The organism is Clostridium sp. LIBA-8841 (assembly GCF_057782475.1).
Map to the genome: position 1 here is coordinate 540,685 of NZ_CM173488.1, position 57,671 is coordinate 598,355.

44 protein-coding genes and 1 pseudogene (2 of these 45 only partly in view) are annotated in these 57,671 nt (G+C 29.3%); 38 read left to right on the forward strand and 7 right to left on the reverse strand.

Annotated features, from left to right (window positions below):
• From AC2A4K_RS02305 to AC2A4K_RS02425, 25 genes are all read left to right on the forward strand, one after another.
• Nucleotides 1–1,367, forward strand: the 3' portion of a protein-coding gene (locus AC2A4K_RS02305; RefSeq protein ID WP_322504587.1) for an N-acyl-D-amino-acid deacylase family protein. The gene continues 223 nt to the left of window position 1, outside the view; only the last 1,367 of its 1,590 coding nucleotides appear in the window; its start codon lies off the left edge, out of view; it ends in the stop codon at nt 1,365–1,367.
• 13 nt (nt 1,368–1,380) lie between these two features.
• Nucleotides 1,381–2,709 (forward strand): putative aminohydrolase SsnA, encoded by a 1,329-nt coding sequence (ssnA, locus tag AC2A4K_RS02310; RefSeq protein WP_322504586.1) that lies wholly within the window; start codon nt 1,381–1,383, stop codon nt 2,707–2,709.
• A gap of 20 nt (nt 2,710–2,729) precedes the next feature.
• Nucleotides 2,730–4,142: a nucleobase:cation symporter-2 family protein gene (locus tag AC2A4K_RS02315; protein WP_322504585.1), complete on the forward strand. Its 1,413-nt coding sequence runs from the start codon at nt 2,730–2,732 to the stop codon at nt 4,140–4,142.
• Nucleotides 4,143–4,184: 42 nt separating this feature from the next.
• Entirely contained in the window at nt 4,185–5,273 is a 1,089-nt protein-coding gene (locus tag AC2A4K_RS02320) for a 4Fe-4S binding protein (protein ID WP_322504584.1), read from the forward strand.
• An 18-nt stretch (nt 5,274–5,291) separates the two neighbouring features.
• On the forward strand, nt 5,292–6,689 hold the full coding sequence (gene hydA, locus AC2A4K_RS02325) for a dihydropyrimidinase (RefSeq protein WP_322504583.1): 1,398 nt from the start codon (nt 5,292–5,294) through the stop codon (nt 6,687–6,689).
• A 3-nt stretch (nt 6,690–6,692) separates the two neighbouring features.
• Nucleotides 6,693–9,254 carry a selenium-dependent xanthine dehydrogenase gene (gene xdh / locus AC2A4K_RS02330; protein WP_322504582.1) on the forward strand — a complete coding sequence of 854 codons (2,562 nt, stop codon included), beginning with the start codon at nt 6,693–6,695 and terminating at the stop codon, nt 9,252–9,254.
• A 15-nt stretch (nt 9,255–9,269) separates the two neighbouring features.
• Entirely contained in the window at nt 9,270–9,644 is a 375-nt protein-coding gene (locus tag AC2A4K_RS02335) for a RidA family protein (RefSeq protein ID WP_322504581.1), read from the forward strand.
• 82 nt (nt 9,645–9,726) lie between these two features.
• The gene (locus AC2A4K_RS02340; protein WP_322504580.1) at nt 9,727–10,284 is read left to right on the forward strand and encodes a nucleoside-triphosphatase; all 558 of its coding nucleotides are present in this window, start codon (nt 9,727–9,729) and stop codon (nt 10,282–10,284) included.
• Between the two features lie 3 nt (nt 10,285–10,287).
• Nucleotides 10,288–11,319, forward strand: coding sequence for an ABC transporter substrate-binding protein (locus AC2A4K_RS02345; RefSeq protein ID WP_322504579.1), 1,032 nt, complete (start codon nt 10,288–10,290; stop codon nt 11,317–11,319).
• A complete protein-coding gene (locus AC2A4K_RS02350; RefSeq protein WP_322504578.1) occupies nt 11,316–12,305 on the forward strand; it encodes a FecCD family ABC transporter permease in 990 nt (329 codons plus the stop codon). The genes AC2A4K_RS02345 and AC2A4K_RS02350 overlap by 4 nt, the downstream gene beginning before the upstream one ends.
• Nucleotides 12,302–13,081 carry an ABC transporter ATP-binding protein gene (locus AC2A4K_RS02355; protein ID WP_322504577.1) on the forward strand — a complete coding sequence of 260 codons (780 nt, stop codon included), beginning with the start codon at nt 12,302–12,304 and terminating at the stop codon, nt 13,079–13,081. The genes AC2A4K_RS02350 and AC2A4K_RS02355 overlap by 4 nt, the downstream gene beginning before the upstream one ends.
• A 148-nt stretch (nt 13,082–13,229) precedes the next feature.
• Nucleotides 13,230–13,808 (forward strand): TetR/AcrR family transcriptional regulator, encoded by a 579-nt coding sequence (locus AC2A4K_RS02360; RefSeq protein WP_322504576.1) that lies wholly within the window; start codon nt 13,230–13,232, stop codon nt 13,806–13,808.
• 348 nt (nt 13,809–14,156) lie between these two features.
• Nucleotides 14,157–15,950, forward strand: coding sequence for an oleate hydratase (locus AC2A4K_RS02365; protein ID WP_322504575.1), 1,794 nt, complete (start codon nt 14,157–14,159; stop codon nt 15,948–15,950).
• Nucleotides 15,951–16,512: 562 nt separating this feature from the next.
• Nucleotides 16,513–18,246 carry an ABC transporter ATP-binding protein gene (locus AC2A4K_RS02370; protein WP_322504574.1) on the forward strand — a complete coding sequence of 578 codons (1,734 nt, stop codon included), beginning with the start codon at nt 16,513–16,515 and terminating at the stop codon, nt 18,244–18,246.
• Nucleotides 18,239–20,023, forward strand: coding sequence for an ABC transporter ATP-binding protein (locus AC2A4K_RS02375; RefSeq protein WP_322504573.1), 1,785 nt, complete (start codon nt 18,239–18,241; stop codon nt 20,021–20,023). Before AC2A4K_RS02370 ends, AC2A4K_RS02375 begins: the two co-directional genes overlap by 8 nt.
• Before the next feature lie 310 nt (nt 20,024–20,333).
• Nucleotides 20,334–21,362: a GH25 family lysozyme gene (locus AC2A4K_RS02380; protein WP_322504572.1), complete on the forward strand. Its 1,029-nt coding sequence runs from the start codon at nt 20,334–20,336 to the stop codon at nt 21,360–21,362.
• Between the two features lie 289 nt (nt 21,363–21,651).
• Complete coding sequence (locus AC2A4K_RS02385) at nt 21,652–22,263, forward strand: DUF3267 domain-containing protein (protein WP_322504571.1); 612 nt, start codon at nt 21,652–21,654, stop codon at nt 22,261–22,263.
• A 96-nt stretch (nt 22,264–22,359) separates the two neighbouring features.
• Complete coding sequence (locus AC2A4K_RS02390; protein WP_322504570.1) at nt 22,360–23,007, forward strand: TetR/AcrR family transcriptional regulator; 648 nt, start codon at nt 22,360–22,362, stop codon at nt 23,005–23,007.
• A 189-nt stretch (nt 23,008–23,196) separates the two neighbouring features.
• On the forward strand, nt 23,197–24,468 hold the full coding sequence (locus tag AC2A4K_RS02395; RefSeq protein WP_322504569.1) for an MFS transporter: 1,272 nt from the start codon (nt 23,197–23,199) through the stop codon (nt 24,466–24,468).
• 351 nt (nt 24,469–24,819) lie between these two features.
• Complete coding sequence (locus AC2A4K_RS02400; protein WP_322504568.1) at nt 24,820–25,506, forward strand: response regulator transcription factor; 687 nt, start codon at nt 24,820–24,822, stop codon at nt 25,504–25,506.
• A complete protein-coding gene (locus tag AC2A4K_RS02405; protein WP_322504567.1) occupies nt 25,503–26,570 on the forward strand; it encodes a sensor histidine kinase in 1,068 nt (355 codons plus the stop codon). Before AC2A4K_RS02400 ends, AC2A4K_RS02405 begins: the two co-directional genes overlap by 4 nt.
• A gap of 435 nt (nt 26,571–27,005) precedes the next feature.
• Nucleotides 27,006–27,680, forward strand: coding sequence for an ABC transporter ATP-binding protein (locus tag AC2A4K_RS02410; RefSeq protein ID WP_322504566.1), 675 nt, complete (start codon nt 27,006–27,008; stop codon nt 27,678–27,680).
• 6 nt (nt 27,681–27,686) lie between these two features.
• The gene (locus AC2A4K_RS02415) at nt 27,687–30,275 is read left to right on the forward strand and encodes an ABC transporter permease (RefSeq protein WP_322504565.1); all 2,589 of its coding nucleotides are present in this window, start codon (nt 27,687–27,689) and stop codon (nt 30,273–30,275) included.
• A gap of 223 nt (nt 30,276–30,498) precedes the next feature.
• Nucleotides 30,499–35,415: a cadherin-like beta sandwich domain-containing protein gene (locus AC2A4K_RS02420; protein ID WP_322504564.1), complete on the forward strand. Its 4,917-nt coding sequence runs from the start codon at nt 30,499–30,501 to the stop codon at nt 35,413–35,415.
• A gap of 85 nt (nt 35,416–35,500) precedes the next feature.
• Nucleotides 35,501–35,908 carry a phage holin family protein gene (locus AC2A4K_RS02425; RefSeq protein ID WP_322504563.1) on the forward strand — a complete coding sequence of 136 codons (408 nt, stop codon included), beginning with the start codon at nt 35,501–35,503 and terminating at the stop codon, nt 35,906–35,908.
• A 41-nt stretch (nt 35,909–35,949) separates the two neighbouring features.
• Here AC2A4K_RS02425 and AC2A4K_RS02430 read toward each other — a convergent pair whose 3' ends face one another.
• Both AC2A4K_RS02430 and AC2A4K_RS02435 read right to left on the reverse strand, forming a co-directional pair.
• Nucleotides 35,950–37,020, reverse strand: a complete 1,071-nt coding sequence (locus AC2A4K_RS02430) for an FAD-binding protein (RefSeq protein ID WP_322504562.1) — start codon at nt 37,018–37,020, stop codon at nt 35,950–35,952.
• A 315-nt stretch (nt 37,021–37,335) separates the two neighbouring features.
• Nucleotides 37,336–38,259, reverse strand: a complete 924-nt coding sequence (locus tag AC2A4K_RS02435) for a polysaccharide deacetylase family protein (RefSeq protein WP_322504561.1) — start codon at nt 38,257–38,259, stop codon at nt 37,336–37,338.
• A gap of 648 nt (nt 38,260–38,907) precedes the next feature.
• Between AC2A4K_RS02435 and AC2A4K_RS02440 the strand changes: the two genes are divergently transcribed.
• Complete coding sequence (locus tag AC2A4K_RS02440) at nt 38,908–39,726, forward strand: SDR family NAD(P)-dependent oxidoreductase (RefSeq protein WP_322504560.1); 819 nt, start codon at nt 38,908–38,910, stop codon at nt 39,724–39,726.
• Between the two features lie 145 nt (nt 39,727–39,871).
• Here AC2A4K_RS02440 and AC2A4K_RS02445 read toward each other — a convergent pair whose 3' ends face one another.
• Nucleotides 39,872–40,603 (reverse strand): GntR family transcriptional regulator, encoded by a 732-nt coding sequence (locus AC2A4K_RS02445; RefSeq protein WP_322504559.1) that lies wholly within the window; start codon nt 40,601–40,603, stop codon nt 39,872–39,874.
• A 233-nt stretch (nt 40,604–40,836) separates the two neighbouring features.
• Here AC2A4K_RS02445 and udp point away from each other — a divergent pair, with 233 nt between their 5' ends.
• The 3 genes from udp to AC2A4K_RS02460 all read left to right on the forward strand — a co-directional run bounded on the left by udp (nt 40,837) and on the right by AC2A4K_RS02460 (nt 43,812).
• The gene (udp, locus tag AC2A4K_RS02450) at nt 40,837–41,622 is read left to right on the forward strand and encodes a uridine phosphorylase (RefSeq protein WP_322504558.1); all 786 of its coding nucleotides are present in this window, start codon (nt 40,837–40,839) and stop codon (nt 41,620–41,622) included.
• A 176-nt stretch (nt 41,623–41,798) separates the two neighbouring features.
• Nucleotides 41,799–42,989 carry a phosphopentomutase gene (locus AC2A4K_RS02455; protein ID WP_322504557.1) on the forward strand — a complete coding sequence of 397 codons (1,191 nt, stop codon included), beginning with the start codon at nt 41,799–41,801 and terminating at the stop codon, nt 42,987–42,989.
• Between the two features lie 337 nt (nt 42,990–43,326).
• Nucleotides 43,327–43,812 (forward strand): hypothetical protein, encoded by a 486-nt coding sequence (locus AC2A4K_RS02460; RefSeq protein ID WP_322504556.1) that lies wholly within the window; start codon nt 43,327–43,329, stop codon nt 43,810–43,812.
• Nucleotides 43,813–43,963: 151 nt separating this feature from the next.
• Here the strand turns inward: AC2A4K_RS02460 and AC2A4K_RS02465 are convergent, their stop codons facing one another.
• Nucleotides 43,964–45,427, reverse strand: a complete 1,464-nt coding sequence (locus AC2A4K_RS02465; RefSeq protein WP_322504555.1) for a basic amino acid/polyamine antiporter — start codon at nt 45,425–45,427, stop codon at nt 43,964–43,966.
• Between the two features lie 43 nt (nt 45,428–45,470).
• The gene (hdcA, locus tag AC2A4K_RS02470; protein ID WP_322504554.1) at nt 45,471–46,433 is read right to left on the reverse strand and encodes a histidine decarboxylase, pyruvoyl type; all 963 of its coding nucleotides are present in this window, start codon (nt 46,431–46,433) and stop codon (nt 45,471–45,473) included.
• A 567-nt stretch (nt 46,434–47,000) separates the two neighbouring features.
• Here hdcA and AC2A4K_RS02475 point away from each other — a divergent pair.
• Nucleotides 47,001–47,834, forward strand: a complete 834-nt coding sequence (locus AC2A4K_RS02475) for a metallophosphoesterase (protein ID WP_322504553.1) — start codon at nt 47,001–47,003, stop codon at nt 47,832–47,834.
• Between the two features lie 193 nt (nt 47,835–48,027).
• Here AC2A4K_RS02475 and pdxT read toward each other — a convergent pair whose 3' ends face one another.
• Both pdxT and pdxS read right to left on the reverse strand, forming a co-directional pair.
• On the reverse strand, nt 48,028–48,591 hold the full coding sequence (pdxT, locus tag AC2A4K_RS02480; RefSeq protein WP_322504552.1) for a pyridoxal 5'-phosphate synthase glutaminase subunit PdxT: 564 nt from the start codon (nt 48,589–48,591) through the stop codon (nt 48,028–48,030).
• A 1-nt stretch (nt 48,592) separates the two neighbouring features.
• Complete coding sequence (gene pdxS, locus AC2A4K_RS02485) at nt 48,593–49,468, reverse strand: pyridoxal 5'-phosphate synthase lyase subunit PdxS (protein WP_322504551.1); 876 nt, start codon at nt 49,466–49,468, stop codon at nt 48,593–48,595.
• 255 nt (nt 49,469–49,723) lie between these two features.
• On the opposite strand from pdxS, the pseudogene AC2A4K_RS02490 reads away from it, so the two are divergent.
• The 8 genes and pseudogenes from AC2A4K_RS02490 to AC2A4K_RS02525 form a co-directional block, all read left to right on the forward strand.
• A pseudogene (locus AC2A4K_RS02490) lies at nt 49,724–50,452 on the forward strand (GNAT family N-acetyltransferase).
• Between the two features lie 67 nt (nt 50,453–50,519).
• On the forward strand, nt 50,520–50,672 hold the full coding sequence (locus AC2A4K_RS02495) for a hypothetical protein (RefSeq protein WP_322504550.1): 153 nt from the start codon (nt 50,520–50,522) through the stop codon (nt 50,670–50,672).
• A 119-nt stretch (nt 50,673–50,791) separates the two neighbouring features.
• Nucleotides 50,792–51,655: an NAD(P)-dependent oxidoreductase gene (locus AC2A4K_RS02500; RefSeq protein WP_322504549.1), complete on the forward strand. Its 864-nt coding sequence runs from the start codon at nt 50,792–50,794 to the stop codon at nt 51,653–51,655.
• Between the two features lie 242 nt (nt 51,656–51,897).
• A complete protein-coding gene (gene nadA / locus AC2A4K_RS02505) occupies nt 51,898–52,803 on the forward strand; it encodes a quinolinate synthase NadA (protein WP_322504548.1) in 906 nt (301 codons plus the stop codon).
• Between the two features lie 3 nt (nt 52,804–52,806).
• Entirely contained in the window at nt 52,807–54,126 is a 1,320-nt protein-coding gene (locus AC2A4K_RS02510) for an L-aspartate oxidase (RefSeq protein ID WP_322504547.1), read from the forward strand.
• The gene (gene nadC, locus AC2A4K_RS02515; protein WP_322504546.1) at nt 54,083–54,922 is read left to right on the forward strand and encodes a carboxylating nicotinate-nucleotide diphosphorylase; all 840 of its coding nucleotides are present in this window, start codon (nt 54,083–54,085) and stop codon (nt 54,920–54,922) included. Before AC2A4K_RS02510 ends, nadC begins: the two co-directional genes overlap by 44 nt.
• Before the next feature lie 123 nt (nt 54,923–55,045).
• A complete protein-coding gene (locus AC2A4K_RS02520; protein ID WP_322504545.1) occupies nt 55,046–55,453 on the forward strand; it encodes a hypothetical protein in 408 nt (135 codons plus the stop codon).
• A gap of 55 nt (nt 55,454–55,508) precedes the next feature.
• Nucleotides 55,509–57,671, forward strand: partial view of an NPCBM/NEW2 domain-containing protein gene (locus tag AC2A4K_RS02525; RefSeq protein ID WP_322504544.1) — the 5' portion only. The gene runs 777 nt beyond the window's last position; 2,163 of the gene's 2,940 nt are visible here — the first part of the coding sequence; the start codon lies at nt 55,509–55,511; its stop codon lies beyond the right edge, outside the window.

Sequence of the window (57,671 nt, forward strand, 5' to 3'; positions counted from 1 at the left end):
AAATAAAAATTAAACAAGGGATTACAACCGAAGTATTGGGTCAAGATGGAATATCAATGGCACCATTACCAAAAGAATATATTTCTCCTTGGAGAAAGAATATAGCTGGTTTAGATGGTGAATCAGATGAAATTGATTGGGAATATGAAATAACTGATAATTACTTAAAAATGATGGAAATTAATGGAGTAGGATTAAATGAAGCATATCTAGTACCACATGGAAATGTAAGAATGGAAGTAGTTGGGCTTGGAAATGTGCCTGCAACCAAGGATGATATAAGAAAAATGTGTGAAATAACAAGGAGAGAAATGGAAGCTGGAGCATATGGCTTGTCAACAGGTCTTATATATATGCCTTGTGCTTATTCTCATACTGAAGAGCTTATAGAGATGTGTAAAGTCGTTGCAGAATTTGATGGAGTATTTGTAGTACATCAAAGAAGTGAGGCTGATACTATTATAAATTCAATGAAAGAGATAATTGAGATTGGAGAAAAGTCAGGGGTAAGAGTTCACTTCTCACATTTTAAAGTATGTGGTAAGAAAAACTGGAAATACATTGATGAAGTAATTGAATTATTCAATGAAGCTAAGAAAAAAGGAATAAGAGTTACTTTTGATCAATATCCATATGCAGCAGGTAGTACAATGCTAGGAGTTATATTACCTCCATGGGCTCATGATGGTGGAACAGATAAGCTTATGGAAAGACTTGCTTCACAAGAGATGAGAGAAAAAATGATTTATGATATGGAGCATGGTATAGAAGGTTGGGATAACTTTGTTGATTTTGCTGGCCTTGATGCTATATATGTAACTTCAGTTAGAAATAAAAAGAATGAAGATGCAATAGGAAAGAACTTAGTAGAACTTGGAGTACTCAGAGGAAAAGATCCTTATAATGCAACTTTTGATCTTTTACTTGAAGAAGAAAATGCTGTAGGTATGGTTGATTATTATGGCATGGAAGAGCATATAATCAAGTTCATGAAACTTGCTGAACAAAATGTATGTACTGATGGGTTATTAGCTGGAAGACCTCATCCTAGAGCTTATGGATCATTCCCAAGAATACTTGGAAGATTTGTAAGAGAACTTGGCGTGTTAACTCTTGAAGAGGGAGTTATGAAAATGACAAGCAAAGCAGCTAATGCATTCAGTATAAAAGATAGAGGATTTCTTAAAGAAGGATACTTTGCTGATATAGTTTTATTTAATAAAGAAGAAGTTAAGGATATTGGAACTTTTGAGGATCCAATAAAATTCCCAGAAGGAATAAATTATGTAATTATAAATGGTCAGGTTGTAATAGACAATGGAGAGTATAAAAAGGTAAAAGCAGGTAAAGTATTAAGAAAAAAATAGGGAGAGGATTCGTGTGTTAGTAGTAGGTAATGGAAGGTTAATAACTCAAAACAAGGAAAATCCGTTTATAGAAGATGGTGCTGTGGTTATAGAAGAAGGAAAAATATTAGGCTATGGAAACACTGAAGAAATACTAAAAAAATATAAAGATAGTGAATATATAGACGCAAAGGGCAAAGTTATAATGCCTGGACTTATAAATACACATGGTCATATTTATAGTGCCTTTGCAAGAGGAATGAATTTAGATGGTCCTACATCAAAAGATTTCTTAGATATATTAAATAATTTGTGGTGGAGACTTGATAAAAGCTTATCTCTTGAAGATATAAAATACAGTGCATATAGTACTTTAATGGATAGCTTAAAATATGGAGTTACAACATTTTTTGATCATCATGCAAGTCCAAATGCAATTAAAGGAAGCCTATTTACTATAGGAGAAGTAGCAGAAGAGCTTGGAATAAGAACCTCACTTTGTTATGAAGTATCCGATAGAGATGGAGAAAAGGCTTTAATTGAAGGTATAAAAGAAAATGTAGACTACATAAAGCATTGCAAGGAAAGCAATAGCAATATGAGATCGGGTATGTTTGGAATGCATGCAAGTTTTACACTTTCAGATAGATCATTAGAAAAATGTATGAATGCTTCAAAAGGATTAGATTGTGGATATCATATTCATGTTGCAGAGGGTTTAGCTGATGAAGAAAAATGTATGGAAGAGCATCATATTAGGGTAGTAGAGAGATTAAAAAAATTCAATATATTGGGAGAGAAAACAATAGCTGTTCACTGTATTCATGCAGATGATAATGAACAAGAGATAATTCTAGAAACAGGGACTACAGTTGTTCATAATCCAGAATCTAATATGGGGAATGCAGTAGGGGTATCACCTGCTATTAATTTAATAGCAAAAGGAATAACCGTTGGGATTGGAACAGATGGCTATACATCAGACATGTTTGAATCAATGAAAGTTGCAAATATAATTCATAAGCATCACTTAAAAGATCCATCAGTAGCATGGGGAGAAGTTCCTATGATGTTATTTGAAAATAACAGAAAAATTGCAGAGAGACACTTTAATGGAACATTTGGAATCATTGAAGAGGGTGCAGTTGGAGATGTTATAGTAGTAGATTATAATCCATTAACACCAATGAATGGAAGCAATTATAATTCTCACATTTTATTTGGAATGATGGGAAAATCAGTTGATACTACCATAGTAAATGGTAAGGTTTTAGTTAAAGATGGAAAGCTTTTAAATATTAATGAAGATGAAATCTTAGCTAAATCAAGAGAGGTTTGTAGTAAGTTATGGAATAGAATCTAGTGAAAGGGTTTGGGTTTGTTATGAGAGAGGAGAATGAAAAAGAAAATATAGCACCAGTTGATGAAAGGATACCTTTTTCGAAGGCGTGGATATTTTCACTTCAACATGTTATGGCAATGTGTGCAGGAGCTGTGGCTGTACCACTTATGGTAGGAGAAGCAGCAGGGCTTAATCACGTAGAAATAGTATTTCTTATAAGTGCAGGACTTTTTATGGCTGGAATAGGTACTTTAATTCAGACTATAGGAATTAAAAATTTTGCTGGAGCTAAGATACCAATAATAGAAGGTACAAGCTTTGCGGCTGTTTCAGGAATTTTAGCAATAATAGCGGCTACATCTGGGGGGAAAGAATTAGCTATGACCAATGTCTTTGGAGCGGTTATTGCGGCAGGATTATTCTGTTTAATAATTGCCCCTGTATTTGGGAAGTTAATAAAGTTTTTTCCAAAGGTTGTTACAGGTACCGTTGTATTGGTAATTGGTATATCTATAATGCCTGTAGGTATAAAATGGATTACTGATAGCAAAGTACAAGCGGTAGATCCAAAAGATTTAGCTCTTTCAATGACTGTATTAGTAATCACATTATTATTGTTTAAATACTTAAAAGGTATATGGAATAGCGCTGCTATTTTATTTGCAATAGTTATTGGTACAATACTTGCAATGGTTTTTGGAATGGCTGATTTTAGTGCTGTAAGCGGTGCAGATTGGTTTAGTGTAAATTTCCCATTAGAGTTTGGAATGCCAACTTTTGACCCATCAGCAGTACTTTCAATGATACTAATAATGTTAGTTTTAATGACTGAATCAGTTGGAAATATGATTGCTATTCATGAAATGACTGATAAAGAAGTTACTGAAGAGAATATAAAAAAAGGATTAAAAGCAGACGGTATATCAACATTATTTGCAGGGTTTTTCAATACATTTCCAATTACTCCATTTGCTCAAAATACAGGATTAGTAGGTTTAACAGGTATTAAATCAAGATTCGTTGCTGTATATGCAGGAATAATACTTTTAGCATTAAGTTTTGTACCTAAATTTGCAGCAATCATAGGAGCTATACCAAAGCAAGTACTTGGTGGAGTTGGGTTTGCTATGTTTGGGATGGTTTTAGTTGGTGGAATAAGAACTTTAGGAAAGGTTCAATTTGATGGCAACAAGAACTGTGTAATAGTAGCTGTTAGTGTCGGTCTTGCAATGATTCCACTTGCAAATCCAGGATTTTATCATAACTTCCCATCATGGGTAGGAACAATATTCGATAGTGGTATTACAACAGGAAGTTTATCAGCTGTGATACTAAATATATTCTTTAATGTTTTAGGAAGTAAAGAACCAATGCCAGAAACTTTAGAGGCAGATATAGAAGAAATTGAAGAAGAAGTAGATGAAGAACAATTAGCTATACAAAGCAATAAATAAAATTTAAATAATATGATTGAAATTTAGAGGAGAGTGTTTGTTATGTCAAAATTAAACGTTAACATTTTAGGGATGAAATTTAATAATCCAATATTTACGGCAGCAGGTCCAGGAGCAAAAGATGGAGATCTTTGCATAGAAGCAGTAAAAGGTGGTGCTGGTGGTTTAGTTACAAAAACTATTTCAGTAGATCCAGCTCCAGTACCAAGACCATGTATGGGAAAAACAAACTCAGGATTTTTAAATACAGAGCTTTGGTCAGAACTACCAAAGGAGCAATGGATAAAAGAAGAATATAAAAAAGCTAAATCAGCTGGTGTACCTATGATAGTAAGTATGGGATACACAGCAGATCAAATAAAAATAGTGGCTCCCCTTGTTAAACCTTATGCTGATGCAGTTGAATTATCAACTCACTATGTTGGAACTGATGTGACACCTATAGTTGAGGCTATGAAAGCTGCAAAAGCTGCATTAGATTGTCCAGTATTCATGAAAATGAGTCCACATACAGACATTCAAAAAATAGCAAAAGCTTTAGAAGAAGCTGGGGCAGATGGCCTTGTAATGATCAACTCTCTAGGACCATGTATGGCAATAGATGTTGAATCAGGATATCCAATAATGGGAAGTAAAACAGGATATGGTTGGTTATCAGGTTCACCAGTAAGACCAGTTGCCATAAGAAATATATATGATGCAGCACAAGCTGTTAATATTCCAATAATAGGCGTTGGAGGAGTAACTTGTGGAAGAGACGCTGCTGAAATGTTAATGGCAGGGGCTACAGCTGTTGAAGTTTGTACTGAGGCTATTTTAAAAGGACCTGGAGTATATGGAAAAATTGCTAAGGAATTAGATGAATTCTTAGATAGTCATGGATATAAAGATGTTAATGAAATAATAGGATTAGCTCACAAGAAGATGGAAGATAGAAGATTTAGAACAGAAGCCATTGCGCCAGAGGTTAATCAAGATGCTTGTATAAAATGTGGACAATGTAAAGTAAGTTGTGTATATGATGCAATTGAAGTTGGAGAAGAACTTTTAATAGACAAGGATAAATGCTTTGGATGTGGATTATGTGTAACAAGATGTCCAAAACATGCATTATCAATTCAATATAAATAGTTAAAAGGAGAATGAGTTATGGGAACAGTGCTAAAGGGAGCTTATATAGTAACAAGTAAAGAAATAATGAGAAATGATTTAAGAATTTATGGAGAAAAAATTGAATCTATAGGGTTATCTTTGGAAAAGGATGGAGATGAAATAATAGACTTAAAAGGAAGCTATATACTTCCTGGTGGGATTGATGCCCATACTCATTTTGATTTAGAACTACCTAATATAAAAACATCTGATGATTTTAATAGTGGTACGAAGGCAGCAATAGCAGGTGGTACTACAACTATTATAGATTTTGTAAATTGTCATAGGGGAGAAAAACTAAGTAGTGCCTTAGAGATTTATAAAGAAAAAACAAAGGATAGATGTTATTCAGATTATGGATTCCATATGACATTATGTGAGTGGAATAAAGATGTTGAATCTGAAATGGAGGATATGGTAAAGCAAGGCATAACATCCTTCAAGATGTATATGGCATATAAAGACACTCTTCAAGTAAATGAGGAAGAGATAGAACAAGCATTAAGAAAGGCAAAAGAACTTGGAGCTCTTATTTCATTCCATTGTGAAAATGGTGATGAAATCATAAAAAATGTAAATAACTTGCTAAAAGAAAACAAGTCCGATGTAAAGTATCATGAGACCTCAAGATCCTCAGAGGTTGAATATAAAGCAGTAAATACTTTGATAAAAATAGCTACCAAAATTAATTACCCAATATATATAGTACATCTAAGTTCTAAAATGTCACTAGATGCTGTAAGAAAGGCCAGACAAGAAGGGGTTAAGATATTTGTGGAAACATGTCCTCACTATCTTCTATTAGATAAATCTTATTATGAATTAGAAAAAGATGAGGGGTTGGAGGGAGCTAAATATGTTATGTCACCACCTCTTAGAAGTAAGGAAGATAATAAGGCATTATGGAGAGGTATAAAACTAGGAGAAATAGATACAATTGCAACAGATCATTGCTCATTTAATTATGAAGATAAAAGAAAAAATGCAAAGGTTGATTTTTCTAAAATACCTAATGGAATACCTAGTGTTGAACATAGAATGGAATTGATTTTTAGCTATGGAGTAGGAGATAAGAAAATGTCTTTAAATGAAATGGTTCAATTGACATCAACTAACCCAGCTAAAATATTTGGGCTATATCCTAAAAAAGGTGAAATTAAAGAGGGTAGTGATGCTGACTTATTAATAATAGAAAGTGGTTGTGATGGTGTTATAAGCCGTAAAGATAGCATACAAGAAGTTGATTACACTCCTTATGAAGGATTTAAAAGTAATGGAAAAATAAAAAGGGTGTTTTTAAGAGGTAAGGAATTGGTTAAGGATGGAAAATTCATAGGAAAAGAGCCAACTGGCCAATATATCTCAAGAAAGAAATGGAGTTATGAGGGGAGATAATATATGTTTGAATTTATTCTTAACGGTGAAAAAAAATTAGTAGAAGAAAATAAAAAGCTTCTTAAGTATTTAAGAGAAGATTGTAATATAACATCAGTTAAAAATGGATGCTCAGAAGGAGCATGTGGAACATGTATGGTTATTGTTGATGGAAAAGCAGTAAAAGCATGTATATTAACAACTGAAAAAGTTAATGAAAAAGAAATATTAACTATAGAAGGGTTTACAGAAAGAGAAAGAGATGTCTTTGCATATGCATTTACTGAAGCAGGGGCAGTTCAATGTGGATTTTGTATACCAGGTATGGTTATTAGTGCAAAAGCACTTTTTAATAGAACATTAAATCCAACAGGCGAAGAAGTTAAGAAGGCTTTAATCGGTAACATATGTAGATGTACAGGCTATGTAAAGATAGAAAAAGCTATTATGATGGCAGCTGAAATTTTTAGAGAAGAAAAAGATGTTCCAAAGGTTGTTTGTAAAGGTCTTGTTGGAGAAAGAATGGGTAGAGTAGATGCTAGAGATAAGACTTTAGGAATAGCTGAATACACTGATGATATAAGAATAGATGGAATGTTACATGGAGTTGCACTTAGAAGTAAATATCCTAGAGCTTTAGTAAAAAGTATAGATATTAGTGAAGCTGAGAAAATTGAAGGGGTAATAAAGATTGTTACTGCAGAAGATATTCCTGGAGAAAGATATTTAGGTCATATTCAAAAAGATACTCCTGCTTTAGTAAAAGTTGGTGAAGAAACAAGATATCTTGGAGATGCATTGGCCTTAGTTGCGGCAGAAACTGAGGAGATAGCAAGGGAAGCTTTAAAGCATATAAAGGTTGAATATGAAGAGTTAAAACCAGTAACTTCTCCTCAGGAGGCTTTAGCAGAAGATGCACCTAAAATACATGAGAAGGGAAATATATTAACTCATGAACATCTGGTTAGAGGAAATGCTGATGAAGCCATAAAAAATTCTAAGTATGTTGTTACATACAATTATAGGGTTCCTTTTACAGAACATGCATTTTTAGAGCCAGAATGTGCCGTTGCGGTTCCAGATGGTGATGGGATAGTAGTTTATACGGGAACTCAAAGTGTATATGATGATCTTCGTGAGATAGAATCACTTTTAGGTCTTGATGATAGCAAGGTTAGAATAATTTCTAAATATGTTGGTGGTGGCTTTGGAGGAAAAGAAGATATGAGTTGCCAACATCATACAGCATTACTTGCTTATCTTATTAAAAGACCTGTTAAAATGGTACTTCCAAGACAAGAAAGCATTATAGTTGATACTAAGAGACATGCAATGGATATGGAATTTACAACAGCTTGTGATGAAAATGGAATGTTGACTGCAATGAAAGCTGTGATACTTGCAGATACAGGAGCTTATGCATCACTTGGTGGTCCTGTTCTTCAAAGAGCATGTACTCATGCCGCAGGTCCTTATAATTATCAAAATATGGACATTGATGGTAAGGCACTTTATACAAATAATACACCTGGGGGAGCCTTTAGAGGATTTGGAGTTACTCAGTCAGCCTTTGCAACAGAGTGTAACTTAAATAAACTTGCTGAGTTAGTTGGAATAGATCCTTTTGAAATAAGAAGAAGAAATGCAATAAAACCAGGAGAAGTATTGCCAAATGGACAAATAGCTGATGAAGGAACAGCTTTGATTGAAACCTTGGAGGCAGTAAGAGATGTTTACTATGCTAATAAAGATAGAGCAGGAATAGCATGTGCTTTTAAAAATGCAGGTGTTGGAGTAGGAATACCTGATACAGGAAGATGTAAGGTTAAGGTTATTGATGGAAAAGTTCATATAAGAACTTCTGCGGCATGTATTGGACAAGGTCTTGGAACAGTGGTTGTTCAGATTGTTGGACAAGTTTTGGGAATACCAGCATCAGAAATAGTATATGAATCACCAGATACAAGAATTACTCCGAATTCAGGGACTACAACGGCTTCAAGACAAACTGTATTTACTGGAGAAGCAACAAAAATCGCTGCTATGAAGCTTAGAGATGCTTTAAAAGAAAAGTCATTAGAAGAATTAGAAGGCGAGGAGTTTTATGGAGAATATTTAGGTGTTACTGACAAGATGGGTAGTAAAAAGGAAAATCCAGTAAGTCACGTTGCTTATGGTTTTGCTACACAGGTAGTTATTTTAGATGACCAAGGAAAGGTTACTAAGGTAGTTGCTGCTCATGATGTAGGAAAAGCAATAAATCCTAAAAATGTAGAAGGACAAATTGAAGGTGGTGTAGCCATGGGACTTGGATATGGCTTAACAGAAGATTATCCTATAGAGAATTCAATACCAAAAGTTAAATTTGGTACACTTGGTCTTCTAAGAGCAACTCAGGTCCCAGAAATACAACCTATAATAATAGAAAAAAATACTCAAGAATTATCCTTTGGAGCAAAGGGAGTTGGGGAAATAACTTGTATCCCAACAGCACCAGCTGCTCAAGGAGCATATTACAAATTAGATGGTGAGTTCAGAACAGAACTTCCACTTAAAAATACATTTTATAAAAAAACAAAAAAATAGAAAGAAGGAATTAAAATGAAAAAAATAATCAACACAGAACATGCACCAGCTGCAATAGGACCATATTCACAAGGAATAATAGTAGGAGATTTAATATATACTTCAGGTCAATTACCATTAAATCCAGAGACTAAAGTTTTAGAAACTGAAATAAAGGCTGCAACTAAGCAAAGCTTAGAAAATTGTAAAGCTATATTAGAAAATGCAGGAGCATCAATTGATAAAGTATTTAAAACAACTGTTTTTGTAAAAGATTTAAATGATTTTGCTGCAGTTAACGAAGTATATGGAACATACTTCAATGAAAACCCACCAGCAAGAAGTTGTGTACAAGTAGCTAAACTACCAATGGATGCACCAATAGAAATTGAAGTAATAGCTAAATTATAAGATTAAATAAAAATTTATATTAAGTAGGGAGTTTTATAAAACTTCCTACTTAATATAGGTTAAAGGGTTAGAGAGGACTTATATGCAATATAAAAATATTCTTTTAACTGGTAGAAGGAATTGTGGAAAAAGCACACTTATAAATAAAATATTAGATCATATGGGGATTGAATACACTGGATATAGAACTCTTCCTTATTATATAAATGGGTACATGCAAGGATATTATTTGCATGGTTATATAGATGAAATTGATAAGGAATGTTTATATAGTCCAATATCAATAAAAATTAGCAATAATAGATGTATTAGGGTTACAGAAACCTTTGATACAATTGGATGTTTAATATTAAAGAATAGTAGAAAACAAAAAGATTGTAAGATTATATTATTAGATGAAATTGGATTTTTAGAAGATGATTCAGAAGAATTTAAACTAGAGATAAAGAATTGCCTAGATAGTGAAAAGTTTTGTTTAGGTGTTTTAAAGGACAAAGATAGTGAGTTTCTAAACTCCATAAAACTTAGGACTGATACATTAATTATAAATATAGAAGATATAAGTTATGATCATAGAAAAATAATACAAGATGATATAGAAAATTATATAAAATTACATAGATTAAAGGGGAATGATTAAATTATGAAGGGGATTAAAAAATTAACAGCTATAATTCTTTTAGTCATGATGAGCATGACATTGTTTATAGGATGTTCTAGTGAGGCTAAAGTTAAAGAATCGGATAATAAAACAATTACTGTTGAAGATCAACTTGGTAGGAAGGTTGAAGTTAAAAAAGATGTAAATAGAATAATATCAAGTTATTATATATCTACTTCAATATTAATTAGTTTAAATGTTAAAGATAAAGTAGTTGGAATAGAGGCAAAGGCAAAAAATAGAGAGATGTATAAGAAGGTAGCAAAAGAGTTTTTAGATTTGCCAGCAGTTGGAACAGGAAAAGAAATAAATGTTGAAGAGTGTATGAAGCTAAATCCTGATGTAGTAATTATTCCTACTAGGCTTAAAAGTTTTATACCACAATTTGAAAAATTAAATATACCAGTTATAGCAATAGAACCAGAAACATTAGAAGGATTTAATAACTGTGTAGAACTTTTAGGAAAAGTTTCAGGTTCAGAAGAGAGAGCAAAGGAACTTCTAAAATATTATGATGACACAATAAATAAGGTAAAAGATATGACAAAGGATATAGAGAATAAACCAACAGTATATTTATCAGGAAGTGATAGCATACTTAAAACTTGTACATCTAAGATGTACCAAAACTATATGATTGACACAGCAGGTGGTAAAAATGTTACTGGAAATATTGATGATGGGTATTGGACAAACATATCAGTGGAGCAGTTAATAGACTACAATCCAGATATTATTTATGTGGTAGGTTATGCAAAATATACTATAGATGATGTATTAGAAGATAGCAAATTAAAGGGTATAAATGCAATTGAAAATAAAAAGGTATATTTATTCCCATCAACATTGGAACCTTGGGATTATCCAACACCTTCATCAATATTGGGTATGCTTTGGATAGTAAATAATCTTCATCCTGAAAAATATAGTACTGAGGACTTTAAAAAGGATGCTAAGGAATTCTATAAAAGATTCTATAATTTAGAAGTCACTGATGGAGAAATCGGGTTATGATGAAAAAATACTCTATACTACCATATGCAGTTATTTTACTAATCTTAGCTTTAGTATCATTATGTATAGGAAGATATGGACTTAAAATAAGTGAAATACTTAATATATTAGTTGGAAATGCAATTAATGGACAAGAGGCCAATCTATTAATAAATATAAGATTACCAAGAGTATTATTAGTAATGGTTAGTGGAGCTGCTCTAGCACTATCAGGTATGGTTTTTCAGAGTATATTTCAAAACCCATTAATATCACCTGATGTACTAGGGGTAAGTTCTGGGTGCTCACTTGGTGCTGCTATAGGAATAGTATTCTTATCAGCATCACCATTTATGATACAAGGGTTATCTTTTTTATTCGGTATATGCTCAGTTATATTTTCATTGATTTTATCTAAAAAGATGAGGAGTAATAGGGTTTTAGCACTTGTTATATCAGGAATAGTAACTGGAGCATTAACTTCATCCTTTATTATGATAATAAAGTATTTTGCGGATCCCTATAAGGAATTGCCTGCCATAGATTTTTGGCTTATGGGAGGTTTTTATAATAGTGATTGGAAAAGCGTAATAAATGTTTTTGTTTTAGTTTTCATATCAACAATTGTTTTATTATTGTTTAGATGGAAGTTAAAAGTTTTAACAATGGGAGATGATCAAGCTAAGCTTTTGGGAGTCAATGTTAAACATGTAAGGACGATAGCAATATTTTCAGCAACTCTTTTAGTATCCTCTGTGGTATCAGTTGCTGGACTTATAAGTTGGATAGGGATACTTGCACCTCATATAGTTAAATCATTTGCTAGAGATGATATATCAAAAATTATTCCATTAACAATGGTTGTTGGAGCTATCATACTATTAATTGCAGATACTGCGGCCAGAAGTATTACTACAACAGAAATACCTATAAGTATATTGACTTCATTATTTGGTGCCCCTTTCCTTGTATATCTTCTTAATAAAAAAGGAGCTGTTATGAGATGAATAAATCATTAGAAATACGGAATTTAAATGTCTCATATGGAGAAAAAACAGTACTTAATGGGATAGATATTGAAATTAATCCTGGTGAGTTTACAGTGCTTTTAGGATTAAATGGAGCTGGGAAAACCACATTGCTTAAATCAATAGCTAGCTTAAATCCCATAGATAATGGAGAGATAAAATATGGAGATATTGATTTAATAAGTTTGTCAGATAAGGAAAGAGGAAAATTAATATCATATATTCCACAGCATATTCACACAAATCAAAATTATAGTGTAGAGGATATAATTTTAATGGGAATAACTCCATATCTAGGGATGTTTGAAATGCCTAATAAGGAGCATTATAAACTCGTAGATAGTATTTTAAATGAATTAAATATATCTCATTTGAAAAATAAGCTTATAGGAGAGCTGAGTGGTGGAGAGAGAAGATTAGTTTATTTGGGGAGAATATTAATTCAAAAGTGTAGTATTTTGCTTTTAGATGAACCCAATACATTTTTAGACTATGTAAAGCAACATGATTTTTTTAGTTTTATTAAGCCTTTAATAAAAGAAAAGAATTTAATTACCTTGGTTACATTACATGATATTAACCTAGCATTAAGGTATGGAGATAGAATAATAATTTTAAGTAATAATAAAATAGTGGATTCAATAGACTGTAGTGAAGAAGATTATGAAAAAAGATTTATAAGAATAATGGAAGACATATATGAGCGTAAACTTGAAATAGTTTATACAGAAGTAGGACCATTTATAATATGTTAAAACAGAGACTAAAATAAAAAAGAAGGAATTTATCTTAAGTATGTAGCTTTAGATAGATTCCTTTTTTATTTTAGTAAAAAGTGAAATGTAAAAATTAGTGAAATGAGTGGTATAATTTAGAAATAGAAATTATAAGGGGGAGATTCTTTTGGCTCAGCAATATACTAAAAAAATGATTCGCAGTGTATTTATAAAATTGTTAAATGAAAGACCATTAAATAAGATTACAGTAAAAGATATAGCATCAGCTTGTGGAATTAACCGAAATACTTTCTACTATTATTATTCAGATATTTATGAACTTCTGTCTGAATTATTTCAAACTGAACTTCAAACTGTTATAGATGAATATAATGACACTATGTCTTGGGAAGAAAGTTTTATGTTAGCAACAAGATTTGCATTGGGAAATAAGAAGGTAATTTATCATGTATATAATTCAATGCAAAGGGAGGAATTGGTTAATTATATTTATAATGTTTCAGGAAATATGATGAATAGATATGTAAAAAAGATAAGTTATGGTATTAATGCTTCTGAATATGACATGAAATTAATAGCAACATTTTATCAATGTGCACTTACAGAAATGGTGATTCAATGGATTTCTTCTGGAATGAAAGAAGATCCTGATGCGATTATAAGAAGAATAGGTGAATTATTTGATGGAAATATAAAATTATCACTTAAACGTAGTGAAAAGTTTAATACTATTGGCCAAAAATGATGAGAGAAAACTAAAAAGTTAATTCTTAAATCCCTTAACAAGTGAGCTCAAAAGCATTTTCAATTAGATATAAGATACTAAAAAATTTAGGCAATAAAGAAGAAATGCCTAAAATTCAGACAAATATATATGAGTGTTTGAACTTTGAACACTTGGCTTATTTATCTAATGAAATATTTGGTAAAAGGCTATATTATAGATTTAAAGAACTTAAAGTTAGTTCTAAAACTTAAATAAATTAACAAAACTCTTATATTTAGAAGCTTATGATTAATTAATCAGTATTAGGTTTTAAATATAAAAGTATTTTAGAAAATTATATCTAGTTTTGGGAAAGAAGGGGATTTTATGAAACTTAAGACACATGATGAGAGGCTTACTTTAACAAATGGAAATTATCATTCATTAGTACACGCTAGAAAACCTAAAGGAATTGAAGATAAAAGTGCATATTTGATTGGTACTGGAATAGGGGCGTTAGCAGCAGGTTGCTTTTTAATCAAAGATGCACATATGGATGGCAGTAAAATCACATTTTTTGAACAATTAGATATTCCAGGAGGTTCTTTAGATGGAGAGGTTCTTCAAAATTTAGGTTATGTTGCTCGTGGTGGACGTGAAATGGGACACCACTTTGAAGTTTTGTGGGACTTATTTAGTTCACTTCCATCTACAGAGGATCCAAATATGACTGTGTTAGATCATCTATTCTACACAAATTACGATGATCCAAACTACAGTAATTGTCGTATTACTCATAAAAATGGAGAAAGATATGATGATGCTAAATTTAATCTTGGACAAGATTTAGCTAAAGAATTAGCAGAGTTTGTTCTTATACCAGATGAGGAACTTCAAGATAAGGCAATTGATGAGATATTCTCTGAGGATCTTTTAAACACAGATTTTTGGACATTATGGAGAACAATGTTTGCCTTTGAAAATTGGCATAGTGCACTAGAAATGAAATTATATATGAATAGATTTATACATCATGTTGGAGGTTTGCCAACACTTACAGCATTACAATTTTCAAGACATGATCAATATACATCCTTTGTAAAACCTATGGTGAAATTTTTACAAGAAAATGGAGCTAAGTTTGAATATGGAGTACATGTTGAAAATGTAGAATTTGATATAAGCGATGATAAAAAGGTGGCTAAAAGAATAGTCGCTAAAGATAAAAATGGAAAAGATATTTCTGTTGATTTAACAGAAAATGATTTAGTATTTATAACTAATGGATCTATTACAGAAGGATCAGGCTATGGGGATGATAATACTCCAGCTCCGTTTAATAAAGAACCACAAGGATGTTGGGAATTGTGGAGAAATATAGCTAAACAATCAGAGGAATTTGGAAACCCAGATAAATTCTGTACTGATACTGAAAGATCAAATTGGGAATCTTGTACAGTAACTTGTCATGATGAACGTGTACCAAAGTATATTGAAAAAATAACAAAACGTTCACCATATGGAGGAAAAACTGTAACAGGAGGTATAGTTACAGCTGTAGATTCCTCATGGTTAATGAGCTGGACTATAAATCGTCAAGAACAATATTATGGTCAACCAGAAAAAGATGTAGTTGTTTGGGTATATGGACTATTCTCTGATGTTGATGGTGATTATATTAAGAAACCTATGAGAGATTGTACTGGTAAGGAAATTACAAAGGAATGGTTATTTCATATAGGAGTTCCAGTTGATGAGATTGAAGAACTTGCTGAATCATGTACAGCAATTCCAGTAATGATGCCATTCATAACTTCACAATTTATGCCACGTGAATTTGGTGATAGACCTTATGTTGTTCCTAAGAATGCAGTTAACTTTGCTTTCCTTGGACAATTTGCAGAAACATTAGATGATCCAGGAAGAGATACAGTATTTACTATTGAATATTCAGGACGTACAGCTATGGAGGCAGTATATGTATTAACTGGTGTTGAAAAAGGTGTACCAGAAGTATATGCATCAAGATATGATATTCGTTATTTATTAAATGCTGGAGTATGCTTATTAGATGGGGAAAAACCAAAACTTGATTTACCACCTTTAACAAAGAGAAAGATTATGAAACAAATATCAGGAACTGAGATAGAAAAATTACTAAAGGAATATGGTATTATATAAGACTATAAAACTTAGATATAAAATCAGATTATTATTTATTAAATAATAAATATAATATGATTTATTAGAAAGATTTAATAGGTCACGATAAAATGGTAATCACTTTTAATAGGTGTGAACCTTTGTCGTGATCTATTTTTGTGTACTCTAAATTAAATATAATATATAGTATTAAACCTTGAGGTAATTCCTGGTTTATGTTTTAGCTCTACTAATTAAATATAAAAATTTAATAAATTTTAAAGATAAGGAAAATCAATATCAATAATTTGAAATTTATGATAATATAAAATCTTGGAACCATATTAAATACATAAGGAATATATTTAAAGTTGGAGAGATTTAAATATTAAACAAGAAAAATAGTGATTAAATAGGTATTTGAAGCTTTTAATAGCCTCATTGATTGTGGATTTTTCTCTCCAGTTGTGTTAAAATTTGCATAATTTTTATTTAAAGATCTAAGAATAAGATGAGTTTGTATAAAGATTTATTGATATTTATTTTGATACAAAGTCATCTTCAAATTATAAAAGTTTAGGAAAGGAAGGTAGATATAGCAATGAAACTAATACTAAAATATTTAAAGAACTACAAATTAATTCTTATCTTAAATGTTATATCGGTATTTGGATTTGCCTTAGTAGAACTAGGGATTCCAACTATTATGGCAAAGGTCATAGATACTGGAATAATAAATAGCGATATTAGTTACATTAAAAAAATGGGATTAGTTATGGTAGCTATTTCTATAGTAGGTGTGCTTGGAACAATACTATTAGGATATTGTTCTTCTAAAATTTCAACTGGAATAACTAGAGATATTAGAAATGATATATTCAAAAAAGCACAGGAATTTTCTCATACAGAGTATGATAAGTTTGGAGTTTCTTCTATGATTACAAGAACTACAAACGATCCATTTGTTATTTTACAATTTACAAATACACTTCTAAGAATAGCCTTAATAACTCCAGTAATGTTTACTATAAGTTTAATAATGATTCTTAAGACAAGTCTTTCATTATCAATTGTACTAGCTATAGTAATTCCTATAATAATTTTAGGCGTTATTATAATAGCCAAAACTTCAGAACCATTATCTGAAAAGTTACAAAAAGCTTTAGATAAACTAAATAGAATATCTAGAGAAAATTTAACTGGTATAAGGGTAATAAGAGCATTCTGTAACGAGAAGTATGAAAGTAAAAGATTTGAGGGAACTAATGAGGAATACACTGGTATATCTAAAAAATTAAACAAACTTATGTTAATTTCTCAACCACTTTTCTTCTTCTTACTTAATATAGCGATTATAGCTATATTCTGGATATCTAGTAATATGATAAATGTTGGGACTCTTCAAGTAGGACAACTAGTTGCATTTATTGAATATTTATTCCATGCAATGTTTTCAATAATGCTATTCTCAATGGTTTTTGTTATGTATCCTAAAGCTCAAGTTTCTGCTAATAGAATTAGTGAAGTACTTAGTGAAGAGCCAATAATAAAAAATCCTAAAAATGGAGTAAAAGAAACTAATAGTGAAGGTTCAATAGAATTTGATAATGTATCTTTTACTTATCCAGATGGAGAAGAACCAGTTATTAAGAATGTATCTTTCAAAGGGGAAAAAGGACAGGTTATTGCTTTTATTGGAAGTACAGGAAGTGGTAAAAGTACATTAATAAATTTAATACCAAGATTTTATGATGTTACTGAAGGTACCATAAAAATAGATGGGGTAGATGTAAGAGATTATGATTTAAAATACTTACGTAAAAAAATAGGATTTATTCCTCAAAAAACTCTATTATTTACTGGTAGCATAGCAAGTAATATAAAATTTGGTAAGAAAAATGCCAATACTGAAGACATAGAACATTCAGCTAAAATTGCTCAAGCTTATGAGTTTATTTCAGAAAAACCTAATAAGTTTGATGAGCCAATAACAGAGGGGGGTTCAAATGTATCAGGAGGTCAAAAGCAAAGACTTTCAATAGCTAGAGCTATTGTTAGAAAACCAGATATTTATATTTTTGATGATAGTTTTTCTGCTTTAGACTTTAAAACAGATGCTATTTTGAGAAAACAACTTAGAGCGGAAACAAAAGATGCCGTGGTATTAATAGTTGCTCAAAGAATTGGATCCATAATGGATGCAGATAAAATTGTAGTATTAAATGAAGGTGAAGTAGTTGGAATGGGAACTCATAAAGAATTATTAAAGACTTGTGAGATTTATCATGAAATAGCTACATCACAACTTACAGAGGAGGAGTTATCAAATGAATAAATTTAAATTAGTAGTTAAAAAGATTTCTCCTTTTGTTAGTAAATATAAATGGTCTTTCTTTGGAGCAATTTTATTTATAATTTCAGCAGCTGTTTTCACAGCTATAGCTCCAGTAACTGAGGGATTAATAATATCACAATTAACAAATGATTGCGAAGCATTAATAAGAGGTGTTGTAGGAGCATCTGTAAATTTTAATTATATTATAAAAGTGTTAATTTTATTATTTATAGTTTATGCAGGTAGTGCAGGTTCAACACTTATAGCAGGATTTTTATTAACAAATGCAATTCAAAATACAATGAAAGATATTAGGAATGCCGTTGAAAATAAAATTAATAGACTTCCTATAAGATATTTTGATAGTAATAGTTATGGAGATGTCCTAAGTAGAATTACTAATGATGTTGATACCATAGCAAATGCATTACAACAAAGTTTTGTACAAGTAATAAATGCTTTTTTATCTGTATCATTAGCACTTATAATGATGTATTCTATAAATTTAAAATTAGCTTTAATATCAACTTTAATAATACCAGCAAGTATTATTATAACTAAGATAATTGTAGGAAAATCACAAAAGTTATTTGATAAGCAACAAAAAGCTTTAGGAAACTTAAATGGAAGAGTACAAGAGCTTTATACTGGATTTAATGAATTAAAGCTATATGGAAAAGAAGAGGATGCTCTAGGAAACTTTATGGAAGTAAATGAAGAGTTATGTCAAACTGGATTTAAGGCTCAATTTATATCAAGTATAATGTCACCTTTAATAAGTTTAGTAACTTATTTAGGAATAGCAGTGATTGCTATAATGGGATCTATCACAGCTATAGCTGGAGGAATCACAGTAGGTAATTTACAAGCTTTTATACGTTATATTTGGCAAATAAATCAACCTTTATCTCAAGTAACTCAATTATCTTCAGCTATACAATCAGCTGTGGCTGCAGCTAATAGAGTGTTTGAATTTTTAGATGAGAAGGAAGAGATTAAAGATCCAGAGAATGCATTAAACCTTAAAAATCCAAAGGGAAATGTAACTTTTGAACATGTTAAATTTGGATATAACAAAGATAAAGAGTTAATAAAAGACTTAAATGTAGATGTAAAAAGTGGTCAAATGGTTGCTATAGTTGGAAAGACTGGAGCAGGTAAGACTACTCTTATTAACCTTCTAATGAGATTCTATGATATTCAGGGTGGATCAATAAAAATAGATGGTGTTGATATTAAAGATATGAAACGTGATGATTTAAGAAGCATGTTTGGTATGGTTCTTCAGGATACTTGGTTATTTAAAGGAACAATTTATGATAACATCAAATATGGTAGATTTAATGCAACTAAGGATGAGGTGATAGAAGCAGCTAAAATAGCTAATGTCCATCACTTTATTAAAACTTTGCCTGGTGGATATGATATGGTTTTAAATGAAGAGGCTTCGAATATATCTCAAGGAGAAAAGCAACTTTTAACTATAGCAAGGGCTATACTTAAGGATCCTGAGATATTAATTTTGGATGAGGCAACAAGTTCAGTTGATACTAGATTAGAATTGTTACTTCAAAAGGCAATGAGAAATGTAATGAAGGATAGAACTAGCTTTGTTATTGCTCATAGACTTTCAACTATAAAAAGTGCAGATTTAATATTAGTAATGAATGACGGAAATATAATTGAACAAGGAACCCATGAAGAATTAATGAAGCAAGGTGGCTACTATGAAAGCCTTTATAATAGTCAGTTTGCTAGCAAGGAAGAAGCAAATTAAAACTGTCTAGAATAAATTTAATTTAAAAACTATATAGATAAAATTAATTAGACCTAAAAATACTTCGGTGTTTTTAGGTCTTTTTTAGTGTGAAAATAATATAAAAAATAATAATTTTTTTATATTAGGGTTACAAATTACAGTTTAATTCCTTTTTATAATACGTAAGGACAAATTAATAAAACAAAAATTCAAAATTAAATTATTAAAAAATATAAATTTAGAAAGGATGATATATGTTATGTAAATTTAAGTACAAAAATCATAGAATGTAACATAATAAAAAAATATACGAAAGAAGGAGTTAAGCATGGAAAGTAGAAATAGTAATAATTTAAAAGGAATTGATGTATCAAATTGGAAAGGAAATATAGATTTTCAAAGTGTAAAAAATGATGGAGTTAAAGTAGTTTATATTAAGGCTACAGAAGGAGATTACTATAAGGATCCTTATGCTAAACAAAATTATGAGGGTGCAAAAGCTCAAGGATTAAAAGTAGGTTTTTATCATTTCTTTAGAGCCAATAAAGATGCAAAAGGACAAGCTAATTACTTCGTAAATTATCTTAATGAAATAGGTGCTACTAATTATGATTGTAAGTTAGCATTGGATATTGAGACTACAGAGGGAGTAGGAGTTACTGAGTTAACAACTATGTGCATAGAATTTTTAGAAGAGGTAAGAAAAATAACTAATAAAGAGGTTGTTGTCTACACTTATACAAGTTTTGCTAATTCTAATTTAGATAAAAGGATAGGAGCTTATCCATTATGGATAGCTGAATATGGTGTAGATGCACCAAAGAATAATGATATTTGGGATAGATGGATTGGGTTCCAATATTCAGATAATGGAATTGTAGCTGGAGTAGATGGTGGCTGTGATATGGATGAGTTTAAAGAAGAAATATTAGATGTAACAAATAATTTTAAGCTAGATAATGCTACTACTAAAAATGTATCAACTCATCTTAATATAAGAGCGAAAGGAACATCAGATGCCAATATTGTAGGAGAAATACCAGCAGGAGATAGGTTTATAATAAAATGGGTGGATTCTAATTATTTAGGATGGTATTATATTGAATATAAAAATATTAATGGCTATGTAAATGCTAATTATGTAGAGAAATTACAAATGGCTACTACCAATAATGTAAGTACTTTCTTAAATGTTAGAGAAAAAGGAACTACAGACTCAAAAGTAGTTGCAATTATAAATGTAGGAGAAGTATTTAGAATAGATTGGGTAGATTCAGACTATATTGGATGGTATAGAATAACTACTAAATATGGTGTAACAGGTTTTGTTAAGGCAGAGTTTGTTAAGAAAATTTAGGCGTATTAATTTATACTAAAGTATCTAAGATATAATATTTAAAGGCTGTATAGAAAATTTAATATAGGACTCATATAAGTCTTATATTAAAGTTTTGCTTATACAGCCTAATTTTTTTGTGAATTTTACCCTAGTACACATGGAATATGACCAGTTTTTCTTAAAGTCTTGAAATTAGTCATACATAGAATTAATATTTAAGCAAAATGGTAAAGAAAACATACTGCTATATTAGGTGAAAATTTACTGGGGTGATTTATGATTTAATTAATTTATAAAGGAGATGTATATGAGATATATAAATAAAATTCCTAGAAAAAATAATGAAGTTTATGATGAAATGGTAAGTGAAGGATGGCAATTTCTAAAAGAGCCTAAAAGCTTAAGACAAGCGACCTTAATTTCTATTCCAATATCACTTATAAGTGCAATAGTATCCATATTGTTTTTAATAAGTGTAAATGGAAAATTATCAGATTCAATAAGTCGAATTTTTAGTAGTAATCAGATAAATATAAATATTAAATTATCATATATAATTTTAATCTATTTATACATATTGTTTCATGAAATAATACACTTAGTTTTTATACCACAATTTATTAAGTCAAAATCAACATTTATATCTTTAAAATGGTGGGGTGGTTTTGTTTATACTGAGGAAGAATTATCAAAATTTAGATTTTTAGTTATTACAATAATGCCCTTTATAATGTTATCATTTATATTTCCAATTATATTAATTGGGATTGGAGTGAGTCCAATTTTAGTATTAATATTAGCTATAATTAATTCAGCTGGATCATCTGTAGATATATTAAACTTCTTCTTAATAATAGTACAAGTTCCTAATAAAGGCATTATTAAAAATATTGGAACTAAAACTTTGTTTAAGTTATAAAAATTTAAAAAACTATTTGGTTTTTATTGACAATGTAATTTTATGGTGATACTCTGTATACATACTATTAGTATGTATAAGAAAGGAGGAAGATTTATGGCTCGCAATAAGTATCCAGAAGAAACGGTAGAACGTATATTAGATGTTTCTTTAGATTTATTCATTAGAAATGGATATGAAAATACTTCTATTCAAGATATTATAGATAACTTAGGTGGCTTAACTAAGGGCGCAATATACCATCACTTTAAATCAAAAGAAAAAATATTAGAAGCTGTAGCAAATAAAATATATTCTAGTACAGAAGAAAAAGTAAAAAGTATTATGAAAGATAGCTCATTAAATGGATTAGAGAAGTTAAGAAAATTATTTCAAAGTTCTATTGAAAACCCTAATCAAGAAAAATTCTTTACAGCATCACCAATGCTACTCAATAATCCAAGCTTATTGGCTATGCAACTTAAAGACAGTATAGAGATCATAGCACCAAATTATATTCAGCCAATAATAGAAGAAGGAATAAAGGATGGGTCAATAAAAACTGATTATCCTAAAGAACTTGCAGAAGTTATGCTGATTCTTTCTAATATTTGGCTAAATCCTTTGGTTTATAGTGTTTCAACACAAGATATGATAAATAAAATTAAGTTTTATGATGTTTTTTTAAAGGGAATGGGAATCAATGTTTTTGATGAGAGTATGTATGATAAGCTTGTTGAATTAGATAATTTATCTAAACGATAATAAGAGCTTTCTTATACAAAAGTATATAATAGTCTTATTTCAAAATGGGTTAAATAATAAAATAAGATTATTTTACAACTGCCTTACTATAGGGCAGTTATAAAAAACAAATTTACATACCAACGGTTGGTATTAAAGTGAGTTGCATTTTAAAGTAAAATTTACTAAAAATAAAAAGGAGAGAGTTATATGGAAAATAAAAAATTGTTTAATAAGGACTTTACTATTGTTGTATTGGGGCAAATCATATCTTTGTTTGGGAATGCTATTATTAGGTTTGCATTGCCACTATATTTACTTAGAGAAACCAATTCAGTTGCACTTTTTGGATTAGTATCTGCAACATCGTTTATTCCAATGATACTTTTATCTTTAGTTGGAGGCGTTATAGCTGATAGAGTAAACAAGAGAAATATCATGGTATTTTTAGATTTTTTAACGGCTATTATTATGATAGGTTATACTTTATCTTACAAAACTAATTCATTAGTTGTATTATTAATAGTTGTTTTAATGGCTTTGTATGGAATACAGGGAGCATATCAACCAGCAGTTCAAGCAAGTATTCCTTTATTAGTAGATAGAGAAAATATTATGAGGGGAAATGCCATTATAAATATGGTAAGTTCTTTAGCAAACTTTACAGGGCCAACTATAGGAGGAATATTATTTGGACTTTATGGAATTCAGCCAATCTTAGTAGTTAGTATTATTTGTTTTATATTTTCAGCAATAATGGAAATATTCATTAACATACCTAATCAAAAAAATATAAACACGTCTAAAAATTTATTTTCACTTGCATATGATGACATTAAAATAAGCATGCAGTTTATTTTAAAAGAAAAACCAGTTTTATTTAAAGCAATTCTAATAATCTCAGCTTTAAACTTATTCTTAAGTTCAATGATGGTAGTTGGAATGCCTGCATTAATAACTCAAACTTTACAATTAAGTGATAGTTTATATGGAATATCACAGGGAGTTTTAGCTATTGGATCAGTTTTAGGAGGAATATTAGTAGGAGTATTACATCAAAAATTAAATATTAAAAATTCAAATGCCTTGGTACTATGTGCTGCAATAGCATTACTACCTATGGTTATTGTATTTTTAGTACCAGTGACTCCATTTATAAGTTATTTAGTGATTTCAATAATGGGATTTTTAATTATGACATTTGCAACTATGTTCAGTATTCAAATGATGACATTTATACAAATACAAACACCACCTGAAATAGTTGGAAAAGTTATATCATGTCTATTAGGATTATCTCTATGTGCAATGCCAATAGGTCAGGCTTTATATGGATTCTTATTTCAAAGATATGGAGCAACTCCTTGGAAAGTGTTATTAGGAGCAATGATTTGCTCAATTATAATATCGCTTGCTTCGAAAAATATATTCAGTAGATTACATGAAGATAAAGAGAATCTTAATGAAATAATAAATAAATAAACTATAATTAAACTTTGATATAAAGTTTAATTATAAGATAAATTTTTTTGAGTTTAGATTGTATTTTATTGATGTAAAAATAATTATAGTTTTATTGACATATTGTTAATTTATATTTCCTTTGTAATACAAAAATTTCTTTATATGATATTATTTACAATATAAATATTAGATATGTTTTAGGTGAATATTGATTTAAAACAGAGCCAATTATTAAAATTTAAGTTGAAAAAATTAGTGTTGATTTTAGTTAATGTTTTAAGACTAAATTCAACACTTACTTAAAATATAGACTAATTAAAAGGTAGTAAAATTTTAAATATATAAATATAAAGAAAAAGGGGATTGGGGATGTATAGTATATTACTTGTTGAAGATGATAAAATGTTAAATCAGGGAATAGCATTTAATTTTCAGATGGATGGATTTGAAGTCTTTTCAGCTTTTAATCTTAGTGAGGCTGGAGATGTTTTAAAAAAAGAGCCGGTTGATTTAATTTTATTAGATGTTAATTTGCCTGATGGAACTGGTTTTGATTTTTGTAAAAGTATAAAAAATAAATATTCTACTCCAATAATTTTTTTAACTGCCTGTGATATGGATATTGATATAATAATGGGGCTTAGAATAGGGGCTGATGATTATATAACAAAGCCATTTAATGTGAACATTTTAAGGGAAAGAGTTTTAACAGTTCTAAGAAGATGTGGAAAAAGTGAAGATAAGTCAAATATTTTAGAACTTGGTGAGTTTAGATTTGATTTTGATAAAATGTCAGTTCAGAAGAATGGAGAAAATATTGTTTTAGCTCCAACGGAATATAAAATATTAAGAAAATTAGTTTTAGCTAATGGTGAAATTCTTACAAGACAAGCTTTACTTGAAGAGATTTGGGAAAATGATGAGTATATAGAGGAACATGCACTAACAGTAAACATAAATAGGCTAAGAAATAAAATAGAAAACAAAAATCCAAAATCTAATTATATAAAAACTGTTTATGGAATTGGATATGCATGGGCTGGTGAAAAATTTTGAGAAAAGTTAAGACGTTTATATTAAATTATTTATACTTAATAATATTTTCTTTGTTTTCGCTTGTTGGAATTATATTTTTCTTTATTTTAAAAATAAAGTTAGATGGTATAGTTTTATTATCGCCTAATATCTATATCGAAATAAATGGAGTTATAAATTTAATAGGAATATTTATTTCATTAATGATAGCTATAGGAGTGATCTTTATAGTTTTAACTAGATTTACTGTAAGTAATTTTGCAGAAGATGTTTGTAATACCATTGATAAAATTATGAGTAATCAAGAAGATATTAAGCTATATAAATACAAGGATAATTTATTATCAAAGGTTCAAAATAAATTTAAGAGGCTTTTTGATATTATGGAGAATGATAGAAAAGAAGCATTAGTTGAAAAGGAAAATATACAATCCTTAATAGCTAATATTTCACATCAAATAAAAACTCCAATAGCTAATATTTCTATGTACAATGAAACTTTAATAGCTAGAGATTTAAATAAAGATCAGCAAAAAATGTTTCTAGGGAATATGCAGTTTCAAGTTTCTAAGCTTCAATGGCTAGTTGAGTCATTAATAAAAATGTCTAGATTAGAGAGTAACATAATAAAGTTAAATAAAAAAGAAAGCTTAATAAGTGATACCATAGCCAATGCATTAAGTAATGTTTATTTAAAAGCAGAAGAAAAAGAAATTGAATTAATAGTAGAATGTCCTGATAATTTAAAATTAAATCACGATAAAAAATGGACAAGTGAAGCCTTATTTAATGTTATAGATAATGCAGTTAAATATACAAAGCCTAATGGAAAGATTGAAGTCAATATAAAAAGCTTTGAGATTTTTACAAAGATAGATGTTAGTGATAATGGAATAGGAATTTCAGAAGAAGAAATAAATAAAATATTTAAAAGATTTTATAGAGCTAGAGAGGTATCTGATGTTGAAGGCGTTGGAATTGGATTATATCTAAGTAATGAAATAATTACAAAACAAGGTGGATACATGAAAGTTGTTTCAAAGAAAAATGAAGGAAGTACATTCTCAATTTTCCTTAAAAATTAAGTTCTCTTTCATAGAAATCATAATTTTTATATTAACAAATGTGGTTTTCATGTTGTGAGAATTGAAAATCTAAGGGATTTGGAAGAAGGTAGTTTTATACTTGAAAAAAGAATGAAATAGCCTTGATAAATTAATATTATATTAATTCGTACTAAGAATTAAAGTGGACAAATTAATTTGTCCGCTTTTTTTATGTTCATATATCAATATTGATTTAAAACATAGTCAAAATTGAAGTTTGGTCTGAAGGTATAGATAGAAATCAATAATATATAAACATAGTAATTTAAAAAAATCACAAAATTGTTATTTTTCAAAGGATAAATATAACAAGGCTGTGAGGATTTAAAGGTATGCTAGATGATATGATTTTATTGTAAGGAAGAAGAATAATTCGGTTTAAAATAAATTGTTTTGAAAAGGGAGATTGGGAATATGAGTATATTAAAAACTGAGAATTTAAAAAAATATTATGGAAAAGAGGAAAACTTAGTTAAGGCTTTAGATGGAGTTAACATTGAGATAAATAAAGGTGAGTTTGTTGCAATAGTTGGAACATCTGGTTCAGGTAAAAGTACATTACTTCATATGCTAGGAGGTCTTGATAGAGCATCAGAAGGAAAAGTTTTTGTTGAGGGCAATGATATATTTTCTATGAATGATGATGAGCTTACAGTATTCAGACGTAGAAACATAGGATTTGTATTTCAGAGTTATAACTTAGTCCCAATATTGAATGTATATGAAAATATAGTCTTACCAATAGAGCTTGATGGAAATAAGGTTGATGAGAAATATGTTGATAATATAATAAAAACTTTAGGGCTAGAAGAAAAAGAAAATAGACTTCCAAGTAAATTATCGGGAGGGCAACAACAAAGAGTAGCAATTGCTAGGTCATTAGCAACAAAGCCATCAATAATTTTTGCTGATGAGCCAACAGGAAACTTAGATTCAAAAACAGAACAAGAGGTTTTAGGATTATTAAAAGTAACTAGTAGAGAATTTAATCAAACAATAGTAATGATTACTCATAATGAACAAATAGCTCAAATGGCTGATAGAATTATTAGAATTGAAGATGGAAGAATCGTTAATAAAAGGGGATAGGAGTTAATGTTAGGAAATAATAATAGCAAGATAACAAATAAAATAAGTAGAAGAATTTTAAAGGCTAATAAGATGAGAAATATATTTACAATCTTATCAATAGCCCTAACCACATTATTAATAACTGTCATGATAACAGGAGGAATAACATTCTACAATTCATATAAAACCTTTAATATGATTAGTAATTATGGAGTAGATTCAGATGGGTATATAAATGTTACTGATGAAAGTTTGGATAAGTTAAAGGAGATTGATAGAGTAGACAAAATAGGAGTAGCTCAATTAGCAAGTATGGATACAGCTAAAAATAAAGAATTCTTAAATGAAAATATAATTCTTCAATCAGCTGATAAAAACACTTATGATATGATGGCTATTATTCCTATAGAAGGAAATTATCCTAAGAAAGAAGATGAAGTATTAGTGCCAACTTGGGTATTAGATGTTCTTGATGTAACTAATAAGGTTGGAGAAAAAATAAGTTTAGACTTAGTTATAGGTGGAGAAGTTAAAACTTTTGATTTTAAACTTAGTGGGTATTATGAATCTTTAGTTTCAAGAGGAGCAGGACGCACATCAATATTTGTATCACAGGATTTTATAAATAAATATAGTAAAGACATAGAAAATGTAGATGGAGTTAAGGTTGCTTACGTAAATGTAAAAACTTTAAATGAAAATTCAACTTTTGAGGAAGCTAAAGGTGAGATAGAAAACTTAGTAAATGAAATTGGAGCAACAATGGGAAAGGTCCATCCAAAGTATGAGGATAAAGGAATAGTCTTTGATAGCAATAAAATAGAACAAATTTTAGCTATATCAGTTGGAATATTACTTATGGTTTTTACAGGGTATTTAATAATATACAACATTTTTTATATATCAGTAAGCAAGGATATAAGGTTTTATGGATTATTAAAAACTATTGGAACAACGTCGAAACAATTAAAAAAAATAATCTTAAAACAGGCTTTAAAATTATCAATTATAGGAATCCCTTTAGGTTTAATACTGGGATATTTAATAGCTAGCTTCGTATTACCATTAGCATTGAAAGTAACTACTTTTGGAAATATTGTAGTTATATCAAAGAACCCAATAATATTTTTATTATCAACAATATTTTCACTCCTAACTGTAATAATAAGTTGCAGAAAACCAGGGAAAATAGCAGGAAAAGTTTCACCTATTGAAGCTGTGAGATTCGTCTCATTAGATGATTCTAAATCAAAAAAGAAAAACAAAAGTGGGATGAATGGAGGCAAACTTCATAAGATGGCCTGGAGTAGCATATTAAAAAATAAAAAAAGGGTTACTTTGTCCATAATATCAATATCATTAAGTTCAGTTATAGTAATATTTACAGTAAATGCTACATTAGGAATGGATCCAATTGCACATGCTGAAAATCAGATGGTTTCAGATATTGAAGTAAATAATAATATAGGTCATTTCTGGGGTGAAGAGGAATATAAGCCTATAAATCAAGAGCTTATTAAAAAGATAAGCGATTTAGAGGGAGTAAAAGAAGTTACACCTCTTTATAGTGTAATTGAAGAAGATGACGAAGGTAATACATTTGGGTTTGGTGTTGATATTATTTTAGATGGAAAGTTTAAAGAAGAAATTAATGATTTAATGGAATCAGAAAAAAATTATATGTGGTTAAGTAAAATTGATTTAGCTAAGGACTTAATAAGAACTGAAGTGGTTGGTTTAAAGTCAGAGAACTTAGATAAAGAGTTAGAAGGCTTAGATGTTATAGATGGAAAAATAGATGAGGAAAAATTTAAAACTGGAAACTACCTTATTTACTACACAGATTCAGGAAGACCTATAAATTTAAAAGTAGGTGATATTTTACCTTTAAAATTTAGAGTAAAGGATAAAAATGGGAATAGTAAAGAGATAAAAAAAGAATTTGAAATTATGGCTATTGTTTCAAAGAATAAAAAGGATAAAAGGGTTAATAATTTATTAAATTTAAATATTGAAGAAGAAGCACTAAAAACTATATTTCCTAATCCAGATCAATATATAAAACAATTAAATATAGAATTATATGATGGGGTAGATATTGGGGATATGGATAAAAAAATAACCGATATTCTTGTTAAATCTGAAAATAGAACTTTGGGCTTGCTTTCAAAGAATTATTATATTAAAGGAATAAAGGAAATGAAAGCTATATTTCTTATAATAGGATCAATATTATCCTTAATTTTAGGAATCATAGGAGCTATAAATATAATAAATACAATGTTAACATCAATATTTGCAAGAAAAGTTGAATTTGCAATGCTTGAGTCTGTAGGGATGACTAAAAAGCAATTGAAGAAAATGATACTTTTTGAAGGAATATATTATATTGGGTTAATATCAATACTAATAATACCTTTAGGGTTTATAGTATCCTTTGTTGCACCAATGTTATTACCACCAATAAGTGAAGGGTTTAATTTAGGATTATGCTTAATATCAATATTAGTAGCATTAATTATAATTTCAATATTAATGATAACAGTACCTCTAATTGGATATAATCTTGTAAGTAAAGAAAGTATAGTTGAAAGATTAAGAGATTTAGAATAATTATAAAAAGATAGTGAGATTAAAAGTTAATATCTCACTATCTTTTTATTATGTTTAAATAAAATAAATTTTTATTTGTTAAAGGAATATAAGTAAAAGTGTTTAATATTAGTATTTAAATGGTAAAATATGTATTTGATTATATGATTAAGTTATTATAAAGGAAATTAAATTTAAATGCATGTTATATGAAATATATTTAAAATAAATGGGGGAGATTAGTATGCGTAGAAACAAAATGAAGATGTTAATATTGTTAGTAGCTACGACGGTTTCTGTAAGTAGTATATCTAATGTATTCATGTACGATGTACAGGCTTATGAGAAGGAAATATCAACTTATGTAGATGAGGAAGAATGCACCGTTGTTGATGTTACTATGTTTGGGGCTGATCCAACTGGAAGGACTGATTCTGCCGAAGCTGTTAATAAAGCTATAGAATATGCGAAGGAGATTGATGGACCAAAGAGGATATATTTTCCTAAAGGGGAATACACTCTTTATCCGGAAAATACACCAAAGAGGGAATTATATGTTTCAAATACCGTTGGAACAAATCAAAATTACAAGGACAAGAATATTGGTATCTTAATAGAAGATATGGATGATGTCATAGTTGATGGTGGTGGATCACATTTTAGTTATCATGGATTTCAAACAGCTTTTGCATCAATACGATCAAATAATGTAAGGTTTGAAAATTTTTCTTTTGATTATGTTAACCCTAAAACTGTAGACGTTACCATAGAAGAAATAGGAGTAGAAAATGGAAAAGGTTATAGAATTGTATATATTCCTGAAACCTATGATTATAAGATAGAAAACAATGGCATTAATTGGTTCGGTGAAAAGAGTCCAACTACAGGAAAGTATTATTGGACTGGTAGAAATTCTTTTAATTACTCTCAATATTACAATGCTAATACTGGAGAAACTAGAAGAGGGGGAAATCCATTATTCTCAAATGTAAATAATATTGAACAGTTAGAAGATAATAGAGTAAAGATAACATATAATACTAATGCTGTTTCAGAGGATGCAGGCATAATTTATCAAATGAGAGAAACTATTAGAGATACTCCAGGAGTCTTTATTTGGGAAAGTAAAGATGTAACCATAAGTAATATAGGTGCAAATTATTTACATGGTTTTGGAATTGTTGGACAATTTTCAGAGAATATTACTATAGATAGTGTTGATTTTAAAAGTAGAGATGGTTCAGGTAGAGCTACAGCCGGTTTTGCAGATTTCATACAGATGTCAGGTACTAAGGGAAAAATAAAAATAAATAATAATGACTTTTCTAATCCTCATGATGATCCTATAAATGTCCATGGAACTTATCTTGAAGTAAAAGAAAAGCTAGCTCCAAATAAAGTTAAAGTAAGATATATGCATAATGAGACAGCAGGATTTCCACAATTTTATGTAGGAGATGAGGTGCAATTCTTTACTAAGACAACTATGTTACCGGTAGAAGATTCCATAGCTAAAGTAATAGATGTTGAAGGGCCATCAGGAACAAGTTCAGAAGGAAGTTTAACAGACATAATAGTGACTTTAGATAGAGATATTCCAGATGATGTTCTAGCTGGAAATACCCACGTAGTTGAAAATATAACTTATACACCAGAGGTTGAAATAACTAATAATAGATTCATGGAAACTCCAACTAGAGGTATATTAGTTACAACAAGAAAGCCAGTTTTAATAGAAAATAACTACTTTGATGGAATGGGAATGTCTAGTATATTCATATCAAGTGATGCTCACCAATGGTATGAATCAGGCCCTACAAATGATGTAATAATAAGAAATAATATATTTGATAGATCTTCTGGACCTGTGATTTACTTTGGACCAACAAATCAACAGTTTAATGAAAATAACCCAATTCACAATAATATAGTTATAGAAGATAATATTTTTAATATAAAGGATACCACTGTATTAGATGGTAAAAGTGTAGGAAATTTAACTTTTAAAAATAATACAATAAATAGATATAATACAAATGCTGAAGTGAAAATATCATCTGAAGTTGAGGATTTAAAAGTAGGAGAAGTTACGACTTTAAATGTTGACGCTTTAGGAGAAACCTTTAGATCACCTATGTTTAATTTTTCAGGTTCAAACAATATTAATATTGAAAACAATAAATATGATAATGGATTAAATATGAGGATAAATACTTCAAATATGAGTAATCCAGCTAATAATATTAATATTGTAGGAGATGATTTAAAGATTAATGCTAGTAATCAAAAAGATGGACAGGGTATAGTTCAATACTATAGTAGTGATGAAAATGTTGTTAGGGTAGATGAGAATGGAGAAGTAGTTGCTGTTGGTGAGGGAACGGCAGAGGTTAAAGCTTTTGTTGTATCAGACACAAGGGCATATGAATCCAATAGTATCACATTTAATATTCAAGGAGATAAGACAAAGGAAATAGAGTCGAAAGCATCATTAGAGCTTTCTGATAATTGGTCTATAGTAAGAGAAGATTATAGTAAATGGAGATTATTAGATGAAGATACTATTAGCATAATGACTAGTGGAGGATCACTATGGGCAACAGGTAATTCAGCTAACAATATATTCTTAACAGATGTTTTAGAAGATCAAAATAATTATACATTAACTTGTAAGATGAAAGGTAAAACTCAATCAGGATATGAAGAAGCTGGTATTGTAATTTACAATGATGATGATAACTATGTGGCAATACAGAGAAAGCATAATAATGGTAATCCTACTATCAATGTAGTTACAGAAGATTCGGGTTCACCAAATGAAAGTAGAGTATCAGCTGATATAAATGAAAATGAAATATATTTCAAGTTAGAAAAGAATGATAACATAATAAAAGGTTATTATTCTATAAATGGAGTTGATTGGATTCAAGTTGGTAGTAGCTTAACTAATAATGGAGTTTCAAACAATGCAAAAGTTGGAATTTTAACAGCTAATCCTAATCAATCTCATGAATTTGTATTTAGTGAGTTTAAGGTTAATGATAAAGAAGTTAAGTTTGGAGAAGAAGTAATTCCTAGTGGCCTTGGTTTAGCGACTTTAGATATTAATGGAGCAGGACTTACTACTAATTTCGATACAAATATTGAAAATTATAGTGTAAAAGCTCCATCATCAGTTAATGAAGTTGATTTTAATTTAGAAACTTTAACTAAAGATACTAGTATAGAGGTTCTTTTAGATGAAGAGAGTATAGCAGAAGGAGTAGGGGGATTAAACTTTAAGATTCCTATTTCTGTTGACGAAAGTAAAGATATAAGCATTAAATTAACTTCTATAACTGGAGAAACTAAAATCTATACTGTTCAATTAGAAAAATTTAAGGAAAGTGAATCTAAACTAGATAATATAAGCGTTACTGGTATTGAAGGTATGCCAGAATTTAGTGAAAATAGATATTTCTATACTGCTAATGGTTCTACAACAAGTGATACTATGAATATTTCTGTAGAAGGAAAATCACCAAATAGTAAATTGGTAGTTTTAGTGAATGGAGAAGTTCATGAAAAAGTAGATGGGAATTCATTTAGTGGAGAAATAAATTTAGTTTCTGGTTATAATACAGTGCAAATATATTCTATAGCAGAGGATGGAAAGTCTAAATCTATGTATAGAGTATCTGTTATAAGAAGAGAAAACAATGATGTTTCTCTTTCAACTTTAAAAGTAAATGGGGAAGAAATAAATGGATTTACTCCAGATAATTTAAATTATACTTATTCTGTAGACAGGGATGTTGAAAGTATAAATATAGAGGCGGTTCAGAATAATCCAAAGTCAAAGGTTGAAATCTTTAATGGAAATACTAAATTTGAAGGATCAAAGGTTGATATTTCTTTAGATTTAGGAGTTAACAGCATAATTGTAAAAGTAACATCAGAAGATTATTCAAAAATAAATTACTATAAAATAACTTTAAATAGAAAGTTCGAAGGAAATGCAGCCTTAGAAAGCATTGAAATAGATGGAGATATGAAGTTAAATCCAGAATTCGATGCAGATATAACAAACTATTCAGTTAAATGTCCTGAAGGAGTTAATACTGTTAAGATAAAAGCAAAGGCTATGGAAGATGAGGCGAAAGTATCTATAACATTAGATGGGGAAGAGATACAGTATGGTTCTAACATGGAAGAATCAATTTTCTATATTGAAGAAAATAATACTGTGATTAAGATTACTGTCCAAGCAGAAAATGGAGAGATAAAAGAATATAAAATAAATGTAGGCTTAGAATCAAGCTTGCAAATAGATAAATCACAAATGACTGCAACTGCAAGTAGTGAACATCCTAATGTAGGAACAGAAGGATTAGCTAGCTTTGCTATTGATGATAACTTAAACACTATATGGCATACAAAATATTCACCAAAAGATGAATTGCCACAAGATATTACTTTAAATTTAGGAGGAGAATATTTAGTAGATAAATTTGAATATGTACCAAGACAAAGTGGAGGAGTCAATGGAATTATTACTCAGTATGAACTATATGTAAGCACTGATGGAGATAATTTTAAAAAGGTTTCTGAAGGAACTTGGGCAGAAGATTCAAGTACTAAGATAGTAGAATTAGATGGAGAACTTGCAACTCATATTAAGTTAGTAGCCTTACAAGGGGGAGGAGGCTTTGCTTCAGCAGCTGAGTTAAATGTCTTTGAAAAAGAAGTTACTCCAAATTCTCCAAATAATTTAAGAGAAATAGAAAAACTAGAGGATGCTGTTAAAATAGCTTGGGATAAACCAGAAGATGATTATGGAATAACAGGATATGTCTTATTTAAAGATGGAAAAGTTTTAGATGAAGTAGGTAAGGATGTTTTAGAGTATGAGTTAGATAGCTTGGATAAAAACAAAGTTTATAATATTCAAGTAACATCTAAAAATAGACAAGGAAAACTTTCAGAAAAGGTTAGTTTAGAGGTTTTAATAGAAGAAAAGATAATTGGTGATTTAAATAAGGATGGAGTAGTAGATGTAGGTGATTTAGCTGTAGCATCTAAGTACTACAATCAAGAAAAATCAGAGTATGATATGAATGGTGATAATATAATTGATGATTATGAGATAAATACTATTATTAAAATTATATTTGAAAAATAAGTATAATTAAAGGAATTCCTAAATATTATATTATATATTTAAATGTGTAATATAAATTTAATTAAGTTTAAGGAGTACGGTTCTTATGAAAAATATAATAAGTTATATAAAATTAGGAGTTGTGTCTTTAGGAACTTTATTCACTTGGATATTTGGAGCATGGGATGTTCCACTAATCACTTTAGTAGTATTTATTTTTTTAGATTATCTAACAGGTGTAATTAAAGGGTGTATAAATAAAGAGCTATGTTCAAATATAGGATTAAAAGGAATAGCTAAGAAGGGATCAATACTAATAGTTCTTTTAGTTGCTGTTATGTTAGATAGACTTTTAAGTAATGAAGTTTGGATGTTTAGAACACTGATATGTTATTTTTATATATCAAACGAGGGGATAAGTATATTAGAAAATTGTGCAGCATTAGGAGTGCCTATACCTGAAGTCTTGAGAAATGCTTTGAAACAGTTAAATGATAAGAATGACATTAAATAAACTATTTTTTAAAGGGCTGTATCAAAATGATACAGCCTATTTTATTTTTTAGTTGGAATAATACCTATGCTTTGTAGTCCACTTTTTAGAACTATCTTACGTAAAAATTTGTTGTACATAAAAGGACATTTAAATAGCTTTGAAAATATTTTAAGTCTAATTTTAAAAGTTTTAAATCTATATTTTTTATTAGGATTCTTGCTATGTGAATTTAATATTTCACTTAAGTATTGAGCACTAGTTATAGCAGAGCTTATACCTTCTAAGGAACTTGGACTAATGAATCCAGCAGACTCACCTATTAAAAAGGCATTATCTTTTCCACAACAAAAATCAGAATACTTAGATGGTCTTAAAACTAGACATGCTTCAGTTTTAAGAGGTTGTCCAAATTTAAATCCAAGGTTTTCTAACTTACTTTTTTGTTTTTCAAACCTTTCTCTTGAATTATCTAAAGGATAAGCACCACCAAAAATAAATTGATTATCCTTAGAAATAGACCAGGAACAACAATCAGTATTTTCTTCATCAAATATGCAAGAGTAAAATGGATTTTCATGCTCTTCAGAAAACCATTGTTGAATAGACATATAGGTTCTTATTTTTTTATTTGGGTAAATAGTACGACGTACTAAGGAGTTAGCACCATCAGCTCCAACTAGATATTTAGCTGTTATTACCTTTTCAAATCCATTTTCAAAGAATGTTACTTTATAACCTTCCTCAATCTTTTCAATTTTAGAACAAGCTGAATTACTGTGAATTTCAACATTGTTAGGAATTAATGATTCTAGCCATAAATCAAACTTATGACGGTCAAGATTTAAATAGAATCTCTGATAATGACGAGTCAAGCTGCTATCTAAATCTATAGTTTTAACAGCAAAAATTTGTGGATCAACTAGAATATCCTTAGGCAAAGTCATATCAAACTTTGCAAATACTTCTTGAGCATCAGAGGAAAGTAATCCTCCACAAGGTTTTTGAAATCCTTTCTCAAGAGAGTCTTTTTTATCTATAGCAATAATTTTAAATTCTTTAGAGAGTAATCTTGCTAAGGTAGAACCGGCGGGGCCAAGGCCTATAATAGCAACATCATACATGATATCCATAAAATTTTCCTTCCTTTTTAATCATATATATAATTTAATATTTAAAAAGTATTTTAATTAAGAAAAATACTATTTCAAATAACTTACTTCTTAAATTTACGCCTAGTATACCATCGATTTTGAGAATAATCAACAATTATTTATTGATATTCAATATGTAAAGATTGCTAAAGATTAAAAATATTTATATATTTTATGTTGGCTTTAAAGAAAAGATGTAATGTTAGAGTAATATTTTTAAAAATAAAAAGGGCATGTATCAAAACTTTAAATAATAAAACTTATAAATTAGTTTTGATACAACCCTTTATTTTTTTATTTTCCTGTTAATTTATTTTCAAATTCCTTTAATGAATCATTGCCGTTAACATAAATTCTATCCATGTTAAAATTATGATCTTTTCTATCAGCAAAGTTGCCATTTAAATTAAAGCCTAACTTATATCCAGCCTTTTCAGCTGCTATTCTTGTGCTAGGATTATGTCTACCAAAAGGATAAGCAACGAAATTTACTGGCTTTTCAATAATTTTTTCTAGACTAGTTTTAGAGTTTTTTAAGGTTTCAACTTGTTCAGTTTCATTTAATTTTGATAAATCGTCATGTTTGGATGTGTGACTTTCTATTTGAATTCCATTGTTAGACATTTCTTTTATTTGCTCAGTTGTCATGAAATCAGATCCGCCAACATAGTTTGAGATTACAAACATTGTTGCTGGAAATTTAAATTCTTTTAATATAGGATAAGCGTATTCATAATTTCCTTTATATCCATCATCAAAAGTTATAACAACTGGTTTCTCTGGAATCTCTTTATTATTTCTTAAATAATCATAAAGCTCGTCTAAAGTTATTGGAGTATAGTTATTATCCTTTAAATATTGAAGCTGTTCCTTAAACTTTTCTGGACTTATTAAAAGACCATTGTTATTTGGATTATTTGCAGTTACATCATGATAACACAATATAGGAATATTCATATCCTGCGAAGTAGTTTTTATTCCTTCAAATCTATTTTCAACTTTTGATTCAGTATTTGATTCGATATTTTTAGTGTTATTTACTGTACTCTTAGAATCTTCTTTAGAATCATTTTCTTTTTTAGTTTTAGCTTCAACTTTAACTGAATTTTCTTTTAAATTGTTTTTTGAAAAATTTGTTTTATAAACAACAAATGCAGACACTATAATAACTGCTAAAATTAAAGTAACTATAAATCCTTTGTTCTTAAAATTTTTCATGGTATTTTCTCCTAATCAATTAAATTCTAGACCGTATTTAAATACAAGTTTTATTTTATTCTTAAAATTTTAGCTTAAGTTAATTTATTAAATTTTTCTTTTGTAGTTTTTAAATAAGTCTAACATATTAGATAAAATTTTACAATTTATGATATAAATTGTACTTGAATTATCTTTTTTAGTATTCTCATAATAAATGAAAATAATTAAATTTAAATAACAAATTTATTTTTATATAGTGAAAATAGAGATACAAATTTTATAATAAAGGTGTATCTAAGAAGCAAAATAGATTAAATTTAGATTTTTCAATATACCTAAGGTTGTAGTATTTGACTTGGAAATTTAGTATATTTTTTTGATTATTATAAATTTTTTTTGCCAAATTAATATAGAGAAATTTTATACTAATATTCATTAGGAAAAGAAATATAAAGTACAAGCTATGTTTATTATTTACTAGGAGGCAAATATTATTTAAAAATCAGTTGGTTGATAGAAAAATAAGGTTAAAAAAGTATGTTGACATAAGTTCTTAAGGGGGATATAGTACTTTATAACATAAAGCGCTTTAAGGGAAAATATTTATGGGGAGGTGAGTTATTATTAGAGATTACAGTTAATGTTTAAATCTTTAATAATAGAAAGATGAGTGAAATAATTTCAGGAAGATTCAAAGATAAAGTTATCATTGTTACAGGTGCAGCAGGCGGAATAGGAAAGGCCGTGGCCTTAAGAGCTGCCAAAGAAGGTGCTAAATTAGTTTTAGCAGATAGAAAAGAAGATATGAGTAAAGAAACTTTAGACGAAATAAGAGAAATAACTCCGAATGTTGAATTCATAATATGTGATTTAAGAGAAGGTGAAAATTGTAAGAAGATTGTTGATACAGCTATAAATAGATTTGGAGGCATTGATATACTAGTAAATAATGCAGGAATAACAGGAACGCCTGCACCAGTACATGAGATGACTGAAGAGATGTTTAGAAATGTTATAGATTGTAATATAATTACAGCATTCCATTGTTCTCATTATGGTATTCAAGAGATGATAAAGCAAAATAAAGGTGGGGCTGTTATTAATGTTTCCTCTGTTGCGGGATTAACAGGCTTTCCAGGACATTCAGCTTACGTAACATCTAAACATGGATTAAATGGACTTACTAGAAATATGGCATTAGATTATGCTAAATACGGTATAAGAGTAAATGCAGTTAACCCAGGAACTACAGATACACCAATGTATCATGAGGCTTTAGATTTCTTAAAAAGAAAAAGAGAGGCTGCGGCTAAAGCTGGAGTTAAAGTTGAGGGGGGAATAGTATCAGGAAAAGTTAATTCTCCTCAAAACAGAGTTGCAAAAGCAGAGGAGGTTGCTGATGTAATATTATTTTTAGCTTCACCAGAAGCAAGCAATGTCACTGGAATATTTATGCCAGTTGATGGTGGTTTTACAGCATTTTAATTTAAAAATAATCGCAAATATTTAGGTTTTACAAATAAAAGGGCTATATAAAGATAACTCAGAAAATTATGCTTCAATAGTTAATAAGATTTACTAAGAAGTTAAAAGATTATTATTGAGTTACCATATAGTCCTTTTTATTTTATTATTTATTAGGATTTATTTTTAACGTACTATGCTTCATTGGAAGATAGTGTTTGTTAAATATAATTGGGAATTTTGAGTCTGAATATATAGCCTCATCAATAAGATAAAATTGTGTTTCATTTGGAATAGGATGATTTTTAGTTACAAAGTTACCCGCTGTAGTAAATTTAATAGTGCTTTTTATTTTTGAACACTCTTTGTAACTTTCTTCTTCAACAAATTGCAAAATACTATTTTTATCTGATAAATCTATATTAAATTTTGATATAGCTTCTATGGCTATTATTGTGTAAGTATAAGCTAAGGTTGAATTATCATTTAAATACCATCTATCAACACAAACAGTTGCCACAGATTTATCTCCCAATATTTTCTTATAATAATCTGATGGGGGTTCTATTTTAAAATCTAATTCAACATCATTTGTTTCTAAATCTAAACACTTATAAACAGGATGTCCTATTTTTTCTAAACCCGTCGTATCAGTTTTACTTTCTTTAAGTATGTAATTTCCTTTGCCTCTAATGTTTCTTATTAATCCATCATCTTGAAGTAGGGCTAAAGCTTGTCTAAGTGTGCTTCTACTAACACCTAGGCTTTTAGCAAGTTCTGGTTCAGAAGGAAGTCTACTATTTTCAGGAAAAGTTCCTTCATTAATCATTTTAAAAAGTTTATCATATACCGTAACATATAATAATTCTTTAGGTTTATTTACAGTTAATATCTCCATTTATAATCACCTTCCTAAAAAATAGACAAGTTACAAACAAGTTGTACTAGGATAAAGTGTTATTTATTTAAATTATAAAAGATTTTGCCTTAATAACCAATAAATAATTAAAAAAACTTCTGTAAACGTTTGATAATTTTTAAGATGTGTAGTATTATATAAATATAAAATAGACAACTAATTAGACAAGTTTAAAATTGTTATAAGAAACAAGTAATTAGGAGGAAATATAAATGATTTATTCACAAGGTTCAGAAAAACAATTTCATATAGATGTGGCACCAGGAGAAGTTGGAAGATATGTAATCATGCCAGGAGATCCAAAAAGATGTGCTAAAATAGCAAAATACTTAGACAATGCACAATTAGTAGCAGATAAAAGAGAATATGTTACATATACAGGATATTTAGATGGGGTTAAAGTAAGTGTTACTTCAACAGGTATTGGAGGTCCATCAGCTGCAATCGCATTAGAAGAATTAGTTAAATGTGGAGCAGATACTTTCATTAGAGTAGGAACTTGTGGTGGAATAGATTTAAATGTTAAAGGTGGAGACCTTATAATAGCAACAGGATCTATAAGAGCAGAAGGTACTTCAAGAGAGTATGCTCCAATTGAATTCCCAGCAGTAGCAAACTTAGATGTAATAAATGCATTAGTTAAAGGAGCTAAAGAATTAAAGGTTCCATATCATACTGGAGTAGTTCAATCAAAAGATTCATTTTATGGACAGCATTCACCAGAAACTAAACCTGTAAGCTATGACTTATTAAATAAATGGGAAGCATGGAAAAGATGTGGATGCTTAGGTTCAGAAATGGAAGGAGCAGCATTATTTATAGTAGGAAGTTACTTAAGAGTAAGAGTAGGAGCTGTTTTTCTAACTATAGCTAACCAAGAAAGACAAAAAGAAGGTCTTGATAATCCTCAAGTACATGATACAGAGCTTGCAATCAAAGCTGGAATAGAAGGAATAAGAAACTTAATTAAAGAAGACCAAATGAGAGAAAACGCATAGAATTTTTAAAGAATTATAAGTTTTAAATATTTAATTTTTATGTGATAACTCTTAGCTTCAGTTTTATGAGGCTAGAGTCTTAGAGTTTCTAATTATTAGAATAAAATATAGGTAGTATAAATATAAAATCTTAAAAATCATTATAGGTAACAGAAAGACAAATAGGGGGTCTAAAGATGAGCAAGTATAAAAGAATTTTTACAATAGTAATAGATTCATTAGGAATAGGTGCAATGGATGATTCAAAACAATATGGAGATGTAAATGTAGATACATTAGGTCATATTGCCGAATCAGTAGACACATTTAAAATACCTAATCTTCAAAAAATGGGTATAGGAAACTTACATCCAATAAAACATGTAGCTCCAGTGGCAAATCCATTAGGATACCAAGCTAAAATGGCTGAAGCAAGTGTTGGTAAAGATACAATGACAGGGCACTGGGAAATGATGGGATTGCATATAACTAAGCCATTTAAAACTTTCACAGATACTGGATTCCCTAAGGAATTATTAGATGAATTAAGCGAAAAAACTGGTCATAAAATAGTTGGAAATAAGAGTGCTAGTGGAACTGAAATCCTAGATGAATTAGGAGAACATCAAATAGCAACTGGAGATATGATAGTTTATACATCAGCAGATTCAGTTTTACAAATCTGTGGTCAAGAAGAAACTTTCGGATTAGAAGAATTATATAGATGTTGTGAAATAGCAAGAGAATTAACTCTTAAAGATGAATGGAAAGTTGGAAGAATTATAGCAAGACCTTACTTAGGAACTAAAAAAGGTGAATTTAAGCGTACTAGTAACAGACATGACTATGCTCTTAAACCATACGGAAGAACAGTTCTTAATGAACTAAAGGATAATAACTTTGATGTTATATCAGTTGGTAAAATAAAAGATATATTCGATGGAGAAGGAATAACTGAAGGAAATAAATCTAAGAGTTCAGTTCATGGAATGGAACAAACATTAGAAATAATGGATAGAGATTTCACAGGATTCTGCTTCGTTAACCTAGTTGACTTTGATGCTTTATGGGGACATAGAAGAAATCCTCAAGGTTATGCAGAAGAATTAGAAAAATTCGATGTTAACTTAGGAAAAGTATTAGAAAACTTAAAAGAAGATGATTTATTAATCATAACTGCTGACCATGGTAACGACCCAACATATACAGGAACAGACCATACTCGTGAGTATGTACCATTCTTAGCATATTCACCATCAATGAAAAATCATGGACAATTAGAAACTCCAAAAACATTTGCTACTATTGGAGCAACAATTGCTGATAACTTTGGATTAAAAATGCCAGAAGGAACAATCGGTGAATCAGTTTTAGATAAATTAGTTTAATACTCTTTATAAAAATTTAGACTGTATCAAATTATTTAATAAATAACTTGATACAGTCTTATTTTTGTGTTTTTAACCTTTTGTTGCAAAATTGTAAGATTAATGAAATGTATTTCGATTGTTTGTATTAGATGATTTTTATAAAATTAAGATGTGATATAAAGTTAAAACAAGCTTTGATTCAAAATAATTTTATAATAATCAGAACTTTTATTGATTAAATTTAAAAAGTTCATTATTAGAGAAATAAGGAATGAATCAATTTACAAGGTGGTGATCACTTAAATTAAATTTTAATATTTTTGATTATAGAGAATTTCATGGAGGTTTTTTATATATGAAAAAAGCAATAGTTCTTCTTATAGCTGGATTTATATTAGGGTCTATTTTTATAGGATGTGATTGGAATAAGGATAAATTAGAATCAAATAGCAATGTTGTCTCTAACGTTGAAATCCTAGGAAATAAAAAATATGATGATAAGAACAACGTAAAAGTTGTTGATCAGGATAATTTTAAAATATATATAGTCGGAACATTTAGTGATTTTTCGCATAAAAGAGGACTTTTACTTAAAGTTGATAATGGAATTGATAGAGGAATAACAGTAAAACTTAAAAATGTAACTACCGATGGGAAAGATCAAGAGGCTGTATATTCAAAGGAGAAAATAGGACCACATGGCGATGAGATTGGAACTATAGTTTTTAAGGATGATATAAATTTTAAAACATCCAGTGGTGATATAGTAATTTTAGATTATAAAAGTGGAAAAGAATTGGGAGAATATAATTATAATATAAGAATAATAAAAGATGAGTAATATTGAGTTTAAAGAATTTAATTTTGCTAAAGATATATAGTAAGTATTGCTTTAAAAGGCTTTGGTAAGTTTTGAAACTTGACTTAATGCAAGGAATTCAAAAATCACCAAAGCCTTAATATTTTTAGGGTAGGAATCAAATTATTTAATTTTACATAAATTTAAATAGATATACTAGTCCAATTACGGCTAGTATTATTAAACCTATAGCGAAATAACGTTCAATTTTAGTAAATTCTTTTTCATTAGGACTAGTTTCTTTTCTAGCTTTCATAAATACAGGAATTCCTAAAGCATATATAACTAGAGCAATAAGCATATATTTTATTCCAGCAGCATATATAAGCCAAACTCCGAAAAGTGATCCTAAAATTCCTGTGATCATAGCATATTTTCTTTTTGCAAATATATCAGTTGGGTAATTATGTTTATATGTTATCTTAAATAGGTATAAGGTACATATAAGGTAACAAGGAAGTGCCATAACACTTGTTATACTAAGCATCATGTTCCATGCATTTCCTGCAAAGTGAACAAAGATTAATATAATTTGCATAACTATTGTTGAAGCTAATAAAGAAAATGATGGAGATTCATTTTTATTTTCCTTAGCAAATATTTTAGGGAATGTTCCGCCTTTAGCTGCTGCAAAAGGAAGCTCAGAAAGCATTACTGTCCATATAAGCCAAGAACTTAATATGGCTATAATTACACCAAGGTTCATAATTATGCTACCCCATTTTCCCATTACGCCCATTAAAACTGCGGCTGTTGATGGGGGAGCCATTTTAGAAACTTCTCCTTGAGGAAATACACCTAATGGTAATAAAGAAAGTAGTGTATATAATAAAAGACAGCCAATAAATCCTAAAAGTGTAGCTTTACTAACATCTTTTTGTGATTTAGCTCTGCCAGAAACAACAACAGCACCTTCAATACCAGTAAATACCCATAGTGTTACAAGCATTGTACTTTTAACTTGAGGTAATAGACCTCCTAGGGCAGTATCATGAACTTTTGCTACTGTTTTTAATCCCCAAAAGTCAGTAAAGAAAGTAGAAAATTTAAAGCAAAATAATAAAACTAGCAAGAAGATTGCTAGAGGTAATAATTTACCTACTGTACCAATTAAATTTAAAGCACTAGCTTGTTTAACTCCAGCTAATACTATAAAGAATATAATCCAAAGAACTATAGAACCGCATGCAATTGAAAGCCAGTTATTACCGCCTTTGAAATAAGGAGGGAAAAAGTAGTTTAGTGAATCCATTAAAAGTACAGCATATCCAACATTGGCAAATGAGTTACATATCCAATATCCCCATGCCATTAAGAAGCCTGTGAATTTACCAAATCCAAGTTCCCCATAAGTATAGATACCGGTTGTAGCATCAGGTCTTGCAGCAGCAAGAATCCTAAATGTATTAGCTATGAACCACATACCTATACCTGTTATTATCCAAGCTATTAATATTGCACCAGCAGAGGCAGATTGAGCCATGTTTTGGGGAAGGTTGTAAACACCTCCACCTAACATAGCACTTATTACTACCCCAGCAAGAGCAATTACGCCTAATTTTTTACTATCATTATTATTACTCTTACTTTTACTCATAATAACTCCTCCTATAATAAATTTATTAAGAAATTATTATGGATTATTTTTTACTCGGGTTAACTAGAGAATCGAAATTCATATCATCTAACCATTCAGAAAGAGAAATTCTATTTAAGCTTGAGAATCCTTCTGAAGGAACAGCATCTCTTGCTAATGTTACATAAGGAGCACAAGTTAAAGCATTTCCAATTTCGCCTGGTTTCATTATTACATAAGCAAAACCTACATAAGTTCTTTCAAAAAGAACATGAGAGTCTCTACCACATTCAACTACAGACCAAGTTACAGCTTTTCTATGTTCTTCTAAGAATTTCTTTAAGTCATCTGGGTTATCATTTTTTGTCCAAAGACCAGCATCTTCTATAAATAAGTCCGCACAATGATCTCTATCATTTGATAATGATATGGCTATAAATGACCATACACCATAAGCTTCTCCTTCTTTTAAAGGTCTATCTTCTTTTGGTCTATAGGCAGTAGTACTCTTATTTGCACATATAACGTGAGCACCTGGAGCAGTTGTAAAACGTCTATCTTTTTCTGTACCAAAAAGTTCTATACCAGATTCTAATAATGGTTTAGCATCATAAACTTTTAATGGTGTTCCATCAAATTGTTCTATTTCATATAATGGGGTTATTTCATCATTAATTATTGAGTCATGTGTTGCTAAATCATGTCCCCAAACTTGACCTGCAACCCCACAGAAAGATGATGCTGTAAGCATGTTTATTTGTCCAACATAGGCATCATTTATTTCAGCTCTATCATAAGAAACAATACCGTCTAATAATATATCATTAGTTTTCTTAACAGTACCAACTGAAACTTTAAGAACTGATACATACCCATTACCATAAGCACCTGGAGCTCCGTATCCATCGCAATAACGATCATATGGGCTTATAGCTGTTTTATCAATTTTAGGTGCTCTAACCTTTATAACTTTCTTTTCTCCCATTGCAAGTGTTCTGTTTCTCTTTTCTTCAAGGTTTTTATTCATTTTTAAATCACTCCTAAATAATATAAATTTAATTATTAATTTTTAAGAATTAAAATATATTACTTGGCCAAATAATTTATTTAAATATCTTTATGTAAAATTATATCATTTTAAACATTTACAGCAAATTTGAGATTTGAAAGATTAGGAAAATTTTCTTATTAAATTTTGTTTATTGCACATTGAATGATACAGAAAGGTAAATTATTAACAAATAATGAACTAAATGTATACAATGTTAATAAAAATTAGTGGAAAAAACTTGTTATTTTATGAATTTTTTTATTCACATTATGAATTTATAGATTCATAGTTATCATCAAGATTTTTAAATAATATGTTTTTATATTGGTATAGAGCAAGTTTTATATTTATTTTAGTTAATTATATTTAAAGACTTAAGTAGTTATTTATGATAGAATAAGAGTATTTTATATAATTATAAGTATATATATGAGAATACTTTTAGAATTTTAAAAATAATAAATGGTTAAATTAGATAAAAATGAATTATGTAAATATAAAAAAATATTATTTGAAATTAATCAAGAGGGTAGGTGTGATATTATGGAGATTTTACTAAGTATGTTAGGAATAACAGCCATAGCCGGATTTTTTTATTATGAGAACAATGGAATAAGCACAACAAATTATGAAGTTAATTGTGGAATTGGCAAAGATATAAGAGTGGTTCACTTGTCAGATCTTCATGGCAAGGAGTATGGAAAAAATAATAAAAATCTTAAAAAGTTAATATTAAGAGAGAACCCAGATCTAGTTGTTGCAACTGGAGATATGATAGATTCAAATCTTAAAAATATGGAAGGAATAATAAACTTTTTAAGCGATTTAAATAAGAGTACGAAAGTGATTTTTATCTCAGGAAATAATGAGCAAAGGTGTAAAAAAGCTAAATTTATATTTGAAAAATTAAAATCAAAGGGAGTTATAGTTTTAAAAAATGAAATTATAACTTTAGATTTAAATGGAATTAAAGTTAATATATTAGGTATGTTTGAAGTGCCAAATGGGCAGTTACATTCTCCATTTAAAAAGATCAATGGAAGCTATATATATTGGTGTGCTGATAAGCTTTTTAAAAGATTAGAAAGTTTAGAAGGATTAAAGATTGTTTTAAGTCATTATCCAGAAAAGTTTGAAGATGAATATTCAAAATATAATTTTGATGTAATGTTTTCTGGTCATGCACATGGAGGTCAATTTAGAATTCCTATAGTTAAAAGAGGATTAATTGCACCAGGGCAAGGTTTTTTTCCTAAATATACTGAGGGAATTCATGGAAATAAAAATAAACTTATTATTAGTAGAGGCCTTGGAAATAGTGCTAGAATAACAAGATTATTCAATAGACCTGAAATTGTAAAAGTAAAAATAAAATAATAGTTAATAGCTACCTTAATTACAATATAAGAAAATAAAGTGCATATCTGAAAAGTTAATGTCAATGTAAAGAATAAAAATAGAAAGGCTGTATTCTAATTTTATTCAACCTTTCTATTAATTCTTATTGAAATCTAGTTATTACCTGAATATATTTATAATTAAGTTTTTATACAACTTATATTATTTAAAATCAACATAATTTTTCGATAAAGTAATTAAGAAAATTAGTATTATCAGTTAGTTCTGGATGAAAAGACGTTACTAGCATATTTCTTTCTCTTGCAGCCACTATTTTATTATCTACTGTGCATAGAATTTCTACATCATTTCCATACTCAGAAATATATGGAGCTCTTATGAAAATTAATTCTATAGGTTCATCTAATCCCTTAACTTTTTCAAAAGTTTCAAAACTATCAATTTGTCTTCCAAAGGCATTTCTTTTAACACTTATATCCATTAATGCTAGGTGGGGAATCTCTTCTCCTTCGATTTCTTTTGCGAGAAGAATCATTCCAGCACAGGTTCCCCATACAGGTAACCCCTCTTTAATTCTTTCTTTTAATGGTTCCATTAGCCCTGTTATTCTTAAGAGTTTTCCAATGGTTGTGCTTTCACCACCAGGAAGTATTAAGGCATCTAATTTATTAAGCTGGTAAGCCTCTTTGACTTCTATGGCTTCATGGCCTATAGATTCTATTGATTTAATATGCTCTATAAATCCTCCTTGTAAAGATAATACACCTATTTTCATATTACCAGCCTCTTTCTTCATATTTTATCTCTAGTTCATCACAAGCTGTTCCTTTCATAGCATCACCTAATCCCTCTGAAATTTCAGCTAGTTTTATTGGATCATTATAAAAAGTAGTTGCTAAAACTATTGCTCTAGCTCTTTTTTCTGGATTTTCAGACTTAAATATTCCAGAGCCGACAAAGACACCTTCACTTCCTAATTTCATCATAAGGGCTGTATCGGCAGGGGTTGCTATTCCTCCAGCTGCAAAATTTACCACAGGCAATTTACCATATTCATGAACATATTGTATTAATTCATAAGGAGCATTGAACTTTTTAGCCATATTCATAAGTTCTTCTGATGAAGCCATTTTTACTTGGTTTATTTCATTCATAATTTGTCTCATATGAGTTACTGCTTGTACAATATCACCGGTTCCAGCTTCGCCTTTAGTCCTAATCATAGAAGCTCCTTCACCGATTCTTCTTAGAGCTTCTCCAAGGTTTCTAGCACCACATACAAATGGAACTTTGAATCTCTTTTTATCAATATGATATTTATTATCTGCTGGAGTTAGGACTTCACTTTCATCTATAAAATCAACAGATAAAGCCTCTAGTATTTCTGCTTCAACAAAATGTCCGATTCTAACTTTGGCCATAACAGGAATAGAAACAGCCTCCTGAATTTCTTTAATCATTTTAGGATCAGACATTCTAGCAACTCCACCTTCTTTTCTTATATCAGATGGAACTCTTTCAAGAGCCATAACGGCACAGGCACCAGCTTTCTCGGCAATTATAGCTTCTTCTTTGTTGGTTACATCCATAATTACGCCACCTTTTAACATTTGGGCTAAGTTTTTATTAATTTCCTCTCTACTCATTCTCAAAGACCTCCTAGTTTAAAATTGTGGTAATAAAATTTTTTGTTTTAATCAACAATGAATTTAGGATATTATAAATATAAATAATATAATTGACTATAAAATTTATAACCATTATCTGTTAGATAAAATATTAAGCGTAAGAAATTTAAATGGCAAATATACCGATACAATAAGGGGTGTTTATAAATAATTATTGAAAAGTGAGTGGGTAGAATGATTTATGAGTTAAGTATTGAAGAAAGACATAAAGTTTCAAAGATGTTTGGTAAAATGGAAGATACAATGATTCAGTCTTATATTGAAGGATACATGGGAAGAGCTTGGGTAGATAATGTTGAAAATCCAACAGTTGCACAAATTTTAGTGGGAGTTTTTATTTTCTTTGCAGGAGATTATAATAAAGAGGAAGCTTATGAATTAATAAAAAATATACCAAATGAAGCATTAATTATAGTAGAGGATTATAGATGGAGGAATCTCATAGAAAATATTCATAAGTGATATGTGTGTAAAGTAAAGAGGTTTGCTTTTGAAAGAAATTTAAAAAATTTAAAGTTGGAAGAGTTAAGAAAGAATATAGAAAAACTTCCAGAGGGTTATGAAATTAGAAAAATAGATGAAGAAATTGCATATAGTCAATCTTTACAAGAGTTAACTGTTGATTTTACAAGTCAATTTGATTCTATTAAGGATTATTTACAAAAGGGCATAGGATATTGTATTATTCACAATGAAAAGATTGTTTCGGGAGCATCATCTTATAATGTTTACAACAATGGAATTGAAATAGAAATTGATACTTTACCAGGTTATAGAAGAAGAGGATTAGCCAAAAGTGTGGCATCAGCATTAATTTTATATTGTATAGAAAATAATATCTATCCTAACTGGGATGCTGCAAATCTTGAATCTGTAGCTTTAGCAGAGAAACTAGGATATGTAATGAAAAAGGTATATGATGCTTATTATGTAGAGTATATTATTTAGTATTAAGATAAAATTAGTTTTAAAATAAGAATTTGATATTTTAATTATATAAAAGGAGAAATGACAAATGAATAAGAATATGGAAATGATGAAAAAACTTATAGAAGAAAAGAAAAATAAAGGTAAAAATACAAAATCTAATATGAAAGCTCAAAAAACTATTGGTTTTGTTCAAGCTGGAAGAAAGAAAAATAATGGTGGAGGATTATTTGATAAATAATCTGTTAATTTAAGAGGTATTAATCTTAATTTATAAATAATTATAAGACTAAATTTAAAAGTAAAGATTTTAAGAATTAAATGTATAGATAGAATTTATATTTAGAGAGGAGAGTTTTTATGAAGAAAATTGGTTTTATTGGTGTAGGTATAATGGGAAAATCAATGGTTCGTAATCTTATGAAAAATGGATTTGAGGTTTCTATTTTTGCTAGAAATAAAGGGAAAGTTTTAGATGTTATTTCAGAAGGAGCAGAATTTCATTCAACTATATCAGAATGTGTTAAAAATTGTGATGCTACAATAACTATAGTAGGATTTCCAAAGGATGTTGAGGAAGTTTATTTTGGAAAGAATGGAATACTTGAAAATGTTAAAAAGGGAAGTTATGTTATTGATATGACTACATCTAGTCCAGAGCTTGCGGTTAGAATATATGAAGAGGCAAAGTCAAAAGGCATAAAAGCTTTAGATGCTCCTGTCACAGGAGGAGATATTGGAGCTAAAAATGGAACTTTAACTATTTTAGTTGGCGGAGATGAAGAGGATTATAAGGTTTGTATGCCTATCTTTAATGCAATGGGAACTAATATTCATTATGAGGGGAAAGCAGGTTTTGGACAACATACTAAATTAGCAAATCAAATAATGATAGCAGGAGCTATATCAGGAGTTTGTGAGGCTATGGCTTATGCTGAGGAAAAAGGGTTAGATGTTAAAAAGATGTTAGATTCAGTGTCTACGGGTGCCGCAGGAAGTAAGCAATTAGAATTAGTTTCTCCTAAAATCTTAGACAATGATTTTGCACCAGGATTTTTCATAAAGCACTTTATAAAAGATATGAAATTGGCTAGAGATGAGGCTTTAGCTAATGGATTAGAATTAGAGGTTTTAAGTAAAGCATTAGAAAATTATGAAGCCTTAGAAAAAGAAGGATTTGGGGACTTAGGAACTCAAGCCTTAATAAAACATTATAAAAAATAATATTTAAAAGTCTGTATTAAAACTTTAAGTTAGAAAATTTTTAGTTGTTTTAATACAGACTTTTTATTTTATATAAATATAAGAAGTCTATTTTACTATTTAATAACTAAATTTTTTAGAATAATATGATTAATTATAAATTCCAATAAAATCTATATATTGAAATACATTTCTAATGATGCTATTATATATAGTAAAAAATTACATAAAAGTACGTTTGTGTATAAAATGGGGGATTAAATATGTGCATAAGGGATGAAATATTGAAGTTAAAAAGGGAAAAGGGAGCTATTATATTGGCTCATTATTATCAAATTCCTGAGGTTCAGGATATAGCCGATGCTGTAGGAGATTCATATTACTTAAGCAAAATAGCGAAAAATTGTGGGGAAAATACTATAGTTTTTTGTGGAGTAAAGTTTATGGCTGAAAGTGCAAAAATTCTTTCTCCAGAGAAAAAAGTTATATTACCGGTTATGGAAGCTGGATGTACAATGGCAGACATGGCAAGCGTTGAAGGAGTTTCTGAACTTAAGAAGAAACATCCAAAGGCAAAAGTAGTTTGTTATATAAATTCTTCTGCAGAGGTTAAGGCTGTATCAGATGTTTGTTGTACTTCATCTAATGCTTTAAATATTATAAAAAATATAAAAGAAGATGAAATTATATTTTTACCTGATAAAAATTTAGGATCATATATTCAAGAACAAATACCAGAGAAGAAAATTATATTATGGGATGGTTTTTGTATAATTCATGAGAGGATAAAGAAAGAGGAAATCTCAAAATTTAGAAAAGAACATGAAGAAATTATAATTGTTGTCCATCCAGAATGTAATAAAGAAATAAGAGAGGAAGCAGACTTTATAGGAAGTACTGGTGAAATAATAAATTTTGTTAATAACTCACAAGGTAAAAAATTTCTTATAGTAACAGAAGAAGGCGTAATTCATCAGCTTAAGAAGCATAATCCAGAAAAAGAGTTTTACACTCCTTATGGAAGCATGATTTGTCCAAGCATGAAAATAACTACTTTAGAACAACTTTATGAAAGTCTTTTGAATATGAAAAATGTAGTTGAAATAGATGAAGATTTAAGAATAAAAGCATATAATTCCTTAGAAAATATGCATAAGCTTGGAGAGTAAGCTATGGAGATTTTAACTGATGTTTTAATAGTAGGAACAGGGGTTGCTGGTTTATATGCAGCCCTTAACTTAAGAGAAGATTTAAATATAGTTATGGTTTCTAAGGGGAGAGCTAATGAATGCAACTCTTCTCTAGCTCAAGGAGGAATTGCTGTGGCTAGAGGAGAAGAAGATTTTAACCTATTTATTGAAGATACTTTAAGAGCAGGAAGATATGAAAATAAAATGAGTTCTCTTAAGATTTTAGTTGAGGAATCAATGGAGAATGTAGAAGAATTAATTAAATTAGGTGTTGATTTTGAAGTAGATGAAAATGGATTATGTTTTACTAAAGAGGGTGCTCATGCAATAAACAGAATTGTTTACCACAAGGATATAACAGGAAAACGAGTTGAAGAAGTTCTTTTAGAAAATATACGTAGAAAAAGCAATGTTAAAATAATAGAAAACTGTGAAATGGTTGATATATTTGAAAGTAATAATAAGTGCAATGGAGCAATTTTTATTAAAGAAGGTAAAGGAATAAATATATATGCTAAAGTAGTTATTTTAGCTACTGGAGGAATTGGAGGATTGTTTAAGAATTCAACAAATGAAAGAATTTTAACTGGAGATAGTCTTGGAATAGCTTTAAGAAAAGACATAGCTGTTAAGGATATAGGATATATTCAATTTCATCCAACTGCCTTTTTAAGTGGAAAGCGAAATCGGAAGAAGTTTCTTATATCTGAATCTGTTAGAGGAGAAGGAGGCAAATTAATTAATTGTCATGGAGAAAGATTTGTAGATGAACTATTACCTAGGGATGTAGTAACTAAGCGTATATATGAAGAGATGAGAAAAACAAACTCTAGAAATGTATTTTTAGATGTTTCTTTTATGAAAAAAAGTTTTTTAAAACATAGATTTCCTAATATATATAATGAATGTTTAAAAGAAGGAATTGATATTAGTAAAGAACCAATACCTGTAGCCCCAGCTCAACACTATTTTATGGGAGGAATTGAGGTGGATTTATATGGTAAGACATCTATGAAAAATTTATATGCCTTTGGAGAGGTAAGCTGTACTGGGGTTCATGGAGCAAATAGACTTGCTAGTAATTCTTTGTTAGAAGCCTTAGTATTTTCAAGAAGAGGTTCTTTTGAGATTAATAAAAATATAGATTATTGTATGATTAGCAAAGCAAAGCGGATTTATAGCAATTTAGAATATTATAGAAAATTAAATAGAAAAGTTTTACTTGATGAGATTGAAAATTTGAGAGGAGATATTATTGATGAATTGGTTACTTATGGAGGAGAATGTAAGAAAAGCTCTTAATGAAGATTTACAGTATGGAGATGTAACAACAGAAGCCCTAGTATTAAATAATAAAGTGGCCAAGGTCGATGTAATAGCTAAGGAAGATGGGGTAATAGCTGGTACGGAAGTTTTTAAGATGGTCTTTAAAATTTTAGGTGGTGTGGAAGTTAAATTTTCAGTAAAAGATGGAGATGAAATTAAAAAAGGAGAATGTTTTGGGGAAGTTTCTGGCGATGCTAAAAATATTCTTATGGGAGAAAGAGTAGCTTTAAATTACATGCAAAGGATGTGCGGAATAGCAACACTTACAAGAGAATTCACTAAGAAATTAGAGGGAACAAATGTAAGACTTTTAGATACAAGAAAAACAACTCCTAATATGAGATTATTTGAAAAATATGCTGTTAAGGTTGGGGGAGGAACTAACCATAGATTTGGATTAAATGATGGAGTTATGATAAAAGATAATCACATAGAAGCTGCAGGTGGAATAAAAAATGCAATTTTTCTAGCAAGAAAAAATTCTCCCTTTGTTAGAAAAATAGAAGTTGAAGTTGAAAATATTGAACAATTATATGAAGCTTTGGAAGCAAAAGCAGACATAATCATGTTAGATAATATGGATATAGAAACTCTTAAAAAAGCTGTAATTTTAATAGATGGAAATGCTGAGGTTGAAGCTTCTGGTAATGTAACTTTAGATACTATATCAGAAATAGCTAAGACAGGAGTTGATTTTATTTCTACAGGAGCAGTCACACATTCTTTTAAGGTATTAGATATAAGTATGAAAAATTTTAGGTATGTAGATTAATAAGAACACATTCTAGTTAAATGCTAGAATGTGTTTTTTTATTATTTGAATAATTCAAGCTTTACATAAATATATATATATCAAATAAATGAAGGTTAATTTATATTTTAGGAGGAAATTTAAGTGAAAAGTAAGACTAAAAAGGTAATTGGGATATCACTTGTAATAACTATTTTGCTTGGAGTATGTTTATTGGGGATTTCAAGAAATGAAAAGAGATTGGTAAATATAGAGTATTATTTTTATAATCCTTGTAAATCATGTACTGATGGCGAAGAATTTAAAGGGAATTTAGAGATGATGATTAATGAGAAAAAGATAGTTAATCCTGAAAGTTATAAAATTTCTGCAAAAAATATTGCAGAGGATGATGTAAATGATGAGTTCAAAAAAATAACTAAAAATATAAAAATGCCAGATGGATTAGAAGCTAGTGTACCATTACTAAAAGTAAACGATATATTTATTTTTGGAACTGAAGCTATAGAGAAGGAGGGAATGGAAGTTATAGAAAAAGAGAGTAAAAAATAGTTTCATAAGTAAATTAAAGTTAATTATATAAAATATTAGTGGGGGGGAGAATTTAGTGAAGTTCAAAAAAATGGCCATGATTATAAGTGGGTTAATGGTAACTCAAAGTTTAGCAGGAACATTAGTTTTTGCTAAAGATAACAACGAGAATACTATTATAACTGAACAAAAAAGAAGTAAAGAATGGTTAAGAAAAGATAATGATGATATTTATGACAATGGGGTGGGATTAACTCCTCAAATGGGGTGGTCTAGCTGGAATTTTTTTAAGGAAAAAATAAATGAACAGGATATATTAGCTATGGCTGATGCTATGGAAAAGTCAGGGTTAGTAGGTTTAGGGTATGAATATTTAAACTTAGATGATTGTTGGCAATCTTCAATGAGAGATGAAAATGGAAAGTTACAGGCTGATTTAACTAATTTTCCAAGTGGTATGAAAGAATTAGTTAATAAAGTTAATGAAAAGGGAATGAAATTAGGACTCTATACATCAAATGGTACATTTACATGTGAGGATTTACCAGCAAGTTTAGGTAATGAAAAAATTGATGCTGAAACTTTTGCAGAATGGGGAATTGAATATTTTAAATATGATTTCTGCCACAACATACCATTACCAACTGAGGCACCAGAAATTGACAGATTATACATTGGAAAGAAAGGAGAAAGGGATTCTATAATAATAGAAGCTGAAGATGCTAACTTATATGGAAATGCAAGAATTATAAATGCAAGTAATTCTTATGGTGGGAAATATGTTACAGGTTTAAATGCTAATGGGGGGTATATTGAGTTTGAAAATATAAATGTAGAAGAAGATGGAGAATATGTTTTAACTATAGGGCTTAAAAAGAGTGGTAATTTTGAAAAATATGCACAGGTTTTAGTTAATGATGAAAATATGTATGAAGCAATGGTACCACCAACTTCAGCTTGGAATCCAACAGGGAGACATCAACTTATAGTAGATTTAAAGGCTGGAAGCAATAAAGTTAAAATTTCTAATCCCATAGCAACAGGTAAGGATAGTGCGATAGCTTTATATGATAGAATGGGACAAGAACTTAAAAAAGCAACAAAGGTCCAATCAGAGAAAACTGGAGAGGATGAAAAACCTATATTTTTCTCAATATGTGAATGGGGAAATAATAATCCATGGGAATGGGGAAAAGGTATAGGAAACTCTTGGAGAACTACTCCTGATATATCTGCAAATTGGGGAAGAATAATGGATATATATAATAAAAATATTCAGCTTTATGATTATGCAGGTCCAGGACATTTTAATGATCCTGATATGTTAGAAGTAGGAAATGGAAATTTAACTTATGAAGAAAATAAATCGCACTTTACATTATGGTGTATGATGGCTGCTCCTTTAATATTAGGAAATGATATTAGAACATTTATTAATGAGGATGGAACTGTAGATACAGACAATCAAACTTATCAAATAATAACTAATAAAGACTTAATAGATATAGATCAAGATGTAAGAGGTATTCAAGGAAGAAAATATAAAACTGATGGGAATGTTGATATTATAGTTAAACCTTTAGAAAATAATGAGTTAGCAATTTGCTTTTTTAATAAATCAAATTCAGAGGTTTCATCAAGTGTTTCTATAAATGAATTAACAAATCAAGATTATATAGATTTACCTAAGTCAAGCGCATATAAGATTTATGATTTATGGGATAAAACAACTGAAAGAATTACTGATCAGATAAATGTTACAATTCCGGCACATGGTGTTGAAGTATTTAGAGTATCAGAAGCTGCTATAGGTGAAGTTGATAAGGAACAAAGTATAATTTTGAATTTCCAAAATATATTACCTACTGATGATCAAGTTATAATTTCAACTGAAATTCAAAACACTGGTAAGGAAACTATGAAAAATATTAAAGCTTTTTTAGAAGTTCCAGAGGGATTTACTGTGGAAGAGATTGAAGTAAAAAATGAAAGCTTAGCAACTGGAGAAACTTTTGTTAGTAAATGGAGAGTTTCGACACCTAAAGAAAAAGGTGATTTTGTAATTAAATCAAATGCCTTATTTGAATATGATTCAGAGGAGACTAAATTTGAAATAGAGACGACTAAGAGTTTTAAAACAATGAATAAGCCAGCAGATGGTGAAAAGCTAGGTGATATTGATTGGATTACTTCAACTGTAGGTTGGGGAGGAGAAGCTAAGCGTAATAAAAATATTAAA

What these genes read in the sequence shown, in the direction of transcription:
- AC2A4K_RS02420 (WP_322504564.1), top strand. Translation starts at nt 30,499, where the DNA reads ATGCGTAGAAACAAAATGAAGATGTTAATATTGTTAGTAGCTACGACG.
- AC2A4K_RS02415 (WP_322504565.1), top strand. Translation starts at nt 27,687, where the DNA reads ATGTTAGGAAATAATAATAGCAAGATAACAAATAAAATAAGTAGAAGA.
- AC2A4K_RS02395 (WP_322504569.1), top strand. Translation starts at nt 23,197, where the DNA reads ATGGAAAATAAAAAATTGTTTAATAAGGACTTTACTATTGTTGTATTG.
- AC2A4K_RS02375 (WP_322504573.1), top strand. Translation starts at nt 18,239, where the DNA reads ATGAATAAATTTAAATTAGTAGTTAAAAAGATTTCTCCTTTTGTTAGT.
- AC2A4K_RS02500 (WP_322504549.1), top strand. Translation starts at nt 50,792, where the DNA reads ATGAAGAAAATTGGTTTTATTGGTGTAGGTATAATGGGAAAATCAATG.
- AC2A4K_RS02455 (WP_322504557.1), top strand. Translation starts at nt 41,799, where the DNA reads ATGAGCAAGTATAAAAGAATTTTTACAATAGTAATAGATTCATTAGGA.
- AC2A4K_RS02390 (WP_322504570.1), top strand. Translation starts at nt 22,360, where the DNA reads ATGGCTCGCAATAAGTATCCAGAAGAAACGGTAGAACGTATATTAGAT.
- AC2A4K_RS02425 (WP_322504563.1), top strand. Translation starts at nt 35,501, where the DNA reads ATGAAAAATATAATAAGTTATATAAAATTAGGAGTTGTGTCTTTAGGA.
- hdcA (WP_322504554.1), bottom strand. Translation starts at nt 46,433, where the DNA reads ATGAATAAAAACCTTGAAGAAAAGAGAAACAGAACACTTGCAATGGGA.
- AC2A4K_RS02340 (WP_322504580.1), top strand. Translation starts at nt 9,727, where the DNA reads ATGCAATATAAAAATATTCTTTTAACTGGTAGAAGGAATTGTGGAAAA.
- pdxT (WP_322504552.1), bottom strand. Translation starts at nt 48,591, where the DNA reads ATGAAAATAGGTGTATTATCTTTACAAGGAGGATTTATAGAGCATATT.
- AC2A4K_RS02465 (WP_322504555.1), bottom strand. Translation starts at nt 45,427, where the DNA reads ATGAGTAAAAGTAAGAGTAATAATAATGATAGTAAAAAATTAGGCGTA.
- AC2A4K_RS02495 (WP_322504550.1), top strand. Translation starts at nt 50,520, where the DNA reads ATGAATAAGAATATGGAAATGATGAAAAAACTTATAGAAGAAAAGAAA.
- AC2A4K_RS02355 (WP_322504577.1), top strand. Translation starts at nt 12,302, where the DNA reads ATGAATAAATCATTAGAAATACGGAATTTAAATGTCTCATATGGAGAA.
- nadA (WP_322504548.1), top strand. Translation starts at nt 51,898, where the DNA reads ATGTGCATAAGGGATGAAATATTGAAGTTAAAAAGGGAAAAGGGAGCT.
- AC2A4K_RS02350 (WP_322504578.1), top strand. Translation starts at nt 11,316, where the DNA reads ATGATGAAAAAATACTCTATACTACCATATGCAGTTATTTTACTAATC.
- AC2A4K_RS02435 (WP_322504561.1), bottom strand. Translation starts at nt 38,259, where the DNA reads ATGAAAAATTTTAAGAACAAAGGATTTATAGTTACTTTAATTTTAGCA.
- nadC (WP_322504546.1), top strand. Translation starts at nt 54,083, where the DNA reads ATGAATTGGTTACTTATGGAGGAGAATGTAAGAAAAGCTCTTAATGAA.
- AC2A4K_RS02345 (WP_322504579.1), top strand. Translation starts at nt 10,288, where the DNA reads ATGAAGGGGATTAAAAAATTAACAGCTATAATTCTTTTAGTCATGATG.
- AC2A4K_RS02445 (WP_322504559.1), bottom strand. Translation starts at nt 40,603, where the DNA reads ATGGAGATATTAACTGTAAATAAACCTAAAGAATTATTATATGTTACG.
- AC2A4K_RS02430 (WP_322504562.1), bottom strand. Translation starts at nt 37,020, where the DNA reads ATGGATATCATGTATGATGTTGCTATTATAGGCCTTGGCCCCGCCGGT.
- AC2A4K_RS02380 (WP_322504572.1), top strand. Translation starts at nt 20,334, where the DNA reads ATGGAAAGTAGAAATAGTAATAATTTAAAAGGAATTGATGTATCAAAT.
- AC2A4K_RS02400 (WP_322504568.1), top strand. Translation starts at nt 24,820, where the DNA reads ATGTATAGTATATTACTTGTTGAAGATGATAAAATGTTAAATCAGGGA.
- AC2A4K_RS02335 (WP_322504581.1), top strand. Translation starts at nt 9,270, where the DNA reads ATGAAAAAAATAATCAACACAGAACATGCACCAGCTGCAATAGGACCA.
- xdh (WP_322504582.1), top strand. Translation starts at nt 6,693, where the DNA reads ATGTTTGAATTTATTCTTAACGGTGAAAAAAAATTAGTAGAAGAAAAT.
- hydA (WP_322504583.1), top strand. Translation starts at nt 5,292, where the DNA reads ATGGGAACAGTGCTAAAGGGAGCTTATATAGTAACAAGTAAAGAAATA.
- AC2A4K_RS02385 (WP_322504571.1), top strand. Translation starts at nt 21,652, where the DNA reads ATGAGATATATAAATAAAATTCCTAGAAAAAATAATGAAGTTTATGAT.
- AC2A4K_RS02475 (WP_322504553.1), top strand. Translation starts at nt 47,001, where the DNA reads ATGGAGATTTTACTAAGTATGTTAGGAATAACAGCCATAGCCGGATTT.
- AC2A4K_RS02320 (WP_322504584.1), top strand. Translation starts at nt 4,185, where the DNA reads ATGTCAAAATTAAACGTTAACATTTTAGGGATGAAATTTAATAATCCA.
- AC2A4K_RS02460 (WP_322504556.1), top strand. Translation starts at nt 43,327, where the DNA reads ATGAAAAAAGCAATAGTTCTTCTTATAGCTGGATTTATATTAGGGTCT.
- AC2A4K_RS02365 (WP_322504575.1), top strand. Translation starts at nt 14,157, where the DNA reads ATGAAACTTAAGACACATGATGAGAGGCTTACTTTAACAAATGGAAAT.
- AC2A4K_RS02440 (WP_322504560.1), top strand. Translation starts at nt 38,908, where the DNA reads ATGAGTGAAATAATTTCAGGAAGATTCAAAGATAAAGTTATCATTGTT.
- AC2A4K_RS02370 (WP_322504574.1), top strand. Translation starts at nt 16,513, where the DNA reads ATGAAACTAATACTAAAATATTTAAAGAACTACAAATTAATTCTTATC.
- AC2A4K_RS02410 (WP_322504566.1), top strand. Translation starts at nt 27,006, where the DNA reads ATGAGTATATTAAAAACTGAGAATTTAAAAAAATATTATGGAAAAGAG.
- AC2A4K_RS02315 (WP_322504585.1), top strand. Translation starts at nt 2,730, where the DNA reads ATGAGAGAGGAGAATGAAAAAGAAAATATAGCACCAGTTGATGAAAGG.
- udp (WP_322504558.1), top strand. Translation starts at nt 40,837, where the DNA reads ATGATTTATTCACAAGGTTCAGAAAAACAATTTCATATAGATGTGGCA.
- AC2A4K_RS02510 (WP_322504547.1), top strand. Translation starts at nt 52,807, where the DNA reads ATGGAGATTTTAACTGATGTTTTAATAGTAGGAACAGGGGTTGCTGGT.